At 60.6% G+C, this 57,671-nt stretch carries 50 protein-coding genes and 2 pseudogenes (1 of these 52 running past the window's edge); 32 read left to right on the top strand and 20 right to left on the bottom strand.

Going from position 1 to position 57,671, the window contains the following annotated elements; translation table 11 throughout:
• Positions 1-331: the 3' end of an SDR family NAD(P)-dependent oxidoreductase gene (locus K9857_RS03390; RefSeq protein WP_224533495.1), read on the top strand. Its footprint begins 449 nt before the window's first position; the window shows 331 of its 780 coding nt (coding positions 450-780); its start codon lies off the left edge, out of view; its stop codon occupies positions 329-331.
• A gap of 64 nt (positions 332-395) precedes the next feature.
• On the opposite strand, the gene K9857_RS03385 is transcribed toward K9857_RS03390, so the two are convergent.
• Positions 396-1,292 carry an acetoacetate decarboxylase gene (locus K9857_RS03385; RefSeq protein ID WP_224533494.1) on the bottom strand — a complete coding sequence of 299 codons (897 nt, stop codon included), beginning with the start codon at positions 1,290-1,292 and terminating at the stop codon, positions 396-398.
• Between the two features lie 670 nt (positions 1,293-1,962).
• Between K9857_RS03385 and nirB the strand changes: the two genes are divergently transcribed.
• Positions 1,963-4,521 carry a nitrite reductase large subunit NirB gene (nirB, locus tag K9857_RS03380; RefSeq protein WP_224533493.1) on the top strand — a complete coding sequence of 853 codons (2,559 nt, stop codon included), beginning with the start codon at positions 1,963-1,965 and terminating at the stop codon, positions 4,519-4,521.
• Positions 4,521-4,898 carry a nitrite reductase small subunit NirD gene (nirD, locus tag K9857_RS03375; RefSeq protein ID WP_224533492.1) on the top strand — a complete coding sequence of 126 codons (378 nt, stop codon included), beginning with the start codon at positions 4,521-4,523 and terminating at the stop codon, positions 4,896-4,898. The genes nirB and nirD overlap by 1 nt, the downstream gene beginning before the upstream one ends.
• 138 nt (positions 4,899-5,036) lie before the next feature.
• Here nirD and K9857_RS30350 read toward each other — a convergent pair.
• Positions 5,037-5,156 (bottom strand): annotated as a pseudogene (locus tag K9857_RS30350) (metal ABC transporter ATP-binding protein); the annotation flags it as partial.
• 45 nt (positions 5,157-5,201) lie between these two features.
• Positions 5,202-5,633, bottom strand: coding sequence for a nuclear transport factor 2 family protein (locus tag K9857_RS03370; protein WP_224533491.1), 432 nt, complete (start codon positions 5,631-5,633; stop codon positions 5,202-5,204).
• A gap of 125 nt (positions 5,634-5,758) precedes the next feature.
• On the opposite strand from K9857_RS03370, the pseudogene K9857_RS30475 reads away from it, so the two are divergent.
• Together K9857_RS30475 and K9857_RS30470 are read left to right on the top strand one after the other, a co-directional pair.
• Positions 5,759-6,607: pseudogene (locus K9857_RS30475) on the top strand (MCP four helix bundle domain-containing protein); the annotation flags it as partial.
• Positions 6,602-7,465: a methyl-accepting chemotaxis protein gene (locus tag K9857_RS30470; protein WP_411961537.1), complete on the top strand. Its 864-nt coding sequence runs from the start codon at positions 6,602-6,604 to the stop codon at positions 7,463-7,465. The pseudogene K9857_RS30475 and the gene K9857_RS30470, both read left to right, overlap by 6 nt.
• Before the next feature lie 159 nt (positions 7,466-7,624).
• Here the strand turns inward: K9857_RS30470 and ilvD are convergent, their stop codons facing one another.
• The gene (gene ilvD / locus K9857_RS03360; protein ID WP_224533489.1) at positions 7,625-9,307 is read right to left on the bottom strand and encodes a dihydroxy-acid dehydratase; all 1,683 of its coding nucleotides are present in this window, start codon (positions 9,305-9,307) and stop codon (positions 7,625-7,627) included.
• 392 nt (positions 9,308-9,699) lie between these two features.
• Here ilvD and mqo point away from each other — a divergent pair, with 392 nt between their 5' ends.
• Complete coding sequence (gene mqo, locus K9857_RS03355) at positions 9,700-11,340, top strand: malate dehydrogenase (quinone) (RefSeq protein ID WP_224533488.1); 1,641 nt, start codon at positions 9,700-9,702, stop codon at positions 11,338-11,340.
• 754 nt (positions 11,341-12,094) lie between these two features.
• On the top strand, positions 12,095-12,442 hold the full coding sequence (locus K9857_RS03350; protein WP_224533487.1) for a VOC family protein: 348 nt from the start codon (positions 12,095-12,097) through the stop codon (positions 12,440-12,442).
• A gap of 89 nt (positions 12,443-12,531) precedes the next feature.
• Here the strand turns inward: K9857_RS03350 and K9857_RS03345 are convergent, their stop codons facing one another.
• Positions 12,532-12,918, bottom strand: a complete 387-nt coding sequence (locus K9857_RS03345) for a VOC family protein (protein ID WP_224533486.1) — start codon at positions 12,916-12,918, stop codon at positions 12,532-12,534.
• A gap of 310 nt (positions 12,919-13,228) precedes the next feature.
• On the opposite strand from K9857_RS03345, the gene K9857_RS03340 reads away from it, so the two are divergent.
• On the top strand, positions 13,229-14,437 hold the full coding sequence (locus K9857_RS03340; protein WP_224533485.1) for an alpha/beta hydrolase family protein: 1,209 nt from the start codon (positions 13,229-13,231) through the stop codon (positions 14,435-14,437).
• A gap of 107 nt (positions 14,438-14,544) precedes the next feature.
• On the opposite strand, the gene K9857_RS03335 is transcribed toward K9857_RS03340, so the two are convergent.
• Positions 14,545-15,000 (bottom strand): glycine zipper 2TM domain-containing protein, encoded by a 456-nt coding sequence (locus K9857_RS03335; protein ID WP_224533484.1) that lies wholly within the window; start codon positions 14,998-15,000, stop codon positions 14,545-14,547.
• 121 nt (positions 15,001-15,121) lie between these two features.
• Complete coding sequence (locus K9857_RS03330; protein WP_224533483.1) at positions 15,122-15,577, bottom strand: hypothetical protein; 456 nt, start codon at positions 15,575-15,577, stop codon at positions 15,122-15,124.
• 261 nt (positions 15,578-15,838) lie between these two features.
• On the opposite strand from K9857_RS03330, the gene K9857_RS03325 reads away from it, so the two are divergent.
• Positions 15,839-17,335: a xylulokinase gene (locus K9857_RS03325; protein ID WP_224533482.1), complete on the top strand. Its 1,497-nt coding sequence runs from the start codon at positions 15,839-15,841 to the stop codon at positions 17,333-17,335.
• A gap of 3 nt (positions 17,336-17,338) precedes the next feature.
• Here the strand turns inward: K9857_RS03325 and K9857_RS03320 are convergent, their stop codons facing one another.
• Positions 17,339-18,292 carry a LysR family transcriptional regulator gene (locus tag K9857_RS03320; RefSeq protein ID WP_224533481.1) on the bottom strand — a complete coding sequence of 318 codons (954 nt, stop codon included), beginning with the start codon at positions 18,290-18,292 and terminating at the stop codon, positions 17,339-17,341.
• A gap of 286 nt (positions 18,293-18,578) precedes the next feature.
• Between K9857_RS03320 and K9857_RS03315 the strand changes: the two genes are divergently transcribed.
• From K9857_RS03315 to K9857_RS03285, 7 genes are all read left to right on the top strand, one after another.
• Positions 18,579-19,094: a flavin reductase family protein gene (locus tag K9857_RS03315; protein ID WP_224533480.1), complete on the top strand. Its 516-nt coding sequence runs from the start codon at positions 18,579-18,581 to the stop codon at positions 19,092-19,094.
• A 200-nt stretch (positions 19,095-19,294) separates the two neighbouring features.
• Positions 19,295-20,137, top strand: coding sequence for an ABC transporter permease (locus tag K9857_RS03310; RefSeq protein WP_224533479.1), 843 nt, complete (start codon positions 19,295-19,297; stop codon positions 20,135-20,137).
• Between the two features lie 58 nt (positions 20,138-20,195).
• Positions 20,196-21,146 carry a sugar ABC transporter substrate-binding protein gene (locus K9857_RS03305; protein WP_224533478.1) on the top strand — a complete coding sequence of 317 codons (951 nt, stop codon included), beginning with the start codon at positions 20,196-20,198 and terminating at the stop codon, positions 21,144-21,146.
• A gap of 22 nt (positions 21,147-21,168) precedes the next feature.
• Positions 21,169-22,668 (top strand): sugar ABC transporter ATP-binding protein, encoded by a 1,500-nt coding sequence (locus K9857_RS03300; RefSeq protein WP_224533477.1) that lies wholly within the window; start codon positions 21,169-21,171, stop codon positions 22,666-22,668.
• Positions 22,669-22,833: 165 nt separating this feature from the next.
• A complete protein-coding gene (locus K9857_RS03295; protein WP_224533476.1) occupies positions 22,834-23,937 on the top strand; it encodes an LLM class flavin-dependent oxidoreductase in 1,104 nt (367 codons plus the stop codon).
• Positions 23,938-24,020: 83 nt separating this feature from the next.
• Positions 24,021-24,911: a transketolase gene (locus K9857_RS03290; protein WP_224533475.1), complete on the top strand. Its 891-nt coding sequence runs from the start codon at positions 24,021-24,023 to the stop codon at positions 24,909-24,911.
• A 3-nt stretch (positions 24,912-24,914) separates the two neighbouring features.
• The gene (locus K9857_RS03285) at positions 24,915-25,895 is read left to right on the top strand and encodes a transketolase family protein (RefSeq protein ID WP_224533474.1); all 981 of its coding nucleotides are present in this window, start codon (positions 24,915-24,917) and stop codon (positions 25,893-25,895) included.
• 107 nt (positions 25,896-26,002) lie between these two features.
• Here K9857_RS03285 and K9857_RS03280 read toward each other — a convergent pair whose 3' ends face one another.
• Entirely contained in the window at positions 26,003-26,908 is a 906-nt protein-coding gene (locus K9857_RS03280; protein WP_224533473.1) for an NAD-dependent epimerase/dehydratase family protein, read from the bottom strand.
• Between the two features lie 143 nt (positions 26,909-27,051).
• Here K9857_RS03280 and K9857_RS03275 point away from each other — a divergent pair, with 143 nt between their 5' ends.
• The gene (locus K9857_RS03275) at positions 27,052-27,975 is read left to right on the top strand and encodes a LysR family transcriptional regulator (protein ID WP_318011741.1); all 924 of its coding nucleotides are present in this window, start codon (positions 27,052-27,054) and stop codon (positions 27,973-27,975) included.
• A gap of 109 nt (positions 27,976-28,084) precedes the next feature.
• Complete coding sequence (locus K9857_RS03270; RefSeq protein ID WP_224533472.1) at positions 28,085-28,867, top strand: SDR family NAD(P)-dependent oxidoreductase; 783 nt, start codon at positions 28,085-28,087, stop codon at positions 28,865-28,867.
• Between the two features lie 26 nt (positions 28,868-28,893).
• Here K9857_RS03270 and K9857_RS03265 read toward each other — a convergent pair whose 3' ends face one another.
• On the bottom strand, positions 28,894-29,802 hold the full coding sequence (locus K9857_RS03265; protein WP_224533471.1) for a LysR family transcriptional regulator: 909 nt from the start codon (positions 29,800-29,802) through the stop codon (positions 28,894-28,896).
• Positions 29,803-29,924: 122 nt separating this feature from the next.
• On the opposite strand from K9857_RS03265, the gene K9857_RS03260 reads away from it, so the two are divergent.
• The gene (locus K9857_RS03260; protein ID WP_224533470.1) at positions 29,925-30,668 is read left to right on the top strand and encodes an SDR family oxidoreductase; all 744 of its coding nucleotides are present in this window, start codon (positions 29,925-29,927) and stop codon (positions 30,666-30,668) included.
• Between the two features lie 59 nt (positions 30,669-30,727).
• Here the strand turns inward: K9857_RS03260 and K9857_RS03255 are convergent, their stop codons facing one another.
• The 4 genes from K9857_RS03255 to K9857_RS03240 form a co-directional block, all read right to left on the bottom strand.
• Positions 30,728-31,027 carry a hypothetical protein gene (locus tag K9857_RS03255; protein ID WP_224533469.1) on the bottom strand — a complete coding sequence of 100 codons (300 nt, stop codon included), beginning with the start codon at positions 31,025-31,027 and terminating at the stop codon, positions 30,728-30,730.
• Positions 31,028-31,138: 111 nt separating this feature from the next.
• On the bottom strand, positions 31,139-31,486 hold the full coding sequence (locus K9857_RS03250) for a type 1 fimbrial protein (protein WP_224533468.1): 348 nt from the start codon (positions 31,484-31,486) through the stop codon (positions 31,139-31,141).
• Positions 31,487-31,947: 461 nt separating this feature from the next.
• On the bottom strand, positions 31,948-33,126 hold the full coding sequence (locus tag K9857_RS03245; protein WP_224533467.1) for a GGDEF domain-containing protein: 1,179 nt from the start codon (positions 33,124-33,126) through the stop codon (positions 31,948-31,950).
• 135 nt (positions 33,127-33,261) lie between these two features.
• On the bottom strand, positions 33,262-33,687 hold the full coding sequence (locus K9857_RS03240; RefSeq protein WP_224533466.1) for a hypothetical protein: 426 nt from the start codon (positions 33,685-33,687) through the stop codon (positions 33,262-33,264).
• Between the two features lie 151 nt (positions 33,688-33,838).
• Between K9857_RS03240 and K9857_RS03235 the strand changes: the two genes are divergently transcribed.
• Positions 33,839-34,495 (top strand): TetR/AcrR family transcriptional regulator, encoded by a 657-nt coding sequence (locus tag K9857_RS03235; RefSeq protein WP_224533461.1) that lies wholly within the window; start codon positions 33,839-33,841, stop codon positions 34,493-34,495.
• A 195-nt stretch (positions 34,496-34,690) separates the two neighbouring features.
• Here the strand turns inward: K9857_RS03235 and K9857_RS03230 are convergent, their stop codons facing one another.
• Entirely contained in the window at positions 34,691-36,025 is a 1,335-nt protein-coding gene (locus tag K9857_RS03230; RefSeq protein WP_224533460.1) for an ATP-binding protein, read from the bottom strand.
• Positions 36,022-36,732: a response regulator gene (locus tag K9857_RS03225; RefSeq protein WP_224533459.1), complete on the bottom strand. Its 711-nt coding sequence runs from the start codon at positions 36,730-36,732 to the stop codon at positions 36,022-36,024. The genes K9857_RS03230 and K9857_RS03225 overlap by 4 nt, the downstream gene beginning before the upstream one ends.
• Positions 36,733-36,896: 164 nt before the next feature.
• Between K9857_RS03225 and K9857_RS03220 the strand changes: the two genes are divergently transcribed.
• The 3 genes from K9857_RS03220 (at position 36,897) to K9857_RS03210 (ending at position 40,241) form a co-directional block, all read left to right on the top strand.
• Positions 36,897-37,214: a hypothetical protein gene (locus K9857_RS03220; protein WP_224533458.1), complete on the top strand. Its 318-nt coding sequence runs from the start codon at positions 36,897-36,899 to the stop codon at positions 37,212-37,214.
• 12 nt (positions 37,215-37,226) lie between these two features.
• A complete protein-coding gene (locus K9857_RS03215) occupies positions 37,227-37,898 on the top strand; it encodes a DUF3313 domain-containing protein (protein ID WP_224533457.1) in 672 nt (223 codons plus the stop codon).
• Positions 37,899-38,045: 147 nt separating this feature from the next.
• Positions 38,046-40,241 (top strand): OsmC domain/YcaO domain-containing protein, encoded by a 2,196-nt coding sequence (locus K9857_RS03210; protein ID WP_224533456.1) that lies wholly within the window; start codon positions 38,046-38,048, stop codon positions 40,239-40,241.
• 312 nt (positions 40,242-40,553) lie between these two features.
• Here the strand turns inward: K9857_RS03210 and K9857_RS03205 are convergent, their stop codons facing one another.
• Positions 40,554-40,946: a response regulator transcription factor gene (locus K9857_RS03205; RefSeq protein ID WP_224533455.1), complete on the bottom strand. Its 393-nt coding sequence runs from the start codon at positions 40,944-40,946 to the stop codon at positions 40,554-40,556.
• A gap of 224 nt (positions 40,947-41,170) precedes the next feature.
• Between K9857_RS03205 and K9857_RS03200 the strand changes: the two genes are divergently transcribed.
• The gene (locus tag K9857_RS03200) at positions 41,171-46,639 is read left to right on the top strand and encodes an AAA family ATPase (protein WP_224533453.1); all 5,469 of its coding nucleotides are present in this window, start codon (positions 41,171-41,173) and stop codon (positions 46,637-46,639) included.
• 48 nt (positions 46,640-46,687) lie between these two features.
• Positions 46,688-47,323, top strand: a complete 636-nt coding sequence (locus tag K9857_RS03195) for a response regulator transcription factor (protein WP_224533452.1) — start codon at positions 46,688-46,690, stop codon at positions 47,321-47,323.
• Between the two features lie 288 nt (positions 47,324-47,611).
• On the opposite strand, the gene K9857_RS03190 is transcribed toward K9857_RS03195, so the two are convergent.
• From K9857_RS03190 to K9857_RS03180, 3 genes are all read right to left on the bottom strand, one after another.
• Complete coding sequence (locus K9857_RS03190; RefSeq protein WP_224533451.1) at positions 47,612-48,127, bottom strand: hypothetical protein; 516 nt, start codon at positions 48,125-48,127, stop codon at positions 47,612-47,614.
• A 222-nt stretch (positions 48,128-48,349) separates the two neighbouring features.
• Positions 48,350-49,291 carry an MBL fold metallo-hydrolase gene (locus K9857_RS03185; protein WP_224533450.1) on the bottom strand — a complete coding sequence of 314 codons (942 nt, stop codon included), beginning with the start codon at positions 49,289-49,291 and terminating at the stop codon, positions 48,350-48,352.
• A gap of 242 nt (positions 49,292-49,533) precedes the next feature.
• The gene (locus K9857_RS03180) at positions 49,534-50,418 is read right to left on the bottom strand and encodes a LysR substrate-binding domain-containing protein (RefSeq protein WP_224533449.1); all 885 of its coding nucleotides are present in this window, start codon (positions 50,416-50,418) and stop codon (positions 49,534-49,536) included.
• Positions 50,419-50,545: 127 nt separating this feature from the next.
• Between K9857_RS03180 and K9857_RS03175 the strand changes: the two genes are divergently transcribed.
• From K9857_RS03175 to K9857_RS03140, 7 genes are all read left to right on the top strand, one after another.
• Positions 50,546-51,892, top strand: coding sequence for an NAD(P)/FAD-dependent oxidoreductase (locus tag K9857_RS03175; RefSeq protein WP_224533448.1), 1,347 nt, complete (start codon positions 50,546-50,548; stop codon positions 51,890-51,892).
• Between the two features lie 42 nt (positions 51,893-51,934).
• Positions 51,935-53,593, top strand: a complete 1,659-nt coding sequence (locus K9857_RS03170; RefSeq protein ID WP_224533447.1) for an FAD-dependent oxidoreductase — start codon at positions 51,935-51,937, stop codon at positions 53,591-53,593.
• 4 nt (positions 53,594-53,597) lie between these two features.
• Positions 53,598-54,767 (top strand): NAD(P)/FAD-dependent oxidoreductase, encoded by a 1,170-nt coding sequence (locus K9857_RS03165; protein ID WP_224533446.1) that lies wholly within the window; start codon positions 53,598-53,600, stop codon positions 54,765-54,767.
• A 45-nt stretch (positions 54,768-54,812) separates the two neighbouring features.
• Positions 54,813-55,610, top strand: a complete 798-nt coding sequence (locus tag K9857_RS03160) for a transporter substrate-binding domain-containing protein (protein WP_224533445.1) — start codon at positions 54,813-54,815, stop codon at positions 55,608-55,610.
• A 53-nt stretch (positions 55,611-55,663) separates the two neighbouring features.
• Entirely contained in the window at positions 55,664-56,047 is a 384-nt protein-coding gene (locus K9857_RS03155) for a VOC family protein (protein ID WP_224533444.1), read from the top strand.
• Positions 56,048-56,423: 376 nt separating this feature from the next.
• Positions 56,424-57,134 carry a ferric reductase-like transmembrane domain-containing protein gene (locus K9857_RS03145; RefSeq protein WP_224533443.1) on the top strand — a complete coding sequence of 237 codons (711 nt, stop codon included), beginning with the start codon at positions 56,424-56,426 and terminating at the stop codon, positions 57,132-57,134.
• Between the two features lie 5 nt (positions 57,135-57,139).
• The gene (locus K9857_RS03140) at positions 57,140-57,505 is read left to right on the top strand and encodes a cytochrome c3 family protein (RefSeq protein ID WP_224533442.1); all 366 of its coding nucleotides are present in this window, start codon (positions 57,140-57,142) and stop codon (positions 57,503-57,505) included.
• Positions 57,506-57,671: the final 166 nt, after the last annotated feature.

The following is a 57,671-nucleotide window of genomic DNA, read 5'->3' as shown; positions in this document are numbered from 1 at the left end:
CATCCTCGCCAGCCGGGTCGGCGGCGGGGTCGGCCCCTACTGCGCCGCCAAGGCCGGCTTGAGCCATCTGACCCGCTCCATGGCGCTGGAACTGGCGCGGTACGGCATCCGGGTCAACGCCATTGCCCCCGGCTACGTGATGACGGAAATCAATGAGGCGTTCCTGAGCGGCGAAGCGGGTGAGCGGTTGCGCGCGCGGATTCCTTCGCGGGCTTTCTGCCAGTGCGAGGACCTGGACGGGGCACTGCTGTTGCTGGCATCCCAGGCGGGAAGGGGCATGACCGGAACCGAGATCACGGTCGACGGCGGACACAGCTGTTCGGGTCTGTAACCAGGTACCCGACACAATCCCTGTAGCAGCAGGCTGCGCCAGCTGCTACAGGTTGCGCGGTGGCTTAGCGCTTGAGGTAGTCGTGAACTACCTTGCCCGGTTCCAGCAGATAGTTGCCCAGGGTATGGCGCACGGAAACGATCTCGCGCACCGGCAGCGCTGCGATCGGCACCGCTTCATGATTGAACAGGTCCAGGCTCGCCGCGCCTGTCCAGGCTTCCTTGAGCTCGATGGTCGAGTATTCGAACCTGACCAGTTCGGCAATGCGCGGTGTCTTCCCGTCGACGTCCGGGATGATCTTGAGCACCACGCCGGGCACCTTCATCGCCTTGGTCGCCTCGGCCAGATCCACTTCCTTGAACTTGTAGGCCATGCTCGCCCGGGCGACCAGCGCGCCGTCGTAATCGAGGGTGCCGACATAAGACTCGTTGTTCTGGCCGACCCGAGGATGACCGAACTTTTTCGGCAGCCCCCAGACTTCCCGACCCAGCATGATGGCGGTGACGTTTTCCGCGACCATCAACGGGCGAAAGCTCACCGCTTCGTCACCCAGAAAGCAGGAAATGCTCTGGGCAAACTCGTAGTAGTCGCCGATCCCCGGGGCAACCATGGACAGAAAGGAGAGGCTGACAATCGGGTCCTTGACCACCAGCGGCTCGGGCACCAGCGCTCGGGCCAGCTCCATGTCGGTCCGATAACTGATGGTGAGCGAGGGGCGGTCCAGAAACGCACTGGGGGGTCGGGCATAGGCCGGAGCGTGGAGCGGCATGGCAAAGGCTTTTTCGCGCACACTCTCCGGGGTCAGTGCGTGGCCGGCAATCGAGTCAGGCAGGAACAGGCCGCCGGTGGCGCTCGCCTGTGCGTTCCCCGATTGTGCAAAAAGGGGCGTCGCGGCGGCTGCCAGGCCAACGCCGGCGGTGACCAGCACATCTCTGCGCGACAGGTTGATAGGAAGGTTCATGGTGGGGTCTCCGGGTTGTGGCAGGTCCTGTTGCAGCGGCCATCGGCTGATGAAGGACCGGGAATAACGGAGGGAGCAATGGGTATGCCAGAAGCTCAGGATGCGTTCTTTTAGTAATTAAAATTAATTAAATCAATTAGTTATGTTTTTTCGTTAGATGCTGAACACTGTCGAAGGAAAGCATTTCTTTCAGACTTGAAAGCACGGTTTCAGAGTTGAAGGTCATGGGCAGCAGGCCTTCCATGCACTTTTATAAAGCGCGGGGATGGAAAGGGTGCACCAGTCGGTAGCGGCTCAAGCCATTCTTCGCCGACTTCCATGAGCTGCCTTGTCGGCGCCGGATGTTGCAACGATTCCGGCTGAAACACCTCTGGATCAAGGGTTTCAACGGCAGTCCAGCTTTCAGGCCTGACCTTGTCCTGCACGGATCAACGCATTTCTGCGCGGGCTGGCACAAACCCTGCAACAACCCTCTCAAGCCCCTCGAACAATGTTGGGCAGCCCTCTCGGTCAACGACGATCGATCAACCGCACAGGTCGTGGGCAATATCGGTGGATCAGGCATGGCCGTCTGGTTTCGACACCGCATAAGAACAGGCAAAGACGCCTGGAACCGCAAGGTTTCAGGCGTTTTTTTTTGCTTTTTGAACCGTGATTGGCAGGGTCGTTTATGAATTGCAATGTAGCCACGTTGAACAAGTTGCAAACGCTGGTCGTGATCGGCAATGGCATGGTCGGACATCATTGTGTCGAGCAACTGATCGAGCGCGGAGCGCTGGAGCGCTTCCATCTGCACGTTTTCAGCGAAGAGCCGATGCGTGCCTACGACCGTGTGCACCTGTCGGAATACTTCACCGGCCGCGATGCCGAGTCGTTGGCGCTGAGCGAGGCGTCCCTGTATGAGACGCCGGGCGTCACCCTGCATCTGGGTGTGCCGGTGCTGGAAATCGATCGCGAACAGCGTCAGGTGGTGACTGCCCAAGGTCGCGTGGCTTACGACAAGCTGGTGCTGGCCACCGGTTCCTATCCGTTCGTGCCGCCGATCGAAGGCGCCGAAGGCGAGTCGCGCCTGGTCTATCGCACGCTGGAAGATCTGGATGCCATCCGTGCCGCGGCGGCCAATGCCCGGCGCGGTGTGGTGGTGGGCGGCGGCCTGCTTGGTCTGGAAGCGGCCAACGCGCTGAAGAGTCTTGGCCTGGAAGCCCATGTGGTGGAGTTCGCCCCACGCCTGATGCCAGTGCAACTGGATGACCTCGGTGGCCTGGCGCTCAAGGCGCAGATCGAAAGGCTCGGCGTCGGTGTGCACCTGTCCCGCGCCACGCAATCGATCAGCGCGGGGGAGCAGTATCGCTACCGGATGAATTTCGCCAACGATGAATTCCTCGAAACCGACCTGGTGGTGTTCTCCGCCGGTATCCGCGCCCAGGACGCATTGGCCCGCCAGTGTGCGCTGGAAATTGGCCCGCGCGGCGGGGTGGTGGTCGACGACACTTGCGTGACCGGCGACCCCAACATCTACGCCATCGGCGAGTGCGCATCGTGGAACGGCAGCGTGTTCGGTCTGGTCGCCCCCGGCTACCAGATGGCGCGCAGCGTCGCCGCGCGCCTGTGCGACGACGCCGCCGAACCGTTCCGTGGCGCGGATATGTCGACCAAGCTCAAACTGCTCGGCGTCGACGTCGGTTCCATCGGCGATGCCCACGCCGCGACACCTGGCGCGCGCAGTTTTCAGTTCATCGACGAAACCTCGGCCAGCTACCGCCGCCTGGTGGTGGACGCCAGCGGCAAGCACGTGCTGGGCGCGGTGCTGATCGGCGACAACAGCTACTACGACACGCTGCTGCAATACATGCAGAACGCGATTGCCCTGCCGGCGGAACCGGCGGGCCTGATCCTGCCGTCTTCCGAAGGCGCGCCAACCCTCGGTCCTGGCGCCTTGCCCGAATCGGCCACCGTCTGCTCGTGCCACAACGTGACCAAGGGCGCGATCTGCTCGGCTATCGACGGCGGCTGCAGCGACCTGGGCGAACTCAAATCGCAGACCAAGGCCTGCACCGGTTGCGGTGGTTGTGCCGGGCTGCTCAAGCAAGTCTTCGAGCACGAACTGATTGCCCGAGGCGTCAGCGTCGACAAGAGCCTGTGCGAGCACTTCGCCTACACCCGTCAGGAGCTGTACGCGCTGGTGCGGGTGGAAGGGGTGATCTCCTTCGACGAACTGCTGGCCAAGCACGGTCGTGGCCACACCGGTTGCGACATCTGCAAACCCGCCGTGGGCAACATTCTCGCCTCGTGCTGGAACCAGCCGATCATGGACCCGTCGCTGGTGCCGTTGCAGGACACCAACGACACCTTCATGGCCAACATGCAGAAGAACGGTACTTACTCTGTGGTGCCGCGTATTCCCGGCGGTGAGATCACCGCGGACAAGCTGATCGCCATCGGCGTCGTGGCGAAGAAATACGACCTCTACACCAAGATCACCGGCGGCCAGCGCATCGACCTGTTCGGCGCGCAGTTGCATCAGTTGCCGGACATCTGGGGCGAGTTGATCGATGCCGGTTTCGAGACCGGCCACGCCTACGGCAAGTCGACCCGCACAGTGAAATCCTGCGTCGGCAGCACCTGGTGCCGCTACGGCGTGCAGGACAGCGTGCAGATGGCCCTGACCCTCGAGGATCGCTACAAGGGCCTGCGTTCGCCGCACAAGCTCAAGTTCGCGGTGTCCGGCTGCACCCGTGAATGCGCCGAAGCACAGAGCAAGGACGTGGGGGTGATCGCCACCGAGAAGGGCTGGAACCTGTACATCGCCGGCAACGGCGGCATGCGCCCGCGTCACGCCGAGCTGTTCGCCACCGACCTGGATGATGCGACGCTGATCCGCTACATCGACCGCTTCCTGATGTTCTACATCCGCACCGCCGACAAACTGCAGCGCACCTCGGTATGGCGCGAAAGCCTGGAAGGCGGCCTGGACTTCCTCAAAGACGTGATCATCCACGACAGCCTGGGCCTGGGCGAGGAACTGGAGTCGCAGATGCAGTTGGTGGTCAATCGTTATGAATGCGAGTGGGCCAATGCCCTCAAGGATCCGGAAAAACTCAAGCGCTTCCGCACCTTCGTCAACGACAAACGCCCGGACCCGGACATCCACTTCGTCCAGGAACGCGGCCAGCGGCGTCCGATCATGGCCGCCGAACTCAACCTCATCCCCGTCAAGGAGCGTGTCTGATGAATCAGTCCAATGCCCAACGCGTCACCCGTGCAGAAAATGTCGATGTCTGGGAGTCGGTGTGCAGCCAGCAGGATCTGGTGGACGACTCCGGTGTGGTGGTTTGGCTGGACGGCGCGCAGGTGGCGCTGTTCTACCTGCCGGGCGCGGAGGGCAAGACGCTCTATGCGATCGACAATCATGATCCGCAATCCGGGGCCAATGTAATTGGTCGCGGCCTGGTCGGCAGCATCAAGGGTGATTTGGTGGTGGCCTCGCCGATCTACAAACAGCATTTCCGCCTGGAAGACGGCAGCTGCCTTGAATACCCGGAACAGCGCCTGCGGGTGTGGCCGGCGCGGTTGAATGAGGGCAGGGTGGAAGTGGGGGTGGCCTGATCACTTTTCTTTGCAAAAACACGACCTACTGTGGGAGCGGGCTTGCCCGCGAATGCGGTGTGTCAGTCAAAGAAATGTTGACTGACCTGACGCCTTCGCGGGCAAGCCACGCTCCCACAGGGATTTTGCATCGCCGACAAATTCTGTGATCGACCACGGTACCTGTGGGAGCGGGCTTGCTCGCGAATGCGGTGTGTCAGTCGAAGCAAATGTTGACTGACCCGACGCCTTCGCGAGCAAGCCCGCTCCCACAGGGATTTGTGTCGCTCACAAATTCGGCGGCTGAGCGCAGAAACTATGGGATCAGAATTTGTAGGCCTGTCGTCCTACAAGTAGCCATTTCCCACCCTGTTTCTGCCAGATCTGGAAGTTCTCGATCTCGGTCGGCACCACATCGTTACCCTTGATCGCCTGCGCCGAGAAGTGGTGGCGGACAAGCGCTACGTCACCGGAAACGGTGATGGTCTGGTTCTGCATTTCCAGAGTCTTGAACGCGCTTTTCCCCGTTTCGATATCGTCGATGAACGCCTTCTTGTCCTGAATCTTTCCGCTGGAATGCCCGTACGTCAGGTTGTCGGCGGTCAGCGCCTGTAGCTGCGCGATGTTCTTGTGCAGCATCGCGTCGGTCAGGTGATCGACAGCCTGGGCAACATCCTGGTCACTGGTGGAAGGGGCGGCGGCGACGTAGCCGCTGAACAGGCAGAGAAAACCAACCAGCACTTTGACTCTTTTCATGGGTATTTCCTTGTTGTTGTAAGTCGTCGTACAACCTAGCAGGTTTTCTCTGAAATGGAAGACGGGGCAAGGGGGATCGGTCCGAAACCACGACTACCGCACGTCGTAAAACCCGCTATAACCGGATGCAGGCTTTCAACAACCGCAAATGCTCGCCGATAACCTTTTCAGCAATGGGCTTGCATCATTCGAAAACGTGCGAAAAGAGGAACCACAGAGTGTCCATAAAACTGCGTTTACTGTTGCTGATCGGGACAGGCGTGCTCACCGCGTTGATCATGGGGCTGGTGAGTTACCTGGGGAATGGCCAGATGGCCCGGGCGGTGCAGGACAATGACGTCAGCATGTCCGCGCTGCGCAATCATCTGGAAGCCGACATGATGCACGACGCCCTGCGCGCCGACGTGCTCTCGGCGATGCTGGTGGGATTGGACAAAAGCACCAGCAGCAAGGCCGATGTGCGCAGTTCCCTGGAGGAGCACGCCGCGCATTTCCGGCAGATGCTCGGGGACAACCTGAAGCTGCCGGTCAACGACACTCTCAAGACCGCGCTGAACCAGATCAAACCCAGCCTCGACACCTACATCGGCGCCGCCGAGCGCATTGTCGGGCTGGCGTTGGACAATCCCGACGCCGCACAAAAGGAACTGGGCGCCTTCAACGCCACCTTCAGCCAACTGGAAGACCAGATGGCGGCGCTCAGCGAGCTGATTGAAACCAACACGCAGCACACCAGCCAGGGCACGGCGCAGGCCGTCAGCAATGCCAACCTCACCGTCGGCGCGGTGCTCATTGCCAGCCTGTTGTTGCTGTTGGTGCTCGGTCGCTCGGCCATCGTCAGCATCATGGGGCCGTTGCAGACCGCCAGCCGCATCGCTGACAGCATTGCTCACGGCAACCTCAGCGAACCGATCACCGAGACTCAACGCAACGACGAAGCCGGGCAACTGATCCGCAGCCTGGCCACCATGCAGCGTGACCTGCGCGGCATGATCGAAGTGGTACGCAGCAACGCCCATGGTGTCAGTGGCATGAGCGAATTGCTGAGCAACGGTTGCCACGAAGTCGCCGGCAGCAGCCAGCAACAGAGCGCAGCCGCCAGCACCATGGCCGCGGCCGCCAGCGAAATGACCGCGAGTATCGAAGAGATTACCCGGCACGCCGAGCGCGCTCTGGACATGGCCAATCAGGCCGAAACCCTGGCCAAGGATGGCGGGCGAGTGATCCATCAAGTGGTCAACGACATGGACGGCATCGCCCGTTCCGCGCAACAGTCGGCCCAGGTGATTCGCACTCTGGACAAGGAATCCGAGGGGATTTTCAGCATCATCCAGGTGATCAAGGGCATCGCCGACCAAACCAACCTGCTGGCACTGAACGCCGCCATCGAAGCCGCCCGCGCCGGTGAACAGGGCCGCGGTTTCGCCGTGGTGGCCGACGAAGTGCGCAGCCTTGCCGGGCGCACCAGCGCTTCCACCCAGGAAATCGCCGCCATGGTCTCGCGCATCCAGCAAAACACCCGCGAAGCGGTGACCAGCATGGAGGCGGGGGTAGCCCAGGTCGACAAAGGCATGGCCGTCACCGCCGAAGTCGAACGCGCCATCCGCGAAATCCTCGACGCCACCCTCAACACCACGCAACTGGTCAACGACATCACCCGCACCATCGGCGAACAGAGCCTGGCCAGCAACGAAATAGCCCATCAGGTGGAGATGATTGCCGGGATGTCGGAGGGCAACAGCAAAGTGATCGGGGAGACGGCTTCGACGACGGATGAGTTGTCGAGCCTGGCGGGGAGGTTGTCGCAGTCGGTGGATCGGTTCAGGCTTTGAGATTGATGTGCAGGCGGCAGGATTCTCGTTGAATGGTAAGGCCTCTTCGCGAGCAAGCCCGCTCCCACATTCGATCGTATTCCTCCTGAAAGAACTCGATCAAATGTGGGAGCGGGCTTGCTCGCGAAAGCGGTAGTCCAGTCAATACAAAACTCCCAGTCAGAGGTACTTATCCGTCACCGCCCCCTCCGAAGCACTCGACACCGTCTTCGCATACTTGGCCAGCACCCCGCGCCGATACTTCGACTGCGGCCGCACCCAGCGGGCCTTGCGCTCGGCCAGCACCGCATCGGATACATCCACCGTAATTTCCCGCGTCTCGGCATCGATGGTGATCCTGTCACCATCCTCGACCAGGGCAATCGGCCCGCCCTCAAAGGCTTCCGGCGTGATATGCCCCACCACGAACCCATGGGACCCACCGGAAAAACGCCCGTCGGTAATCAACGCCACATCCTTGCCCAACCCTTTGCCCATCACCGCCGAAGTCGGTGAAAGCATCTCGCGCATGCCCGGCCCGCCCTTGGGGCCTTCGTAGCGGATCACGATCACTTCGCCGGGCTGCACTTCGCCGTTGAGAATGCCGGCCAGCGCGCCTTCCTCGCCGTGATACACCCGCGCCTTGCCTTCGAAGCGCAAGCCTTCCTTGCCGGTGATCTTGGCCACCGCGCCCGTGGGCGATAGGTTGCCGCGCAGCACCACCAGGTGAGAGTCCTTTTTGATCGGCTGGTCGAAGGGCAGGATCACGTCCTGGCCGTCGGTGTAATCGGCGACATCGGCGAGGTTTTCCGCGAGGGTCTTGCCGGTCACGGTCATCACATCGCCGTGGAGCATGCCAGCGGCGAGCATGCGTTTCATCAACGGCTGGATGCCGCCGATGGCCACCAGTTCGCTCATCATGTACTTGCCGCTGGGGCGCAGGTCGGCGACCACCGGGGAGATTTTGCCCAGCTCGACGAAGTCATCCAGGGTCAGTTCGACATCCACCGCATGGGCCATGGCCAGCAGATGCAGCACGGCATTGGTGGAGCCGGCGAGGGCGATCACCACGCGAATGGCGTTTTCGAACGCCTGGCGGGTCATGATGTCCCGGGGCTTGAGGTCGAGCTTGAGCAGTTCCATCACCTGCTGCCCGGCGCGGAAGCTGTCCGAGACCTTGTCGCTGCCCACGGCATCCTGGGAGCTGGAACCGGGCAGGCTCATGCCCATCGCTTCGATGGCCGAGGCCATGGTGTTGGCGGTGTACATGCCGCCGCAGGAACCGGGGCCGGGGATCGCCACTTCCTCGATCTGCTTGACCTGGATTTCGTTGATGTCGCCGCGGGCATGCTGACCCACTGCTTCGAACACGGAAATGATGTCGGTGTGGCCTGCACCCGGGCGGATAGTGCCGCCGTAGACGAAGATCGACGGCCGATTGAGCCGCGCCATGCCGATCAGGCACCCCGGCATGTTCTTGTCGCAGCCACCCACGGTCACCAGGCCGTCGAAACCTTCGCAGCCGACCACCGTTTCGATGGAGTCGGCGATCACCTCGCGCGATACCAGTGAATATTTCATGCCTTCGGTGCCGTTGGCGATGCCGTCGGAAATGGTGATGGTGTTGAACACGACCCCTTTGGCGCCGGCGGCATTCGCGCCTTTTTCGGCTTCCAGGGCCAGCTTGTCGATGTGCATGTTGCACGGGGTGACCATCGCCCAGGTGGAGGCGATGCCGATCTGCGGCTTGGTGAAGTCTTCATCGGTAAAGCCCACGGCCCGCAGCATGGCCCGGGCCGGGGCGGCTTCGACGCCGTCGATGACTTCGGAGGAATATTTGCGCAAATCGTCTTTGTCGCTCATGACTTCACCTCAAACGTTCGTCGAGCCGTTTCGATGTAAAAGTCTGAACAAGTATAGAGCGCCAGGGGCGGCTGCCCGGACTATCCGGTCATCAACAGACGCGCGGGTTTGCCGTGTCGTGATATTCTTCGCAACAACTTGGTTTGACCTATTCAGTTTTCCTGCCTTCGAGGCGGGCAAACGGAATCACTGTCGCTCAAGTAGCTGAAGCCAAAAAAGATAAAAAGTCAGTTCAGAAGGGACAAATAACTGAGGTCGATGCAGTTCGTCGGCCTTGTGTGCCCACCCTGCAAATCCAGTGCGTGTAACCGGACAGTCGGCCTGGCTGTCGTGATCGAGGGACTCGTGGCGGGATCGGCAGGGCGGATGACGTTTTATCAAAGGTGTTACAGATGTTTAAGAAAGTAAACACGGCCCTGGTGGGGCTGGCTTTGTCGTTGGGGATGACGACAGCCCACGCCGCAGATGCCAAGAAAGTCGATGTGTTGCTGGTTGGCGGCGGCATCATGAGCGCAACCCTGGGTGTATGGCTCAACGAGCTGGAGCCCGGCACCTCGATGGAAATGATCGAGCGTCTGGACGGCGTCGCCCTGGAAAGCTCCAACGGCTGGAACAACGCCGGCACCGGTCACTCCGCCCTGGCCGAACTTAACTACACCCCGGAAGACGACAAAGGCAACGTGTCGATTCCCAAAGCCGTCGAAATCAACGAAGCGTTCCAGGTTTCCCGTCAGTTCTGGGCCTGGCAGGTCCAGCAGGGCGTGCTGAAGAACCCGCGCTCGTTCATCAACACCACGCCGCACATGAGTTTCGTGTGGGGCGATGACAACATCAAATTCCTGAAAAAGCGCTACGAAGCCCTGCAGGCCAGCCCGCTGTTCGCCGGCATGCAGTACTCCGAAGACCCGGCTGTGATCAAGAAGTGGGTCCCGCTGATGATGGAAGGGCGTGACCCGAACCAGAAAATCGCGGCCACCTGGAGCCCGCTGGGTACCGACATGAACTTCGGCGAAATCACCCGCCAGTTCGTTGCGCACCTGCAGACCCTGCCGAAATTCGACTTGAAACTGTCCAGCGAAGTGCAGGACATCACCAAGAACGACGACGGCACCTGGCGCGTCACCTACAAAAACCTGAAAGACGGCAGCAAGTTCGAAACCGACGCCAAGTTCGTGTTCATCGGCGCCGGCGGCGGTGCCCTGCACCTGCTGCAGAAGTCGGGCATCCCTGAAGCCCGTGAGTACGGTGGCTTCCCGGTGGGTGGCTCGTTCCTGGTGACCGATAACCCGGCCATCACCGAGCAACACCTGGCCAAGGCCTACGGTAAAGCTTCCGTCGGCGCGCCACCGATGTCGGTTCCACACCTGGACACCCGCGTGCTCGACGGCAAGCGCGTGATCCTGTTTGGCCCGTTCGCGACCTTCAGCACCAAGTTCCTCAAGGAAGGCTCGTACTTTGACCTGCTGACATCGACCACCACGCACAACGTGTGGCCAATGACCAAAGTCGGCATCAAGGAATACCCGCTGGTGGAATACCTGGCCGGCCAGCTGATGCTGTCTGACGAAGACCGCCTCAACGCCCTGAAGGAATACTTCCCGAACGCCAAGGCCGAAGACTGGCGTCTGTGGCAAGCAGGCCAGCGCGTGCAGATCATCAAGCGTGACGAAGCCGCCGGTGGCGTGCTGAAACTCGGTACCGAAATCGTCGCCTCTTCCGACGGCAGCATCGCCGGCCTGCTGGGCGCCTCCCCAGGCGCCTCGACCGCTGCGCCGATCATGCTGTCGGTGATCCAGAAGGTGTTCAAGGACAAGGTCGCGACCCCTGAGTGGCAGGAAAAGCTGCACCAGATCGTCCCGAGCTACGGCACCCAGCTGAACAGCGACCCGGCCAAAGTGGCAGAAGAATGGGCCTACACCGCCAAGGTGCTGGAACTGCCAACCCCACCGGTCATCGGCCAGCCAGCCCCGGCTGTTGAAACCGAACAGGCCGTGCCTGTGAAAGAGAGTGCAGCGAACGACATGGCGCTGTAATTCGCCGTCAAGCTGAACCGCAAAAGGAAAGCCCGCTGAACCGGTGACGGTCAGCGGGCTTTTTATTGCTCGGAATCTGGCCCATCTTTGTAGGAGCGAAGCTTGCTCGCGAAAGCGGTGTGTCATGCAATGAAGAGGTTGAAGCTACCAACCCCATCGCGAGCAGGCTCGCTCCCACAGGTTTTGTGGACCCACGCAAATTTTGCGGCCAACCAAAACCACTGTGTGGGCTTGCTCGCGAAAGCGGCGTGTCAGGCAATGAAGATGTTGGATCTGCCGGCCTCTTCGCGAGCAAGCCCGCTCCCACAGGTTCGGTGGGTGTACGCAAAGTCTGCGGCCAACCAAAACCACTGTGGGAGCGGGCTTGCCCGCGATGGCGGTGTATCAGGCAATGAAGATATTGAAGCTACCAACCCGCGATCTTTTGATCCTGCTTTTAGAAGATCGCAGCCTCGTTGCACTCGACAGCCCCAACGGGAAGTGAGCACCCCGAATCTCATCTGATCCGTATTTTTCATCGCTTTCTGCCTCTGTAATGCACTCAGTTCACCCCGCACAATAGCGGCACGTTCCGCAGTCACACATGCGGTGCACCGCAAAACTCAATGTGCAGGAGGCCTTATGGGCAAGATGGCGATTTTTCTGGGTGGCTTTCTGGTGGTGACCATTCTGATTGGCATGCTGGCGACGATTTCGCCAGTGTGAGCGAAGCTGTCTATGATTGACCGGGATTGATTCATTCCTTGAGGTCAACATGGCTTTGACGCTTCTGCTGCGCTGCAGCGATCTGGACGGCACGCGCCGGTACTACCGCGACACCCTGGGCTTCACCGTGTTCGACTCTGCGGAATCGACCCTCACGGTGGTGCTGGATGATTGTCGGATCACCTTCACGCAGCAGGACCTGTGGGGCACTGCGATGGCGTGCTCCGGCACGATCTACTGCGCGATTTCCGAAGTAGATCGGTACTACGAATCGGTCAAGGACAAGGTCGAGATTGCCTGGCCGTTGCAGGACATGCCGTACGGATCACGGGAGTTCGGCGTGCGCGATTGCAATGGGTATTACCTGGCGTTTGCGCAGCTTTCGGCGGTTGGCTGATCCGGGTTTTGTGGTGTTGTGCAGGGCCTTTCGCGGGCGAGCCTCGCTCCTACAGGTCCAGTGAAGTCCTGTACGCGAAGGCGTCCGACTCAATGCTTCTGCATGATCTGAATCAGATTGCCGCAAGTGTCATCAAACACCGCCGTAGTCACCGGCCCCATGGCCGTCGGCGGCTGGGTGAATCGCACCCCCGCTGCGCAGAGCCGCGCATACTCGGCGTGCACGTCCTCGACACCGAAGGACGTGAAGGGGATGCCATCCTGTTTCACCGCCGCCATGAACGGCTTCGCCGCCGGATGCGCGTCGGGCTCCAGCAGCAATTCCACACCATCGGGATCGCCGGGAGACGTGAGCGTCAGCCAGCGAAACTGCCCCATGGGAATGTCATGCTTGAGCTCGAAACCCAGCACATCCCGATAGAAGGCCAGCGCCTTGGCCTGGTCATCGACCATCACACTGGTTACTACGATTTTCATTCATCTCTCCTCCCTGTTGATCGCCCGATCTGGCTTGGATAACGAGTTGCTATTGTTCGTTAGCGATACGTTACGCGTTTCTGCTGAACATGAAATCTGGAGTGAACATTCTCGCGATGCACGTCCAGACACCGCTGGCATCCAGACAGCCCGCGTCATCGTTGGCGACCATCGCGAGCATGCTCGCTCCTACAGGGGCCGGTTCGTCCGGTAAATGCGATCTGTCAGGGAAATACCGGCTCACGGTGCCTATGCTGACACCGGCCAGTTCCATCGCATGGCAGCCATCACTTACCGGCAAGGTGAACAGATGAACCGCACGCCTAATGATCCTGCAACCGAAACCAACCCGACGCGCCGGCTGGGCAAATCCTATCGCTTCGCCGACGAGCACATGGACCTGTTCTTCATGGCCGCGCTGGGCTGGGGGCCGTCCGGCGGTCTGGATGTCGGGCAGGCGTACTACATCGCCGACCACATCGTCGATGGCGACCCCGATAGCTGGGTGAACGCCTTCTGCGATTACGGTGACTATCTGGAGCGGCAAGCCAGCGAATGGCTGGCCAAAGGCTGGCGGCGTTCGGCGGGAGAGATGCGTTTGAAGGCATTCGCCAGTTACCGCTCGGCCTGGCAGTTTGCCGGTCCCGGCGAGCGCTTCTGCGAGTTGTACGCGCAGCATCAACGCGCTTTCGATCTGGCCATCGCCGAATTGCAACTGGCGGGCACCCGTTTCGAAATCCCTTGGAAGCACAGTTATCTGGCAGGGCATTACTTTGCCAATGCCGATACTCAGGCACCGCTGGTGCTGGTGATCGGCGGATCCGATACCTGTCATGAAGACCTGTTCCTCACCGTGGGGCGAAATCTGCTGGAGCGCGGCTACAGCGTGGCCCTGGCCGACTTGCCGGGACAGGGCGACGCACAGGCCCGCGAGTTGTACTGGGAGGCGCAGGCGGAACAGCCGATCGCCGCCGTGATCGATCATCTGGTCGCGCACTTTGGTGCCCGAGCAGGGCATATCGCCTTGCTCGGTCTGAGCCTGGGCGGTTACTTCGCCTGCCGCGCCGCCGGTTACGAAAGCCGATTGGCCACGGTGATGGCCAGCACGCCGCTGCCCGATGCGGGCGAGATGTTCGCCAGGTCGGTCAAGGCCGTCACCCACGACTACAACGCTGGCCCCATTTCCGCGGCGGGGATGCGCAATCATGAGACGACCTTCTGGAAAGCCGGTGCGACGACGCCCGAGGAACTGGTTCAGCGCACGGACCTGATGCGCGCCGATCCCGAGCGGGTCACGCTGCCGTTCCTGTCGCTGCTCGGCGGTGGCGAGTCGGACCTGTTTACCGGACAGTCGCGGGCCTGGCACTCGACCATCGCCTCAACCCGCAAGTCCCTGGTGGAACTGCCGGCGCAGACCGGTGCCGACGGTCATGTGCAGGTCAACAACCGGTTGCGCCTGGCGCAGGAGTGCTGTGGTTGGCTGGACGATCTGTTCGCCCGAAATACGCCGTCCCTGTAGGAGCGAGCACGCTCGCGATGAACGTCCAGACACCGCGGGCATTCAGACAGCCAGCGTCATCGTTGACGACCATCGCGAGCGTGCTCGCTCCTACAGGGTTCGGGGTCTCAGCTCTGCGGTACTACCCGCGCTTCGCTGCCGGCACCCTCGACATACACCGCCATGCCCTTGGTCAGCGCCGGATTGGTCGGCTGGGTCACCGACACCAGCACGCCGCTCTTGGTGCGCACGATGATCTGCTGGGCGTCCTTGGGCTGGTCATAGGCTTTCTTTTCCGCGTAGTTGCCACCGGCCGCACCGGCCAGGGCGCCGGCGATCATGGCTACGTCGCGACCGGTGCCGCGACCGATCAGGCTGCCCAGGCCGACACCGCCCAGGCCACCGAGGATGGCGCCGACACCGCTGTCGTGGTTGGTCTGCATCTGCGTCTGGGTGATCTGCTCGATTTTCCCCGAGCGAATCTCCATTTCACCGGCGCCGCCGCTTCCGGCATCGACCGCGACACACGCGCACAGCATCAGGAAAGACAAGGATAGGGTCAGCCAGGCAGCGATGGTTTTCATGGTCAAGCTCCTGTTTCGATGACGGCGTAGTAGATGAGATCAAGTTGCAAAGACACCTCTAGACGTTAGTCGAAATTGTCCGTTGTGTAGCTTTGGCACATAACTCCAGCTCATCGCACTGCTATTTCACCGGGGTCGTCTGCTTGATATCCCCGCAAAACAGATCGAGGTTGCCGCTGTCCGCGGTACTGCGCACGACCACCGAGTAATCGCCGGACAGCAGTTCGGACCTGGCGATCGGTGCGATGCGCGAGAACGTCCAGCCTTTGACGGGCTGGCGCTGGGTGTTGACCTGTTCATTCATGGCAAAGGCAACGGCGCCGGGTTGCTGGCAGCTGCCTTTGTAGATGAATGACTGCACCCGCAAGGGCAGGAGCACGCCGTTGGGAACACCGCTAATGAAGAAACTCAGTCCGGTTTTCTGCTCAAGGTCCGTCAGGGTGACATTGCCGATCTGACCGGCGTTATGCCGGGTGGCCGTCAGTGGAACGTTGACGCCGGAGTCTGACGAAGAGCTGGCGCATCCGAGCAGGCTGGTGCTGATGATGAAGGCGGCAAGCGGGGTTGTGAGCTTCATTGCCAAACTCCTGTGTCGAAGAACTGCAATGGGGGGAATCAGCGGTATAGCTCACATTTGGGGTTGGTGCGGGAAACTCGTGGGAAATTGTGCTCATCGGCGCCTATCGTCGAGTTCATAGACGACTCTGCGTAACCATGTTCAGACGCTTCCGATCGGGCTGAAAATCGCTACTGCCCCTGCCGGTTCGATCACAGTATTGTGTATGCAATCCTTATCGTTTTCTTGCGTGAGTGCCAACCCTTGAAGAGCCGAGCATTAATGATTGGGGTGGACATGGGCACCTCCAGTACAAGAGTCGCTGTCATAGACGACCAAGGTGTTCAACTGGCTGCAGCAAGTCGTCCCACACGCTTGTTGAATCCTGCACGACAGGTCTTCGAGCAATGTCCTGACGAGATGTACGCTTCCGTGTTGTTGGCCATCAAGGATGTACTAACCCTTTTCACGATCAATCCGGGTGAAATTGTCGGCATCTCGATCTGCGGGCAAATGGCCGGAATTTCTACAGTCGGCCGCGGCTGGCAGGCGACAACGCCCTACGACTCGTGGCTGGACATGCGTTGTGTTCAACAGGTGCAACGGCTCAAACCTTACGAGCAACAGATCGTTCAACGCTCGGGTGCTCCGGTCAGTGCCAATCACGCCGCCAAGTGGCTGTATTGGCGCGAGGAACAACCCGATACGTACCGCAAGATCAGGAAGATCATCATGCCCGCCGCTTACGTGGCCGGGCGTATGGCGGCTCTGGACAGCGATGCGGCGTTCATGGACGACACCTACCTTGGCTTCAACAGTTTTGCCGACAGCCAGGCCTCAGGATGGAATCATTCGCTGATTGATGAATTTCAACTGGAACATGATCGATTGCCGCAATTGGTCAAACCCTGGGATCGCATCGGCTCGGTCAGCGCCGAAGTGGCTAGTAGCAGCGGGCTGTTGGCGGGCACGCCGATTTTTGCGGGGTGCGCGGACATCGCTGCATCTTTGCTCGGTACCGGGGCATTTCAGGCGGGGCAACTGTTCGACATTGCGGGCACCGGTTCGGTGCTGGCGACTTTGCTGGACCACTACGCGGCAGACACCCGGCACAACACCCTGGCGACGTTCAGGCACTGCATCCCGGAATTGTATTACTCGATGGCCTATGTCGGTGGCGCAGGGCTCACGCTGAAAAAATTCGGCCTCACCGAAAGCGAGTGCGGGCAGTTGGAATTGCAGGGCCGTTCCATGTTGAGCGAGCGCAACAAGCTGCTGTTTCTGCCGCACTTGGGTGGATGTCATGCGCCTTTCGAAGCCGCGTTCTGCGGGGCATTTGTCGGCCTTGACTGGAGTCACGATCGTACCGACCAATACCGGGCAATGTTGGAGTCAATCGCTTACGAGTACGCACGTTTCCTGCAATGCATGAAGGACATGAACATCGATATTCGCGAGGAGGGGATTATCAGTCTGGGTGGGGGAGCCAACAGTCAGCTGTTTCGCCAGATCAAGGCCGATGTCCTGGGCATACCTTGTCGCAAACTGCCCGTTGCCGAGTCCGGTGTCCTGGGCGTCGCCTTGATCGCCGGTCACGGCGCTGGCGTGTTCGCAGATATGAAGCAGACCGCGATCGACTGGCAGAAGCCGGTCGAATGCGTGTCCTTGCCGGACCCGTCCAGGCAGCGGTTTTATGCCGGCATGCGCAAGGCCTACGAGCATATGTTGGCCAACCTGCGACCGGTACTGAGCGATCTGCAATCGGTGTCGCTCGACTGAATGCTATGGCATCGCGCGCTTGAGTTCGCCGGTGGGGGAAGTCAAAAGGTGCCGTGCGGGCATGTCCAGACTCTTGAAATACTGAACGGCAAAATCAACGAACGACTTGACCCGCGGCGGCAGCTTCTTTCCGCCTTCGGTGAGCAGGTGAAAGCCTGCGGTCGGGCATTGATAATCCTCGAGCAACGGCACCAGTCGTTTCGCCTGAATGTCGTCCGCCACTTCCCAGACTGACTTCCAGATAATGCCCAGCCCCTGGACTGCCCACTGTCGCAAGGTGAACCCGTCGTTGGCCAGCCGATTGCCCTTGACCTGAATCGTGGTCGGCACGCCGTTTTCCATGAACTTCCAGCGATCGAGCGCGAAGTCTGCCCGCAACTGCACCAGGCAATTGTGCTGGTGCAGGTCCTGCGGCGTGAGCGGAGCGCCGTAGCGCTGCAGATATTGGGCAGAGCAGCAGACCACTGGCCGGTCTACACCCAGGGAGCGTGCGATCAGTGAGCTATCGGGAAGATCCCCGAAGCGGATTGCGATGTCCGATCCGGATTCCACGAAATCGAGGATCCGGTCAGTGAAGAACAGGCGGATGCTGACGTGGGGATTGTCGCGCAGGAAAGCGTCGACCAACTGGCTCACCCACTGTCGACCCAGATCGGTAGGGCAGGTCAGACCGATTGTGCCGAGCAGTTCGCTGTGACCATTTTTGATGATGCTGTCCAGGGTATCGACTTCTTCGAGAATCCTGAGCGCATTTTCAAACAGCAACTGGCCTTCGGCGGTCGGGCTCAAGCTACGGGTGTTGCGCTTGAGCAGGCGCAACCCATAGAACTCCTCCATGGCCTTGAGGCGCCCGCTCATGGCTGCAGGTGACAAACCCATCTGTCGGCCTGCGGTGGAAAGTGAGCCTGTCTGAACCACCAGACGAAACAAACGCATGTCCTGTAATCGATCGACCATGATGATTTATCTCGCAATCCGGATCTTTTAATTGTTCGGAAAGTATCGGTCGATTGTTCAGTTAATACCATGAATTAATTCTTCGAAGCCCAGCGGCAGAATCTTTAAAGTTGGCTCTGGATAAGGCTTTCAGACGATTTGTGAACCTGATTCAAATGAGTTTGTTGTTGGGTTCACCTTACGGGGAAAGTGAAAAGTCAATTTTTTAAAAGTGAATAGAAAAGTTGGGGGGATTGTTAATAATGAATGCCAGAGTTTGTGAGTCACCCATAAAGAGGGTTTAAACATGCGCGTTCAATATCAAGAGGCCGCCACTTCGATCGACCTGGCCGGCCAATTCAAAATGGCGATGGGGCGTTTTGCCTCTTCCATCACCCTCATCACCACACTTGACGAAAATGGCCAGCCCCACGGTCTGGCCGCCACCGCATTTTCGTCGGTGTCGATGGCCCCAGCATCGGCTCTGATCTGTATCAATCGTACCGCGAGCGCTTCACCGATCATCAAGCGTTCCGGGCTGTTCTGCGTGAATATGCTGCAAAGTCAGCATGAAGATATCTGCAAGATTTTCAGCCAGCCCGACCTGCGCGAAAGACGCTTTGTCGACGGTGACTGGTGCACCGGCATGCATGGAATTCGCTATCTGGCCGATGCACAGGCGGCGATCTTCTGTGAAGTCGTTCAGGAGATTGAACACGGAACACACACCGTGATTATTGGCAATGTCATCGATGTCATCACTCAATCCGTAGAAGAACCATTGTTGTACATGGGAGGGCGTTATCGCGCGTTGAATCATTAATCGGTTAGTCATGCTGGCTCGGTCTTATAACAATTAAATAACAAGTGGATGTGGGTATGAATAATCAGGTGCTGGTCAAGTCAAGCCGGATTGGCTCGATACCGAAGTGGGTTGGACTTGAATCCAATGTCGCAGGACCGACGATCGGACTTTTGTTGTTGTGTGCAGTGTTAAGCGTCTTTACCGATAGTTTCCTGACTTTGAGCAATCTGCTTAATGTGCTCGACCAAGTCACGGTGTTGGGCATCATGGCGCTGGGTATGACCCTGGTCATTCTCATCGGTGGTATCGATCTGTCCGTCGGCGCGGTACTGGCCGTGGCAATCATGGTCATGAGCTGGCTGGAACAGGTGCTCGGATTGCCAATGTGGATGGCGATGCTCGGTGCCATCGCCGTCGGTGCGGCTTGCGGTTCGACCACGGCGTTGCTGGTGGTCAAGGCCGGGTTGCCATCGTTCATTGCGACGCTGGCGATGATGTCGATCGCTCGCGGCCTTGCCTACATGGTCACCGATGGCGCCCAGGTCAGTGGCTTCCCCGAGTGGTTCAGCAACCTCTCGGTCATTCGTTATGGCGGCGTGCTGTCGCTGACGGTGACCTGCTTCGCGGTGCTGGCACTGCTGTTCTGGTTCGTCCTCAAATTCACGGTTTCCGGCCGCAGCCTGTACGCCATCGGCGGCAGCAGCAAGGTAGCCAAACTCGCCGGGATCCGGGTCAAGGTTTATACCAGCGCCGTGTACATCATCTGCGGAATCTGCGCAGCCCTGGGCGGCATCATCATGACGTCGCGCCTGGACACAGCTGGTGCCGGCGCCGGAGTCGGTTATGAGCTGGATGTGATCGCCGCGGTGGTCATCGGCGGCGGCAGCCTCAAGGGCGGGGCGGGCAGTGTGGTCGGCACCATCATCGGTGTGTTGATTATCGGCGTGCTGCGCAATGGCCTGAATCTGGCCGGGATTTCTCCTTTCGTCCAGCAAGTAGTCATCGGCGCCGTCATCGCTTTCGCCGTGATGCTTGACCTGCTCAAACGCAAGACTGACTGAACTCAGGTTGTCGCCCGAACGGTCGTCGTCTACCTGCCAAAATAACAAGGATAAAAACATGAACCTGCCTTCTGTTTCAGCGCGTTTCCTGTGGCTGCCGCTGCTCGGCTGCCTGTTGTCCACCAATGTGTTTGCACAGGTTAAGCCTGCGAATGAGATCACCGTCGGAATGTCCATTCCGAGCCTGCAATGGGTGTTCTACCTGATGGTGCGCGATGGCGTGATGGAGCAGGCCAAGAACCTGGGCATCAAGAATGTGCTGGTTGCCGACGCCCAGGCCGACCCTGCGCGGCAAGTCAGCCAGATTCAGGACATGCTCAGCAAAGGCATCGATGTGCTGCTCTACACCGCCACCGGAAGCGCCGCTTCTGCGGTGCCGGTACGGCTGGCGCGCCAGCAGGGCATACCGGTTATCTGCATCGACAACTTCCCGAAAAACGTCGAGTGCGACGCTTACATCTCCACCGATAACCTGGCTGCGGCCGGTGAGTTGGCGCGGCAAATGATCAAGCTGACGGGTGGTCAGGCCGAGATTGGTTTGCTTCAGGGCACCCTTGGTGACTCGACGGAAGTCACCAGAGCCAAAGGCCTGGATGCCGTTCTGGCCGATGCCCCCGGCATGAAAATCATCGACCGCAAGCCCACCGACTGGCTCCAGGACAATGGCTTCAAAGTGGCGCAGGACATGTTGCAGAAGAACCCGAAAATCAACGTGTTCATCGGCCGTTCCGATGCACCGGCGCTGGGAGCCGCGCAGGCCGTCAAGGTGGCCAATATCGATCACAAGGTCTGGGTTTTTGGCTATGACGGTTTGCCTTCGGCTCTGGAAGCCATTCGCGACGGCAAGATGGACATGACCATCACGCAGCAGGCCGTGGAAATGGGGCGCCTGGCCTTGCGCACGGCTGTCGACCTGCAGCAGGGCAAGACCGTGAACAAGACTCAGCTGTTGCCAGCCTTCGTCACCACGCGTGAAAACGTGGCGACCTTTCTTGAACAGCATCCTTGAGTGCGGTGAAGGAGGTCACGTCATGAATGCGAACAAATCCGCTCAGGCACCGTTGTTCAGGGCCAGCAACATCGGCAAGTCATTCAACTCGGTTCGGGTGCTGGAAGACATCAGTCTCGATATCGGCTACGGAGAAGTGGTGGCATTGCTGGGGGAAAACGGTGCAGGCAAGTCGACCTTTTCCTCAATCGTTGCCGGGGCGCTGGCGCCTTCCAAAGGATCAATGTTTCTGGCCGGCGAGCCCTATGCGCCGAATGGTCCGGGCGCCGCCATGGCCCAGGGCATCAACATGATTCATCAGGAAATTCATTTGCTGCCCGACTTGAGCGTGGCGGAGAACGTTTTTCTCGGTCATCTGCCGATTTCCCGAGGCATGATCGACCGCCAGACAATGCACCGCGAAACCGAGAAACAACTGCGCCGCCTTGGCCTGGACATCTCCCCGCAAACCCCGGTTCGGCAGTTGAAGATCGCTGCCCAGCAACTCGTGGAGATTGCCAGGGCGCTCACACTCAACTCGCGCCTGCTGATCCTTGACGAGCCTACGGCCGCCTTGGGTAAAGACGAAACCGAGTTGCTGTTCAAGCAGATTGAGGAGCTGAAGAAAGAGGGCGTTTCATTCATCTACATCAGTCATCGAATGGACGAGATTGCCCGGATCGCCGACAAGGTTGTGGTCATGCGCGATGGCCACCTTATCGCGCGTCATGACAGTGGTCGTACCGATGTCAGCGTGCTGGTGTCGCAAATGGTCGGTCGACCGATCGAGCGGTTGTTCCCGGAACTGCCCGAGCCCCTTGACGCCACGGTACTGCGTGTTGATCGGCTATCGGACAAGTCCGGTCGCTTCCACGATGTGTCGTTCGCGGTCAGGGCCGGGGAAATTTTTGGTATTGCCGGCATCGTCGGCGCAGGTCGCACCGAGCTGGTTCAGGCGATAGCCGGGTTGAGTGCGGTGAGTCAGGGCGAAGTGCTTCTGGATGATCGTCCGTTGCCGGCCAACAACGTGCAGGCGGCGATCCATGCTGGGGTCGTGTTGATCCCCGAGGACCGTAAGACCGAAGGCGTGATTCTGAATCAGACCATCGCTGAGAACCTAGCTTACTGCAACCTCGATAGCCTCAGTTCGTATGGCGTCGTGGCCCACCAGCGGATGGCAGCGTTCGCCCGAGAGCGAATCGCGATGCTGGGGATCAAGGGCTCGGCAGGGCAGATGCTCGACAAGCTGTCCGGCGGCAACCAGCAGAAAGTGGTCATCGCCAAATGGATCGCCCGTAATCCGAAAGTGATCATTCTGGATGAACCCACCCGCGGCATCGACATGGGCGCACGGGCGGCGATTTATGAGTTGATCATCGATCTTTCCAAAACCGGTGTTTCGGTGATCGTCGTCAGCTCCGATCTGGAAGAAGTCATCGGCCTGTCCCATCGGGTGATGGTCATGGCGCGCGGCTGCTCCCAAGGCATCCTGCATCGGCCGCAGATTGCCCCCGACAGCATCATGACGTTGGCCACCGCTTGATGACGGGCCGCGCAAGCGGCTCTTGAAACTCTACCCATACCTTGCACGTTGCGACTTGCAGCGCCGGCATTGGCACGCCTGCAAAACGAGTACGCGACATGAAAACGGTGTGTTGTGCAGAAAATCTCGCAGCACGCCAGTCACTGAAAACAGCAGGAGAACGACATGAAACTCGCTATGTTCATGCAGCCCCTTCATCACAAGGGCTGGGATTATCACGAGATGTACGATCAGGATATTGCCTGTGCCGTGCATGCCGACAGCGTCGGTTTCGACGAACTCTGGGTCGGCGAACACACCTCGCAGCGCACCGAGCCGATCACCAACGCACTGCAATTTCTGTCCACGCTGATTCCGCTGACCCGACGCATGAAACTGTGCACCGGCGTATTGAATCTCCCGCACCATGTTCCGGCGCGAATCGCCGCCGATGCGGCCATGTTCGACCATATGTCCAAAGGGCGTTTCATCATGGGCATCGGCCCGGGTGGGCTGGCATCCGACTTCGAGGTCTACGGCAGTAACGGCAAGGATCGCGGGCAGATGATGGTCGACTGCTACGAGATGATCCGGGCGATCTGGAATTCGGACGCGCCCTATGATTTCTCGGCAGGGCATTGTCAGGTCAGTCTCAAGGATTCGGTGCACCATGAGCTGGAAATCGGATATATGCCCAAGCCCTTCCAGAAGCCTTTTCCACGGGTAGCGACGACTGCCATGAGTCCGTTTTCCGGAACGGCGAAACTCGCCGGCGCCATGGACTGGGACTTGATGTCTGCCAACTTCAACCCGACGGCGACCGTCGCGTCTCATTGGCAGGCTTACTGCCAGGGTGCCGAGAGTGCCGGGCTCAAGGCTGACGCCAACAACTGGCGCGTGGCTCGTTCGGTATTCGTCGCCGACTCCCAGGCCCAGGCCGAGGATTACCTGGCTCAGCAGAGCTGCACGTTGCGCCGCTATTTCGATTACATGATCGATAACCTGGCCACCAACCATTACACCAAAATCTTCAAGACCCGTCCCGACATGACGGACGAGGAAGTGACGGTGGATCACTGCATCAAGGAAATGGTGATTTACGGCGACGTCAACTCCGTCACCGAACAGCTGGTTGCGTTCAGCGAGCAGACCGGGCCGTTCGGCACCCTGATGACCACTTTCCATGAATGGGATGACCAGGACCTGTGGCGACGCTCGATGGAGCTGACCGCGCAACAGGTGATGCCGCGTCTCAACGATTACATGACCCCTCGATTGAAAGCGCAGTGATCGCCTGATCGCGATTGCGCTGGGCTTTTGCGGCCGCATCCCGGATGTGGCCGAAACTTTGGTAATGCGCCTGGACAGGATATATGAACGATTTGACAAGGCAGGACCTGCGCGAAAGTGTTGAGCACGACTTCGAACTGACCGACCAGGAGCTGGCCCGCTTGCGGGAAAAGGCACAATTCATTCGCCTGGAAACGATCCGGCTGATCGAGATCGCCAAGGTCGGGCACTACACCTCGGTGTTCTCGGCGGCCGAGCTGTTCGCCGCGCTGTATTACGACGTGATGGACCTGCGGTTTGCCGAGCCGAAATGGCCCGACCGCGACCGCTTCATGATGGGCAAGGGACATGCGGCGGTCGGGTTGTTCCCGGTCCTGGTGGAGTGGGGCTTCTTCGAGAAAGAGATTCTCGACAATTACACCCGCCTGGGTAACCCGTTGGGCGACCATCCGGACATGCGCAAAGTCCCAGGCGTGGACTTTTCCTCCGGCTCCATCGGCCACGCATTGTCCGGCGGGTTGGGCATGGCGCTGGCCGGGCGGATGCTCGGCAAGTCGTTCACCACCTACGTCATGCTCGGTGACGGAGAGATGCAGGAAGGTCAGGTCTGGGAGGCAGCGTTATCGGCGGCCCACCATAAAACCCGAAACCTGGTGGCGATCATCGACCGCAATGGCTATCAACTCGACGGCAACGTCGACGATGTCATCGGCGTCGAGCCGTTGGCGGACAAATGGATCGCCTTCGGTTGGGAAACCCATGTCGTCGATGGTCACGACCTGGCGGCCGTCACACGTCTGCTGCGTCGCCTCAAGGCCGACTCCACGCGCACGCAACCGGTGTGCATCATCGCCAATACCGTCAAGGGCAAAGGCGTGTCCTACATGGAAACCGAGCCGGGCTGGCATTTGGGGTATCTCGACCCTGAAGACGCGCAGCGCGCTATCGACGAAATCAAAAGCAAGGTGATCTAAGCCATGAATACCGCACCTCTGTCCAAAAACTCCTGGCAGTACCGGGAACTGAACAGCCAGATTCCCAGCCTGAATGCCTTGTCGGATGCCTTGATCGAGCTGGTCGAGCAGGGCGAGCCCGTGGTGGCCGGCACCGCGGATCTGCAGTACTCCAACGGCCTGTCGAAATTCGCCGGGTTGCATCCTGAGCGTTTTGTGCAATTCGGCATTTCCGAGCAGAACATGGTGTCTGCGGCCGCCGGAATGGCGGCGGTGGGCATGAAGCCTTTCGTGGCGACCTTTGCCTCGTTCCTGCCTTTGCTGTGCTGCGAACAGATTCGCATGGATGTCGCCTATTCGGCGTTGCCGGTGCGGCTGATCGGGCACCACGCCGGTATTTCCCTTGGCTTCTATGGCACGTCCCACCATGCCACCGAGGACTTGGCGATCATGCGTTCGATTGCCGACCTTACGGTAGTGGCTCCGGCCGACGGCAATCAGCTGAAGGCTGCGATTCTCGCTTCGGCGAACTATCCGCAACCGATCTACTTCCGTATCCAGCGCGGCCGCGATCCGGTGGTGTATGAAACCGTTCCTGAGTTCGTTTTCGGTAAAGCCACGGTGCATTCGACCGGGGAGGAACTGACCATCATCGCAACCGGCTCCACGGTGCACCCGGCACTCGAAGCGGCCCGTGCCTTGAATGCCGCCGGACGTTCAGTGGGCGTGATCGACATGACCACCATCAAGCCGCTGGACCGTGAGGCGGTACTGACGGCAGCGCGCAACAGCCGGGCCATCCTTACCGTGGAGGAACACAACATCATCGGCGGACTGGGCGGGGCGGTCTGTGAAGTCATCGCTGAATCGGGTGTTGCTGTCAAAGTGCGGCGTCATGGCATCTATGACGAGTACAGTCTGATCGCACCCCCAACCCACCTCTACAAACACTACCGTCTGGATGCCGCCGGTATCGAAAGCGTGGCGCTGGAAGTGTTGGGTTAAGAGAAGGTTCTTTTCAGGTTACCTGGCCTGGCGTGCGGCGAGGGCGTTCATTGAAGAACGTCCTCGTCGCACGTTTTTTTATGGTCGGTTTTCAGGGGAAGGGAGTGTTACCACTGAACGTCGCTGGTTTCGATCCATTGCAGAATCGATTCGCGCTGAGGTTTCCAGCCCAGCAGAACGCGGGCGTTTACCGCGCGCACGCGACTGTTGGAGCCAATGGCGAATCGGGCCCAATCCCCCAGTTCAGCGATGGCTTCATCCGCTGGCCAGCTTTGAATGTCGCCTTTGAAGCCCAGCGCCTTGCTGATGGACGTAGCGATTTCGAGGAACGATGCTTCGCCGTTCTCGGCGAAAAAAATCGATGCAGACGGGGCTTTCTCGATGGCCAGTCGATAGAGCTCCGCCAGATCCTCGATGTGAACGTTGGACCAGCGATGTACCCCGGCGCCCATATAGGCGCCAGCACCGTATTTGCGAGATTGGGCAAACAGCTTGGGCAGTTGATCGCTTTTCGACGGCAGGCCCAGGGACTCCCCATAAATCATGGTCGGACAGAACACGATACTGCGAATCCCCTGTTCGACCCCGGCGCGCCGAACGATCTGGTTGATCTCGACCCGATCCTTGCGGATGTCCATCGGCGTGAATGGAGTCTCATCGGTGAAGATGTCGGCGCGCTCGTAAGCGCCACGGGCATCGTCACCGACGACGCTTGAACCCGATGTGTGCAACAGCACCTTTCCACTGCCACTCAAGGCCCGGATAAAGGTCTGCACCGAGGCCAGGTGGTCCGAGTTCGCGGCGTTGACCACCACATCGGCCAGACGCGCCTGCTCGCTGAGAATGAACGCATCATCCAGAGTGCCCAGCACAGGCGTGATACCCAGTGCCTGCAACGCGCCGCGCTGTTCCGGGTTACGCACCAGACCGCTGACTTCATGGCCTGCATCGACCAGGTACTTGGCCACGGAGCCGCCGATGTAGCCGGTCACGCCAGTAACGAAAATCTTCAATGTCTTGTCCTCGTATCGTGTGTGATTTCTGTCCTTCCTTTCGGATAAAGACAGATATTCCAGTTTCAGGAACACCTCACCATACGATCGGTACTATTTATGAGCTAGACTGTTTGAAAGACAATCATCTGTGAATTCAGTTCGTGATCAATATCAAAGACATCAATCGATCCGGTGAAATGGAAGTCTTCACCCGGGTCGTCAATGCCGGGACTTTTTCCGAGGCTGCACGGCAACTGGACATGTCGCCATCGGCCGTCAGCAAATTGATCAGTCGCATGGAAGTCCGCCTGGGCGCGCGGCTGCTGCATCGTTCAACACGACGCCTGGAACTGACTGCGGAAGGCGAGCGATTCAACAGCGAATGCCTGCGCATTCTCGAACTGATCGACTCTGCCGAGCGCGACATCGGTAACGTCAGCAAACCCAGCGGACTGATCCAGGTCAACGCCAATCTGCCTTTCGGCCTGCATTGCCTGCTGCCACTGTTGCCGGAGTTTCTCCTGGCCTATCCGGACATCACGCTCAATGTGGAGCTGACCGACACAGTCGTCGATTTGATGGAAAGACGCGCTGACATCGCTATCCGTACCGGTCCGATGAAGGAGTCGAGCCTTGTTCAGCGGCGCCTGGGTGAGAGCCGCATGATCACGGTGGCTTCACCGGCTTATATCGCTCGTTTCGGACGACCGGAAAATCTCGACGAGTTGCAACGGCACAATCGACTGGGCTTCGGTTTTCATCGGCATTCTCAAGCCTGGGTGTTTCGTGGGTTGGATGGCCAGCGCATCGAAATCGAGCCAAAGGGCAATGTGCTTCTGAGCGATGGTGAAAGCATGCGTCGTTCGGCGCTGGCGGGGTTGGGAATAGCCCGGCTGGCGAATTTTCATATCCATGAAGATCTGGAAGCAGGGCGCCTGGTGCCGATTCTGGAGGATTACGATTGCGGTGAAACCGAAGCGATTCATGCCGTTTTCATCGGTCCCGGGCAGCAACTGCCCCAGCGTGTACGCGTATTTATCGACTTCCTGCTGGATAAGCTGGCGCCGCAGTTAGTGGCTGAATAGGCGGGGTGCTTTCAGTCGTTGGTGAAATCAGTTTTCAGCAACCCTTGATAATTCTCGTCCAGGGGCTGGGGCATGATGATGCGCATAACGACAATAGAAGGCAGCTCCCATGGATTACCAACTGGTTGGAAAAACCGCACTGATCACCGGTGGCGCAACGGGTATCGGCAAGGCCATCGCTCAGCGCTTCATCATGGAGGGCGCTCGCGTAGTCATCAGCGGACTTCATGAAAAAGAGGTTGCAGAGGCGCTCGCGGAACTGGGGGATCACGCCCAAGGGATGGTTGCCGACTTGACCGAGGAAGGCGCGGCCGAGCGTCTGGTGGCTCTTGCCATCGAAGCCGGTCCCATCGACTTTCTGATCAACAACGTGGGCATCTTCGAGGTGCGCGACTTTTTTGAAACCGATGATGCTCAGTGGTTTCACTACTTCAACGTCAATGTCATGAGTGGCGTGCGCATGACTCGGCTGGTGATGAAATCGATGCTTGATCGCGGTCAGGGCTCCATCGTGTTCATCAGCAGTGAGTCCGCGGTCAAGCCACAGCCCTGGATGGTTCACTACGGCGCGATGAAAACCTGCCTGCTGGGTGTTTCCAGAGCCTTGGCGGAACTGACCAAAGGCACGGCTGTGAGGGTCAACTCGATACTGCCAGGCCCCACCTCGACCGATGCCGTGAAGCGATATCATCGGGAAATCGCCGAGCAGAAAGGCGTCAGCACCCAGCAAGTGGTTCAGGATTACTTCGACGATACCGAGCCGACATCACTGATCCGTCGCATGATCGAACCCGATGAAGTGGCCAGCAGCGTGCTGCACCTGGCCGCGTCGCCTGCGCTCAATGGCATGGCGATGCGCATGGAAGGCGGGACCATTCGCTCGATAATTTGAGTGATTGTGCAGCGTGCTCACCAACGTCATTGTGGAAAGCGTTCGGGATCTGAAAAACACTTCATCAGATGGTCATACACCAACCGCACCCGCGGTGGCACCGGCCCCGAGTGCGGACGATACATGATCAGTTCGAATGGCCCCGGTGCATCGTCCTGCATGACCTCCACCAATTGCCCGTCGGACAGGTACGGTTCGGCCAGATAGGTCGGCAACTGCCCGAAGGCGAACCCAGCCAGCACGATTTCCCGCTCGGTTTCCGGGTCGTCGCAGGTGAACGCCGGCGACACCGGCAGGAACGTCTGCCCATCGGCCAGCATCCATGGCCACGGGCGGCCGTTGCTGCGATCCATCAGCATCGACAGCGGCAGGCGCTTGAGTTCCTCGACCGTTTCGGGGCGCTGAACCCTGTCGAGCAAGGCGGGCGCCGCGACGATTTTCAGCACCACCCGGGCGACCGTCCTGGCGATGAAGCGCCGATCTCGCACTGCGCCAACGCGAACGCCGATGTCGATCCGGCTGGCCACCGCGTCGGTGATCTGGTCATCCAGGCTCAGATCGATGCTCAGGCCCGGGTTTTCCTCCATCAGCGGCTTGAGAAACTGCGTCAGGTACAGCCTGCCGATGGCGTGCGGCGCGGTGATGCCGACGCGGCCGACGATGCCTTTCTCCTGCTGCTTGCTGTTGACGACGAACAGCTGATCCACCCGATCGAGGGTTTCCCGGGCCTGCAGGGCCAGTTCGGCGCCGAAGGTGGTGACGTGGACCTGGCGGGTGCTGCGATGGAACAGCAGTTCGCCGAAGGTGCGCTCCAGCTCCTTGATCGCTCGTGTGACGGTTTGCGGCGAGGTGCCCAGGCGGGTGGCGGCTTCGCGAAAGTTGCTGGATTCGGCCGCCACCGAAAAGATCCGGATCAGCTCCATGCGGTTGAGCATTGTCGTCTACTCCGTTCCATAAAATGGAATTCTCAAATCCGAACTCTTCCATTTTCTGATGAATAAAACCAGTAGAGACTGAGCCCATCAACCCAAGCAAGCCTCTACAGGAGCACTGAACCATGAGTAACAACATCCAGGGCAAAGTGGTCGTCATCACCGGTGCAAGCAGCGGTCTGGGCGAAGCAACGGCTCGTCATCTGGCGGCGCTCGGTGCCCATGTGGTGCTCGGCGCCCGTCGCCAGGATCGTCTCGACACGATCGTCCGGGAGATCAGCGCTGAAGGCGGCAAGGCGGTCGCGCTGGCGGTCGATGTCACCCGCCGGGAGGACTTGTCCGCACTGGTCGACAAGGCTGTCCAGGCCTTCGGCCGGGTCGATGTGATGATCAACAATGCCGGGCTGATGGCGATCTCGCCGATTAACGAACTGCGCGTCGACGAGTGGGATCGCATGATCGACATCAACGTCAAAGGCGTGTTGTACGGGATTGCCGCCGCCTTGCCAGTGTTCGAAAAACAGCGCAGCGGGCACTTCATCAACATCTCGTCGGTGGCCGGCATCAAAGTGTTCAGCCCGGGCGGTTCGGTCTACAGCGGCACCAAATACGCGGTGCGCGCCATCTCCGACGGCCTGCGTCACGAAGTCGGCGGCGATATCCGCACCACGACCATCGAACCGGGTGCGGTGGAATCCGAGCTGAAATTCGGCAGCGGCCACCAGCCGAGCGCCGAAGTGGTGGGCGAGTTCTACAAGAAGGCCATTCCGGCCGCGTCGGTAGCACGGGCCATCGCTTTCGCGATCGAGCAACCGGCGGATGTGGACATCAACGAGATCGTCCTGCGCCCGACTGCGCAAGACTTCTGATTGATTACTTGATTGAAAGCGCCCTGGCCGAAAGGTCAGGGCGCTTTTTTATGGGCGAGTCATTTTCTGCATTGGGCCAACACCACCTGGCAGGTGTCGGGCGTGCCACCGGAGCGGCCGGCATAACGCATGCAGTTATCCATGGATTTCTTGCGCGCCATGCTCAGGGTAGAGCCCCAGGCCAGGCCGCCTTCTCCCACCGTTGGGAGCGCCTTGGCATAGCAGGGATCGCCCAGGGTCGCGACCGTTTGGCGAGCCGTGGAGGGTTTGCCCGCGCATCCTGCTGTCAGCAGCAGATCGATGGCGAGCAGCGAGAGTAGGGCCCATGACGAGCAGGGGCGCACAGAAAGTCCGGGCATCCTGTTTCCCCTTAGGCCAGAGGCCCGCCGCGTGATGGGGCGGGCTGTCTGATTAGCTTAGACGCTGCAATGCCGACGCCTTCGACCGTTCAGCGGAGCTGGCGGGCGAGTTCAGGGCAGGGTCATGGTAACCAGGTAATTGCCGGCGCGGATCGGTTTGCCCTTGGCATCCACCAGGGCGTATCGCTGGTCGTAATAGCGGTCCGGGCCACTGTCGGCGAGCAGTTTGACGCTGGTCATCGAGGACGCCTGATCGATGTTGATCGCATCGAAGGCAGTGGCCCGGGCGAGGGCAGGGCAGGTGTTGAGTTCCAGTGTTCCCGCCGTGGTGAGCGAGGAATGGCAGGGGCGTTCGACGATACTGCCTTCGAAGCGGATGCTGTTCTGGGCGACGGCGGTGGTTGCCAGGGGCAATATTGCGAGCAGGCTGAGGACGACAGGCAGAGAGTTGATCTTCATTGCGCACACTCCTTTGCGTTGTAAGGAATACGTCGTTGGAGGTGAGCGTACTGATGTTTTTTCCAGATCGCGAGGGGGATGTGCCGCCTTTGTAGGAGCGAGGCTTGCCCGCGAATAGGCCAGGTCAGTCAACACACTCGTTGAATGACCCACCGCCTTCGCGAGCAAGCCCGCTCCCACAGGGATTTGTGGTTGGACACTGCATTGGCGACAGCTGAAATCCCTGTGGGAGCGAGCCTGCTCGCGATGGCGGTGGAACTGAGCACATGGATATTGAATGTGCCGGCCTCTTCGCGGGCAAGCCTCGCTCCTACAGGTTTTGGCATTGTTGCCAAATGCTGCGACCGACACAAATCCCTGTGGGAGCGGGCTTGCTCGCGAAGGCGGTGGGTCAGTCGACATCACCTTGTCTGAAACACCGCCTTCTCGAGCAAACCCACTCCCACAAACTGCGCATTTCCTCAGTCCGTACGCAGTGGCTCGGTGCGGGTCTGGGTGCTGTCCACCAGGCGCAGCGTGTCGCGTCCGGCGCGTTTGGATTGGTACAGCGCCACATCGCCTTGTTCGATGATCGCGGTCAAACTGGCCGGCGGATGGTCGAACAGGTGGGCGCCGATGCTCAGGGTGACCGCTTCCGGGGTGTCGAAGGCCCTGGAGGCCGCGTCGTAGAAACGGTCGCGCAGGGTGTTGCCCAGCTCGACGATCCGCTTGTCCGACGCATCCGTGAACACAATCACGAACTCGTCACCGCCCAGCCTTGCCGCCAGCGCACCTTCAGGCAACTGCGAAACGATCATCTCGCTCAGCGTGACCAGCAAACGGTCGCCCGCGCTGTGGCCATACAGGTCGTTGACCAGTTTGAAATTATCGATATCGATCAGCAGCAGGGCGCCCGGGCGTTCGGCTGAAACATCACTCAACAGGCGCAGGGCCCGCACTTCAAGGGCACGGCGGTTGTACATGGCCGTCAGCGGGTCACGTTCGGCCAGGCGGGCGATCTTCTTCTCGCGCCGATAACGCTCGGTGCCGGTCATCGACAGCGCGATCAGCATGATCGCCATTACCCCTTCGACCAGCGAAATCTGAATGATCTCACCGCGCAGCGACGCCAGATCGATCAATGTGCCCGGGACCACCGCCGTCAGTGCCTTGGCGATGTAGAAAACACCATGCCCCATCAGCACATAACGCAACTGCACCGCCCCCACGCTCAACGATTTGCCGTGGGGCCGCAAAAGGTAACTGGCCCTGATCGACAACAGCGCCACCAGCAGCGAATTGGCCACCAGCATGATCTTCGACCAGGACGGATCCTCGGGCAGAAGCAACAAAGCCAGCCAGGCCACGAAAATCAGATACCAGGCCCGGCTCAGACGTGCATTGGTGAAACGCGCCACGCCCAGCAGGAAAAACCAGTGCGCCAGCACCAGCAGACCGTTGGCGAACCAGATACCGATCAACAGCAGGCCGCTCATGCGCAGCAGGGCAAGGGTGGAACCTACGGTGATCGTGGCAAAACCCGCACTGAAACACAGCAAAGACGTTTCCCGAACGCTACGCCACTCCACCGCCAGATACAGCGCGGCAGCCGCTGCGAGAGCGACTGAAATTGTCAACATTGTTGGAGGGTCGAGCGCCATAGCCTTGTTGCCTGTCTGATTTTGCAATGAATGGGCGCGATTGTAAGGCTTGGGCCGATTTTTCGCAGGTACCGCCGTTCCAGTTGAGTGGATGCGGTAGCTGCCCGGGGGGAGGGCAGCTAGCGGTTGTTCTCCTTATGAGATCCGCGATTCGCCCGCTGCGCCCATCAAACGCTCAACGGTAGCTCCACCGCGTGAAAAAACCAGCCAGACAAACAACAACACACTAATCCCAATCAGAACCGACGAAACCGCAATCACCGGCTCGACGGACGCAAACCCCTTCATGCGCAAGGTCAGGGCCCCCAGCATCACCGGCACGCCGATGTTCCAGCTCCAGAACTGGGCGGTGGCGATGCGTCCCTCGGTGGTTGCGGGGCAAACGGTGCCGATGAGGCCGAAGAGTGCCATCGACACCCAGCCCAGCAGATTGATATGGGCGTGGACCGCGAAGAGTGAGTGGTCGCCGGAGGCGCCCATTGTCACGCCCAGGCCGACGCCGATGGCGAAGTAGACGACGGCGAGCCGAAACCAGGTGTTTGAACGGGGGTTGTGATGCATGGCTTTCACCTCATGCGCCCTGAGGCGCGCTCAGTTGCTTGGCGATCTTTGGCGCGTGGGTGGGCTCATGGGGGCGTCCACTTGTTGGCGCCTTGGGTTGTGCCTATTATGAGACACGAGTCTCACGATAAGACGGAGTATCATTTATTCCATGGCCAATACGAAGTCAAGCACGTCGATCCCGAACGGTCATCAGGGTCGTACAAACCAGCGCAGCCGTACTCGCCAGGCGCTGATCGAGGCAGCTGTTGCGCTGCGTGAAGAGGGGTTGAATCCGACGATTGCCGAGGTGGCGGAGCGGGCGATGGTGTCTCGGGCCACGGCCTACCGCTACTTTCCTTCGCCGGAAGCGCTGATCAGCGAGACGGCGACCGACCGGGACATGCAGCCGCTGGAGCATTTCTGGAAGCCGGGCGAGGACCCGGTCAAGGGCGTGGGTCTGGCGGCGAATGCGCTGAACAAGCTGTTGATCGGGGACGAGGTCGGTTTGCGCATGATGGAGCGGTCGTTTATGACTGTGTGGTTGGAAAACGAGTCCGGTGAAGCACCCCTGCGGCCGGGACGGCGCATGAGCTACATCGAGCCGATTGTCGATTCGCTCAAGGACCGGCTCTCAGCCCGGGCGCGCAAGCGGCTGAAGCAGGCGCTGTCGATTGTGATGGGAACTGAGGCGTTGATTGCCGCGCGGGATGTGGGGGGCGCCAGTGTCGAGGAGTCGCTGGGTGCCGCGGCCTGGGCGGCGAGGGCGTTGGTTCGTCAGGCTTTGGAGGAAGAGCAGGTGCGGAGAAAGCCTGCGCGCTCGGATTAATGCCAGTCAACCAGGCCACCGCGATCCATGTAGCAGCTGGCGAAGCCTGCGTCCGGCTGCGCAGCAGTCGTGAAATCAGGCAGTGCGGTGTTTCAGGTAGACCTCGCATTCAGGTTTTGCGACTGCTGCGCAGCCGGACGCAGGCTTCGCCAGCTGCTACAGGGGGCGCGTCGCCCTGAAAAGTCGAAATCACGCTTATCTGTTACGCGGCAACTCCACCCGCGCCAGCAAACCCCCACCACTGCGATTACTCAAACTCAACTCCCCACCCTGTTCGCGCACAATCGCCCTGGCAGCCGAAAGCCCCAACCCAACTCCACCGGTATCCCGATTACGTGAGCTTTCCAGGCGGAAGAACGGATCGAACACCCGCTGCAGCGCCTCCTCGGGAATCCCCGGACCCTCGTCGCTGACCTCAATGCACACCCAATCATCATCGAATTTCAACGCAGCGCCCGGGTGCAGTCCGTACTTCACCGCATTCTCCAGCAGATTGACCACCACACGCTTGATCCCCAGCGGCCGGCCGTCGTACACCCAATGCGCGGGGCCGGTGAAGTCGATGTTGATGCCCTGATCGCGGAAGTCATCAATGATGGTCTGCAGCAACTCCGAGAGGTCGAACGCCGTGGATTGCTCCAGGTGCGTGTCTTCGCGGAAGAACGCCAGGGCCGCGTTGATCATCGACTGCATCTCTTCGATGTCGCGAATCATTTTGCGCTGATGGTCCAGGTCTTCCATGAACTCGCTGCGCAGACGCATGCGCGTCAACGGCGCGCGCAGGTCATGGGAGATGGAGGCGAGCATGTGCGTGCGTTCGCCGATGAAGTGCTGGATCTGCGCCTGCATGGTGTTGAAGGCGATGATCACCTGGCGTATTTCGTGGGGACCTTCGATGGCGATGGGCGGCGCGCTCAGGTCGCCGCCGAAGCGCCGCGCGGCGCCGGCGAAGCGTTGCAGGGGACTCGCCAGCTGACGCGTGGCGATCCAGGCCACCAGCAGCGTAGCGATCAGCCCCAGGGCGATGATCACCGCGATTCGCGTGCCGGTGTCCAGACCCCAGCTTCGTTCGGGCGGGGTGAAGGTCAACCAGCTGCCATCGACCAGCCGCACCAGCGCGACGTAATGCGCCTGGGCACTGTTTTCCGGCCAATCTGCGGGATTGAACACCTCCATGTCCCGATCATCTCCCAGCAACTCGTGCAGCACCGGCACCTTGCGGGGTTCGACCAGTGCCCCGCCCGTGGGCAGGCCGAACGCGTCGCGATCAGTACCCCAGGCCACCTCGAGCATGGGATTGCTCGCCGCGCTCGCCAATTGCGCACGCAACGCCGTTGGCGCCCCCTCGATCAGCCGGGTGGTCACGGCAATCTGTTCCAGCAGGCCGGTGCGCTCGATGGGTGGCCGGGCCCAGGTGCCGGCGACCTGCACGAACAGGGCGTTGAGGGTCAAGGACGCGGCCATCGCGGCGACAATGGTCAGGGCAATCCGGCGCCTCAGGGTGTCGCGGCGAAACATCCGGCCGATCACGAGCGAGTGACCTTGGCGGTGAACATATAACCTCCGTTGCGCACGGTACGGATCAGGTCCGGGCGCTTGCTGTCCGGTTCGATTTTGCGTCGCAGTCGGCTGACCTGCACATCGATGCTGCGATCGAAGGCGTCGTGGCCCTGGCCGTGGGTCAGGTCGATCAGTTGCTCGCGGGTGAGGATGCGTTGGGGATTTTCGAGGAACACCACCAGCAGGTCGAATTCGCCACCGGACAGCGGAATCATCACGTTGTCGGGGGAGCGCAACTCGCGGCAGGTGATATCCAGGTGCCAGCCGGCAAAGCTGCTGACCGGCCGCGATGGCTCGCCGACCGGGCTTTTCTGTTCACCGGCGCGACGTTGCAGGGCGCGGACCCGGGCCAGCAGTTCCTGGGGCGCGAAGGGTTTGGTCAGGTAGTCGTCGGCCCCCAGTTCCAGGCCGACGATGCGATCGCTCAGCTCGGCCATGGCGGTCAGCATGATGATCGGGATCCCGGTCTGCGCCCGCACTTTCTGGCACAGGCTCAGGCCGCTTTCGCCGGGCAGCATCACGTCGAGGATGATGGTGTCCGGCCGGTTCTGCGCGATCGCCGCCCACATGGCCTCGCCGTGAGGCGCCACCTCCACCTCATAGGCGTGCTGAACGAAGAACTTCTTCAGCAGGGACAGAATTTCCATATCGTCGTCGACGATCAGCAGTCTGCTCACGGTTACCGGGTCCAGGGCTCAAAAAAGGAGGGCATCTAAAACCATTTCGATGCCCGGGTCATATATTTCAATCGAGCAACATTCCTGCAACACAGACATCAAGCGGACATCCTCAGGCAAAAACCTTCCTTCACCCTGCCGGCATTCCATTGACGGAGGTATTCATGAAGGTTTTAAACGGCATTCCGACCGCTGCGGGGCGCAACACCGAGCGTCCCCTGATCCTCACTCAACGTACCGCATTGCCCGGGGGCGACAAGTCGATCCTGTTCCAGGAGACGTGCCTGGGGCTGGCCAGCGATCAGAGCCAGATCGTCATGCGCCGTTACTTCGAGCGCTACAGCCCGGAAGGCTCCCACTGGGTGGAATACATCCACTCCATCCCGACCACCGAGTTCATCCACTGGATCATGACCCATGGCCAGTTGCGCATCGAGTGTTCGGAAGACGCCCCTCACGCCCAATTTCACGTCCACGCCTGATAAGGAATCACCATGATCAGAACCCTTCGCTCGCTGTCGCTGTTGTTCGCGGCCACCCTGACCCTGTCGGCCTGCAGCAGCAAAAAAGTCACCCCTGAAATGTATACCGGCTTTCTGTATGACTACAGCCTGTTGTCGGAGCACAAGGCGCCGTCCGGCCAGACCGTGTTGAGCTGGGTCAGCCCCGCAGTGAAGCGCGGCCGCTACACCACGGTCTATCTGGCGCCGAGCCAGTTCTACCCGGGCCCTGAGCCGACCGAGCGGATTCCCCTGAGCACGCTGTCCGGGGTGACCGACTACTACGATGCGGCCTTGCGATCCGAGCTGAGCAAGATGCTGCCTCTGGTCACCAAACCGGATTCCGACACCCTGATCGTCAGGCCCGCGATTACCCGGGTGGCAGCCAGTCCCCAGGGTCTGAAGTTCTATGAATGGCTGCCGGTGACGCTGGTCGCGGCGGGGGTGAGCACGGCCACCGGTATCCGCGACCAGGACAGCGAAATCGCCACCGAAGTGTCTTTCGAAGACGGTGCGACGGGGGAAGTGGTGGCCGAGGTTGTGCGTATGGGCACAGGCCTGGCGCTGGACGATGACAAGCAGGTCCTGACCCCGGATGACGTCAAGGTGGTGCTCGACGGTTGGGCCAGTGACTTGCGCGAGTCCTATACCGCGATTCGCAAATAGGCAGCTTCAACCCTGCGCGGGCAGCCCCGCGCAGGGCAAGTCCCGTGGAACCGGTCAGCGGCCGCCGAGGAAAAGCACGAGACTTGCCGCTGAAAAACCGGATAATGGCGGCCAATTTCGCTTAGCTCGCTATTCTGGTGTTCCCCCATGGAAATCAAGGTCAACTTTCTCGACAACCTTCGACTTGAAGCCAAGTTCGACGACTTCACGGTGATCGCCGATCAGCCCATCCGCTACAAGGGCGATGGCTCGGCGCCGGGGCCGTTCGATTACTTCCTGGCTTCCTCGGCGTTGTGTGCCGCCTATTTCGTGAAGTTGTACTGCGAGACCCGCAACATCCCAACCGACAATATTCGCCTGTCGCAGAACAACATCGTCGACCCGGAAAACCGCTACAACCAGATCTTCAAGATCCAGGTCGAGCTGCCGGCCGATATCTCCGACAAGGACCGTCAGGGCATCCTGCGTTCCATCGACCGCTGCACCGTGAAGAAGGTGGTGCAGGCCGGTCCGGAGTTCGTGATCGAAGAGGTGGAAAACCTCGACGCCGACGCCCAGGCGTTGCTGATGCCGAACTCGACGTCCGAAGGTGGCACCTACATCGTCGGCAAGGACCTGCCGCTGGAGCAGACCATCGCCAACATGTCGGGTATCCTCGCCGACCTTGGCATGAAGATCGAAATCGCTTCCTGGCGCAATATCGTGCCCAACGTCTGGTCGCTGCATATCCGCGATGCCCATTCGCCGATGTGCTTCACCAACGGCAAGGGCTCGACCAAGGAAAGCGCGCTGGCTTCGGCGCTGGGCGAGTTCATCGAGCGTCTGAACTGCAACTTCTTCTACAACGACCAGTTCTGGGGCGAAGACATCGCCAACGCGCCGTTCGTGCATTACCCGGACGAGCGCTGGTTCCAGCCTGGGCGCAAGGACGAGCTGCCCAAGGAAATCCTCGACGCGTACTGCCTGAAGATCTACAACCGCGATGGCGAGCTGCGCGGTTCTCACCTGTTCGACACCAACTCCGGCAATGAATCCCGCGGCATCGTTTCGCTGCCGTTCGTGCGCCAGTCCGACGGCGAGGTGGTGTACTTCCCGTCCAACCTGATCGAAAACCTCTACCTGAGCAACGGCATGAGTGCCGGCAACACCCTGGCCGAAGCCCAGGTGCAGTGCCTGTCGGAGATCTTCGAGCGGGCGGTGAAGCGCGAAATCATCGAAGGTGAATTCGCACTCCCGGACGTGCCGGCCGAAGTGCTGGCGAAGTACCCGAGTATTGTCGCTGGTATCGAGGGCCTTGAAGCCCAGGGCTTCCCGGTGCTGGTCAAGGATGCGTCGCTGGGCGGCGAGTTCCCGGTGATGTGCGTGACCTTGATGAACCCGCGCACCGGCGGCGTATTCGCCTCGTTCGGCGCACACCCGAGTCTGGAAGTGGCGCTGGAGCGCAGCCTGACCGAACTGCTGCAGGGCCGCAGTTTCGAAGGCTTGAACGACCTGCCGCAGCCGACTTTCGAAGGCCACGCGGTGACCGAGCCGAACAACTTCGTCGAGCACTTCATCGATTCCAGCGGTGTGGTGTCGTGGCGCTTCTTCAGTGCCAAGCCTGAATACGAGTTCGTCGAGTGGGACTTCTCGGGCCAGGGCGAAGACTCCAACGCCCAGGAAGCCGCCACCTTATTCGGCATTCTGGAAAACATGGGCAAGGAATCGTACATGGCGGTCTACGAGCACATCGGTGCCACGGCCTGCCGCATCCTGGTGCCGGATTATTCGGAGATCTATCCGGTCGACGACCTGATCTGGGACAACACCAACAAGGCGCTGTTCTTCCGCGAAGACATCCTCAACCTGCATCGCCTGGACGAAGCCGGGTTGAAGGATCTGGTGGAGCGTCTGGTGGAGAGCGAGCTGGACGACTACACCGACATCACCACGCTGATCGGCATCGAGTTCGACGACAACACGGCCTGGGGGCAGCTGACGATTCTTGAGTTGAAGGCGCTGATTTACCTGGCGTTGCAGCAGTTTGAAGAGGCAAAAGAGGCGGTCGAGACCTTCCTGCAGTACAACGACAACACGGTCGAGCGTGGGTTGTTCTACCAGGCGGTGAATGCGGTGCTGGAGATGGAACTGGACGAGGATCTGGAACTGGAGGATTACGAAGCCAACTTCCGCCGGATGTTCGGCAACGAGCGCATGGACGCCGCCATCGGCTCGGTCAACAGCAGCGTCCGCTTCTACGGCCTGACTCCGACCAGCATGAAACTCGAAGGCCTGGACCGCCATTTGCGCCTGATCGACAGCTACAAAAAGCTGCACAGCGCCCGGGCCAATCTGACCCGCTGACCAAACCTCCAAACCTGTGGGAGCGGGCTTGCCCGCGAAGAGGCCGGCACATCCAATATCTGTGGTGGCCGGCCTGACGCCTTCGCGGGCAAGCCCGCTCCCACAGGGGTTTGCGTCGTTCACAATTTTGGCGGTGAACCGCGGAACTTGTGGGAGCGGGCTTGCTCGCGAAGAGGCCGGCACATTCAACATCTGTGGTGGCTGGTCTGACGCCTTCGCGGGCAAGCCACGCTCCCACAGGGGTTTGTGTCGTTCACAATTTTGGCGTTGAACCGCGGAACCTGTGGGCAGGGATAAGCTCAGTCCCGGCGATCAATGACGCCGGGAAAGCGCAGCCTCAATGCAATTCAACAGCTTGTCGGCGTCGCAGGGTTTGGGCAGGCAGGCGATCAGTTCCGGTGAGTGAGCGCTCGGGGGCGGGGCGGCGGCGGGGTAGGCGGTGATCAATATCGTGGGGATGTGAATGCCTGTCGCAATCAGTTGCTCGAACATCTCCACACCACTCATGCCCGGCATCTGGATATCGGACACCAGGCAATCGGTTTCAGCCAAGGCGTTGGCGCCGAGAAACTCCAGCGCGCTGCAATAGGTCCGGGTCTTGTAGCCGCTGGAGCGCAACAGGCTTTCCAGGGCTCCGCGAACCGAATCGTCATCATCCACAACTGCAATGTTCGCTGCAGTGCGTGTTTGAGTGTCTTGCGTCATTGAATTTGCTCGTTACTGCGCCCGGTGTCCCTACACCATACGCGGTCTTTGTCGAGGAAAAATCATATCTAGGTATAGGTCGCTAAGATCTATGTGTTGATGTAGCAGACCTCATTCAATGCCATCTTTGGTGATTGATCAGACGGCAGGGGGCGCTGTTCCCCGGCCTGCTACAGTGTTGTGGCGCAACTGACTGGTTTTTTCCAATTCAGATGGATATCAGCATGCAAATACTATGGGACGACGGTGAGCGTATCTTCTGTCGCGAAGTTCGCTCGGGTGCCGCTGGCGAAAGCACGGTGCTGGTCACGCGACCCGCCGCCGAGCAACCGCTCCCGGCCTGCCTTGGCCGTCTCTCCCACGAATTTGCCCTCAAGGACGAACTCGACGGCAGTTGGGCGGTTCGACCGCTGGAGATCGTGCGCGAAAGCGGCCAGGTCCAGCTGGTGCTGGAAGATCCGGGTGGCGAGCCCCTGGTGCAGTTGCTGACGACGCCCATGCCGACCTCTATTTTCCTGCATCACGCCATCAGCATCGCCGTCGCGATCGGCAAACTTCACCAGCGCGGCCTCGTCCACAAAGACATCAAGCCCAGCCACATCCTGGTCAACTGCTCCGACGGCCAGGCGAGGCTCACCGGCTTCGGCCTGGCTTCGCAACTGCCGCGCGAGCGCCAGGCACCCGAGACCATCGCCGGCACCCTGGCCTACATGGCACCCGAGCAGACCGGGCGGATGAATCGCTCGATCGATTCGCGCAGCGACCTGTATTCCTTCGGCGTGACCCTCTACCACATGCTCACCGCCACGCTGCCGTTCACCGCCGTCGATCCGATCGAATGGGTGCATTGCCATATCGCGAAAAAACCGGTGCCGGCCCGTTCCAGGGTCGAGAGCATTCCCCATGTACTCTGCGACATCGTCAGGAAATTGCTCGCCAAGACTGCCGAAGAGCGCTATCAGACCGCCGCCGGGCTAGAGCATGATCTGCGCCGCTGCCTGACCGAATGGCAACAGACCGGCCAGATCAAGCCCTTCACCCTCAGCGAACACGGCGCTTCCGACCGACTGCTGATTCCCGAAAAGCTCTACGGACGCGAGCGTGAAGTCGACACCCTGGTGAGCGCGTTCAACCGGATCATCACCAGCAGCACACCGGAGCTGGTGCTGGTCACCGGCTATTCCGGCATCGGCAAGTCCTCGGTGGTCAACGAGCTGCACAAGGTGCTGGTTCCGCCGCGCGGGCTCTTCGCTTCCGGCAAGTTCGATCAATACAGCCGCGACATACCCTATTCGACCCTGGTGCAGGCGTTCCAGAGCCTGGTCCGCACCTTGCTGGGCAAGAGCGACACGGAACTGGCCGAATGGCGAGACGCCTTGCAGCAAGCGCTGGAGCCCAACGCGCGCCTGATCACCGACCTGATTCCCGAGCTCAAGCTGATCATCGGCGAGCCGCCACCTGTTCCGGCGCTGGACCCGCAGCAGGCGCAACGCCGCTTCCTGCTGGTGCTGCGGCACTTCATCGGGGTGTTCGCCCAGGCCGATCATCCGCTGGCCCTGTTTCTCGACGACCTGCAATGGCTCGACGCGGCAACCCTCGACCTGCTCGAGGATCTGTTGATCAGCTCGGACACCCGCCACCTGATGCTCGTCGGCGCCTACCGCAGCAACGAGGTGGACGCCGGGCATCCGCTGTCGCTGAAGATCGAGGCCATCCGCAAGGCCGGCGGCAGGATCGATGAAATCACTCTGGCGCCGCTGGCCAAGAACCACATCGAACAATTGATCGCCGAAGCGCTCGATGACCAGATTCCGCGGGTCGAGCCATTGGCGCAGCTGGTGCTGGACAAGACCGCCGGCAATCCATTCTTCGTCATCCAGTTCCTGCAAACCCTGGCCGATGAACAGCTGCTGACGTTCGATCACCACTTGAGTCGCTGGTTCTGGGACCCGGATCGCATCCACGCCAAGGGCTACACCGACAACATCGTCGACCTGATGGTCGACAAGCTGACCCGCCTGCCAGCCGATACCCAGCACGCGTTGCAGCAGCTCGCCTGTCTGGGCAACGTGGCCGGAATCAACGCCCTGGCCACCGCCATGGAAGTACCCAAGACACAGCTGCGCACGGTGTTGTGGGAGGCGATTCGCCAGGAACTGGTCGAACGCCTGGACGGTGCCTATGCCTTCGTTCACGACCGTATTCATGAAGCCGCCTATTCGCTGATCCCGAGGGAATCGCGGGCCCAGGCGCATCTGCGGATCGGCCGGCTACTGGCGGCGCAGACACCGGCCCAGGGCGTGGAAGAGGCGATTTTCGAAATCGTCGGCCAGCTCAATCGCGGTGCGACCTTGCTCACCGATTTGCGCGAGCGCGAGCAACTGGCCGAATTCAACCTGATCGCCGGCCAGCGCGCCAAGGCGTCGTCGGCCTACGCTTCGGCACTCAACTACCTCACCACCGGTGCCCAGCTGTTGGGCGAGGATTGCTGGACGCGGCGCAACGGGCTGAGCTTCGCCCTGGAATTGAACCGCGCCGAATGCGAGTTCCTCACCGGCCAGCTCGCCATCGCCGACGAGCGCCTGACCGCGCTGGCCGGGCGCGCCACGACCGTGATCGAGCGCGCCAATGTCGCCTGTCTGCACATGGACGTTTACTTGCTGCTCGATCGCAGCGATGCCTCGGTCGCGGTCTGTCTGGACTACCTGCGGCATGTGGGAATCGAATGGTCGGCGCATCCGAGCGACGATGATGTGCGTCGCGAGTACGACCGCATCGGCGAAATGCTGGGTGACCGGGTCATCGAAGACCTTATTGACCTGCCGTTGATGGAGGACGCCACGTCCCTGGTGACCGTCAGCGCCCTGGGCAAACTCTTCGCCCCGGCATTGCAGACCGATACCAACCTGTCGTGCCTGTCGATCTGCAAGGCGGTCAGCATGAGCCTTGAATGGGGTAACTGCGACGCCTCCTGCGTGCTCTATGCCAATGTCTTTCGGGTGGCCGGTCCGCGCTTCGGCGACCATGAGGTGGGGTTCCGCTTCGGACAGCTGGGTTGTGATCTGGTCGAGCAACGCGGGCTGACTCGGTTCGAAGCCAGCACCTATCTGTGTTTCTCCTGTTTTGCCGTGCGCTGGATGCGCCCCGTGGCGCAGTGCCGGGACCTGTTACGTCGCTCGTTCGTGGCGGCCAACCGGATCGGCGATCTGCCCTACGGGGCCTATGCCGGCAACAACCTCACCGCCGATCTGCTGTTCGCCGGCGAGCCGTTGCCCGAGGTACAGGGCGAGGCCGAACAGGGCCTGGCCTACGCGCGCAAAGTGCGCTTCGGCCTGGTGACCGATTTCATCTCCACGCAACTGGTGCAGATCCGCATGCTGCGCGGCCTGACCCCGACTTTCGGGCGTCTGGAAGAGGGCGAATTCAACGAAGCCGACACCGAAGCGCATCTGTCCAGCACCCCGGATCTGGTGCTGGCCGAGTGTCTGTACTGGGTGCGTAAACTCCAGGCCCGTTACATGGCCGGCGAACCTGAAGCCGCCATGCAGGCCGCCGACAAGGCGCGGCAGTTGCTCTGGGTATGCCAGGGGTTCTTCGAGGAGGCCGAGTACTACTTCTACGACGCGCTGGCCCGGGCGGCCTGTTGTGACGGCATCGAACCGAGCGAGCAAGCGCCGCATCTGGCCGCCATGGGTGTCGATTACCAGCAGTTGCATGGCTGGGCGCAACAGTGTCCAGAGAATTTCGCCAGCCGGGCGGCGTTGATCGCGGCCGAGATCGCCCGTGTCGAAGGGCGCGTGGTGGATGCCGAGAAGCTATACGAGCAAGCCATCAACCTGGCGCAGAACAGCGGTTTCATCCATGTCGAGGCGCTGGGCAACGAGCTGGCGTCGCGCTTCTATGCAGCGCGGGGACTGGGCAAGATCGCCCGGGTCTATCTGCAGGATGCCCGCTACGGCTATCTGCGCTGGGGTGCCGATGGCAAGGTGCGCCAGCTGGACGCGAAGTATCCGTCGCTGCGCACCGAGGAACACACCCTCGGCCCGACCACCACCATGGCCACGGCGGTCGAGCACCTGGATCTGGCGACCGTGCTCAAGGTCTCCCAGGCGGTGTCGGGCGAAATCGTTCTGGAAAAGCTGATCGACATGGTCATGTTCACCGCTATCGAACAGGCCGGTGCCGAACGTGGCCTGTTGATTCTGTCGGATGCCGGCGAGCACCGGATCGCCGCCCAGGTGACCACCGGCGATGACACCACGCAACTGCGCGATGCGCCGATCAGTGCGCAGCTGCTGCCGCAGTCCGTGCTTTTCCAGGTCCTGCGCACCCGCGAGAGCATCGTTCTGGACGACGCCATCATCGAATCGTCGTTCGCCGCTGATCCTTACGTACGCGAGCAGCGCGCCCGCTCGATCCTTTGCCTGCCGTTGATGAACCAGGCCAAGCTGGTCGGCGCGCTGTATCTGGAGAACAACCTGACCGCCCGGGTGTTCAGCCCCAACCGGATCGCCGTGCTGAAACTGGTGGCGTCACAGGCGGCCATCTCGTTGGAGAACGCCCGGTTGTACCGTGAGGTTGCCGAGCGCGAATCGAAGATCCGCCGTCTGGTGGACGCCAATATCATCGGCATTGTGGTCTGGAATGCCGATGGCGACATTGTCGAGGCAAACGATGCTTTCCTGCGCATGCTCGGCTTCAGTCGCGAGGACCTGGTTTCGGGTCGGCTACGCTGGCGCGATCTGACAGTGCCCCAGTATCGGGAAGTCAGCGAGCGATCCATGCTGCAAGCGGTACGCACCGGTCATGCACAACCTTTCGAGAAGGAGTACTTCAAGAAAGACGGCAGCACGCTGCCGGTGATCGTCGGCCTGGCCATGTTCGAAGCCGACAGCAAGGAAGGGGTCGCCTTCGTATTGGACCTGACCGAGCGCAAGCAGGCGGAAGAGCAAATCCGTGAGAGCGAGCGGCGTTATCGCGAGGTGCAGACCGAACTGGCCCACGCCAACCGCGTCGCCACCATGGGGCAGCTGGTGGCGTCGATCGCACACGAGGTCAACCAGCCGATTGCCGCGGCGATCCTCAACGCCAATGCCGCACAGCGCTGGCTGAACATCCAGCCGCCGGAGCTCGACGAGGTCCGTCAAGTGCTCGCCCGGTTGATCCAGGATGCCAACCGCGCCGCCGATGTGCTGGGGCGTATTCGCGGGCATATCCGCAAGGCGCCGCCGCAGAAAGGCCCGCTGGACATCAATGTGGCCATTGGCGAGATGATCGAGTTCACCCGTGGCCAGATCATGAAAAACGGCGTGACATTGCAGACCCAACTCAGCGACGGCTTGCAACTGATCGTCGGTGATCGTGTGGAGCTGCAACAGGTGCTGCTCAACCTGATCATGAATGCGCTGGAGGCGATGGGCGCGACCCCGCAAGGCGAGCGTCAACTGCAGATCAGCGCGGTGCCGGGGGAGGAGGGGTACCTGCTGGTGAGCGTCAGCGATTCGGGGCCGGGTTTTGCCACGGAGAACCCTGATCAGGTGTTCATCTCGTTCTACACCACCAAGGCCACTGGGCTGGGCATGGGCTTGTCGATCTGCCGTTCGATCATCGAGGCCCACGGCGGGCGGCTATGGGCAAGCGCCAATCAGCCGCGCGGTGCGACTGTTCAGTTCACGCTGCCGGTCGTGCAGTAAAGGCACTGTGCTACACTTTTTTCCACCCTTTGTTGAAGAGTGTCGTGCATGAATGCTCCGTTCAATGAGTCGCAAAACAATGCTTCCATTGTTTACGTGGTGGACGATGATGCCTCCATTCGCGATGCGCTCAGCAACCTGTTGCGCTCGGCCGGTATGCGGGTCGAAACCTTTGCCTCGACGGCGGAATTTCTTCAGCGTTCCAAAACCGACGGTGCCAGCTGTCTGGTGCTGGATGTGCGCCTGCAGGGCAGCAGTGGCCTGGACTTTCAGCGTCAGCTGGTCGATTCGCATTCCAGCATTCCCGTCATTTTCATCACCGGCCATGGCGACATCGAGATGTCGGTCAAGGCGATGAAAGCCGGTGCCGTGGATTTCCTGGCCAAGCCCTTTCGTGAACAGGATCTGCTGGATGCGGTATCTGCCGCGCTGCAGAGCGATATCAAACGTCGCGAGGTGGAGCAGCAGACTTCCAATCTGCATGCCGACTACCAGTCCCTGACTCCCCGTGAAAAGGAGGTCATGGCGCTGGCGGTCAAGGGGCTGATGAACAAGCAGATCGCGGGGCAGATGAATCTGAGTGAAATTACGATCAAGATTCATCGTTCTCATGCCATGAAGAAGATGCATGCCAAATCCTTCGCGGATTTGGTGCGGATGGCTGAGGCCTTGGAAAGGGCATAGCCAACATTCCTCTGTAGGAGCAAGGCTTGCCCGCGAAGGCGGCCTTGAAGCCGACCCGATTTCACGGATGAACACCTGACCACTGTGGGAGCGGGCTTGCTCGCGAAGGCGGCCTGGTAGCCGACCCGAATTCGCGAATGTACCCAAACCCATTGTGGGAGCGAGCCTGCTCGCGATGAACTTCCGGATAACGCAGGTATTCTGATGCCCCGCGTTATCGTTAACCACCATCGCGAGCAAGCTCGTTCCTACAGAGGGGAGGGGTGTCGATTAATATAGGTGGGAAGTTCAGCTGTTAGTTGGCGGCGCTGTTTCTTCATGGCGAACGAAAGGCATTGGCTGTATCGCATCGCCACCTTTCATTTCCGGTGTTCCTTTAAGTGCCAACATCAACTGTGCGGTTGCACTTGCCAGCGAACTGTTGAGGCCGGCCAATACCTGGTTGATTGCACTGACGCGCTGCGCCTTTTCTTCGGGGGACAGGTTTCGGTTGGCTTCCACCGCTTGCAACTGCGCCTGCTGTTCCTGGATCTTTTCCTGGAGTTCCTGCATCTGCTTGCGGATTTTTTCCACCATTTTGGCGTCGTCCTTTGCCGGCGAAGCCTTGGTGTCCGAGGATGAAGCAGAGGCCTTCAGGCCTTCCAGCGATAGGTTGACCTTGACCGATTCCCGGGGCGGCATGGACGTTGGTGCGGTGGCTGGCTCGGTGGCCGCTTTCACCGGTTGTGCTGTCGGTATGTTCAACTGCAACTCTCTTGTATGAGTTGCATTGTGGTTAAAGGAAGTCCCTGTAATCGAATTCATGTCGTACAGTCCTGTGCGGCAAAGTTTGGGGGAAGTTCGAGGATTGTTTTTTAAAACGTGTAGCCAGTCAAACGCGGAAACAGGGTTTGGCGGGAATTCAGGGTTATTTGTCTGAGTTACTAAACTGAACTAAATGTAGTACTTGAAAGTTGTGCCTTGCACCTATCAGTGCTGAGGGGATAACCCCCTCAGCACATCGCCTGTTAAATCATCAGCTAACGATTAGAAATCCCAGAACGCCGCGACCCAACGAAACGCATCACCATCCAGCGCCACCCGGCCAACGGACGGGAAGGGCAGGTGCGTTGCAACAAACAATTCACCGCTCGCCGCCGCTTCTTGCATCAGACGGACCCGTACGCGTACCGATTCTTCAGGGTCATGTTCGAAGCCGTTGTGCCAGTCCGGGTGTTCGAAGGCGACCGGGAACAGGGCGTCGCCGGCGAAGGTCAGCTTTTCGCCGCCCGATTGCACGTAGACCACGCAGTGCCCCGGGGTGTGGCCGCCGGTCATCTTGGCGACCACGCCTGGCGCCACTTCGTGTTGGTCTTCGAAGGTGCGCACCTTGCTGGAAAACTCTTTGATGAAGGCATTGGCGGTTGCCCGCAGCACATCAGGTACCGGTGCCGGCATGTCGGTGTGGGTGAAGTCGGGTTCGGACCAGAAGTCGACCTCGGTTTGCGCCACGTGGATGCGCACGTCCGGGCTCAGTTTATTTTTCACGTCGTCCACCAGCAGCCCGCCGATGTGGTCCATGTGCATGTGGGTGATCACGATGTCAGTGACGGACGCCAGATCGATACCGGCCGCCGCCAGGCGTTTCGGGAACTGCCCGGCGCGCGGGAAGCCGGGGAACTGACCGCCCAGACCCGCGTCGACCAGGATGATCTGCTCGCCGCTGCGCACCACCAGCACATTCAGCGCCCAGTCGAAGGCGTCGGGGCCGAGGAACATCTGCTTGAACCACGCCTTGCGCGCTTCCGGGTCGGCGTTGGTGGACATGGTTTCGGTCGGCAGCGGCAGGACGCCGTCGCTGATCACCATAACGTCGATATCGCCAACCCGCACGGCGTAGCGCGAAGGGATCTGATACTCGGCCGACTGGGCTTGCGAGACAGGCTGGGCATCAGTCTTCTGGGCGAAATGGTTCAGGTACGTAGTCATGGTCACTCTCCTGGTGAGGGGCGATTTGCCCATGGGGAGAGTGTGAGGGGACGGGATCGCCATCGATATCATCCCCGGGTATAGCGGGGATGCACCTTAGCGTGATGGCACTAAGCACTTCGGTTGGGAATTTTCGGTGTCTACCCCTGTAGGAGCGAGCATGCTCGCGATGGTCGTTAACGATGACGCTGGCTGCCTGATACCCCGCGGTGCCTGCGCCTCCATCGCGAGCATGCTCGCTCCTACAGAGTCCGGTTTTCGACAGCTTGTTCCAGCCAACCCAGAAATTCGGAAAAGCCGCTGGAGTGTTTCACCCGCCGGGGATAAACCAGGGTATAGCGCCCGCCGGTGACGATGCGCCCATCATGCACCCGAACCAGTTGCCCATTGAGCAACTCATCCTGGGTCAGCACCGCGTCGACAAGGGCAATCCCCTGACCACACTTCACCGCGACAATGGCCGACTCCAGCGTATCAAAGGTCAAATGCGAATTATCCGGCCCGGTTGAGCCGGGGTAATACTCCTCCCACCGCCGCCAATCCAGCCGATCCATGCTCGAATCCACCAGTCGCGCGCTCTTGAGCAATTCCTTCGCTGTCGTGCCCTCCAGAAGCTGCGGCGAGCACACCGGAATCAATTCTTCCTCCCACAACTCCAGCGCCTCGAAGTCGGGCCAGGTGGCGGTGCCGTAGGCGATCATCGCGTCGACCGATTCGAAAGCGAAATCCGGGAAGCGGTGATACACGGTGTCGACGCTGACGGTCACCTGCGGGTGTTCGCGATAGAACGCCGTCAACCTGGGAATCAACCAGCGCGCGGCCATGGTCGGATGCGCCCGCAGGCTGACGCTGCGGCCCACGGTGGACAGCATGTGCGAGGCATCCGACAGCAGACCGATGACCTGTTCGGCCACCGGCACCAGCGAGCGGCCTTCGGCGGTCAGCACGATCCGGCGGGTGTGCCGTTCGAACAGGCGGGTGTCCAGGCGCGCCTCCAGCTGCGCGACCTGGCGGCTCACCGCGCTCTGGCTGAGGTTGAGCTGCTCGCCCGCCTTGCCGAAGTTGCCGGTCTTGGCAACCGTCAGGAATGCCTGCAAAAGCTCGATCGAGGGCAGTTGGCGGCTCATGTTTCTATGCGTTCCTCACATGGAATTAATGCGCAGACATCACTGTAATTTCAGTGTGCCGGGGCACATTCTTAGCTCAAACCTCGACGCTGCGCTACGCGTCATTCTCAACTCGGCGAATTCCCTCATGAACACTCCAGTTGCAGCTTTGGCCGGTGTATCGGCGCTTCAGGACCATCCACTGCCCCATGAAGTCGATGTGGTGATCATCGGCGGCGGCCTGATGGGCTGTGCCAGCGCGTACTACTTGAGCAAGGCGGGCAGCAAGGTGCTGCTGCTGGAAAAAAGCCTGCTGGCAGGTCAGCAATCGTCCCGGGCCTGGGGTTTCGTGCGCCAGCAATCGCGGGACGAGGCCGAAGTGCCGCTGATGCAGGCCAGCATCGGCCTCTGGCGTTCGCTGGAGCGTGAGCTGCAAACCGACCTGGGCTGGCGCAACGACGGTTGCCTGTTCGTCGCCGGCAACGAAGAAGAACGTGAGGGCTATGCTTCCTGGCTGAGCGTCGCGCGCAGCTTTTCGATGGATACCGTGATGCTGTCGCCCCGGCAAGTGCTCGACAAGCTGCCGGGTTACGCCGTGCAGCAACTGGGAGGGATTTTCACCGCCAGCGACGGTCAGGCCGAACCGACGCTGGTGGCGCGGGCCTTCGCCATGCGCGCCCGCGAACTGGGTGCGCAACTGGTGGAACACTGTGGCGCCAGGGGCATCGATGTCGCCGCCGGCCAGGTGGTCGGAGTGGAAACCGAGCGCGGTTATGTGAAGGCGAAAACCGTGATCTGCGCCGCCGGCGTCTCCACCTTTCGCCTGTTGCGAATGCTCGGCATCGAACTACCGCAGCAACTGGTGCGCGGCACGGTGGCGCGGACCACCGCCGGGCCGACCCTGAGCGGTATCTCCACCATCGCCAATGGTGTGGGTTTTCGCCAGCGCCTGGACGGCAGTTTCAACATCGCCGACGACGCCCATGTCGATGTCGACATGACCCTCGGCCACCTGCGTGCCCTGCACTGGTACGCGCCGTCGCTGTGGGCGCACCGCAAGTCGTTTCGATTCAACCTCAACGGCGCCTGCCTGACCGACCTGCACCAGCGCATGCCTTGGTCGCAAGCCTCGCGTCTGGGCGAGGGCATTCACGAGCGCGATCCGCTAATCAAGCCCAACGAGAAGGGTCTGGGCACCGCCATGCGCTCGCTCAAGGCGGCGTTCCCGGGGCAGATCAATACGCAGATCGCCGACCGCTGGGCGGGGGCTATCGACGTGTTGCCCGACGGCATCCCGGTGATTGACGCGCAGACCTCACCCCGGGGCCTGGCGATCGCCACCGGGTTCTGCGGACACGGTTTCGCCATGGGGCCGATCGTGGGCAAGACCCTGGCGGACTGGATCGACAAGGGCGATCCGGGCCTGGACATGCGCCAGCTGCGTCTGTCGCGTTTCGCCGAAGGCGACGTCAAGCCGCCTTCTTCGTTGTTCTAGTCGTTTGCTCATGTCCAGGTGCTGACCTGAAGGGGAAATTCGGTGGCTACCAACAAAAACTACAATAACAACTACTACGACCCGGCCTCGTTGGCGGGCAAGGCACCGCCGATCAACGACGAGACCGACATCCTGATCGTCGGCGCGGGGCCTGCGGGACTGGAGGCGGCGTTGACCGCCATTGGCCATGGTCTGCGCGTCACGCTGGTGGATGAAAACCCGGTGCCTTTGGAGACCATGGGCGAGGAAGTGCCGCTGCATTTCGGCGGACGCATGGGCGCGGCGGTGTCCAACCGCAATAGCGTGCTGCAGACCTTGCTCGATGCACGCCCGGAGATTTCAGAAGCGCTTGAAGCCGGCGTCGATGTGCGGCTTGGCACGGCGGTCTGGGGGCTGTTTCCCCAGCAGCCGACCGCCGCATGGATCGAAGGCGCAGTAGCAGGCTTGGCCGATGAAGACAACGCCTGGCTGCTGCGCTTCAAACAGGTGATCGTCGCCGCGGGCCGGCGTGACATGGGCCTGGCGTTCGACGGCTGGGATCGACCCGGTGTGATGGGCGTCAGTGCGGCGCATCGCTTGGCGACGGTTTATCAGGCGCTGGACTCCAAGCGCGCGGTGCTGGTCGGTAGCGATACCCAGGCGCTGGTTACGGCTCAGGCTCTGGTCGCCAGTGGTGTGCAGATTGCGGCGATCATCGAGCAGGCTGCGCAGGTCAGTGGCGATCAAACGCTGCTTAATCAATTGGTGGAGCAGGGCGCTCGACTGCTGACCGGGCATGTGGTGCGCGAGGCGCTTGGCGATGGATTCGGGGTCAAGGGCATAAAAGCGGTGGGGGTCGACACCGACGGCCACCCGCTTGAAGGCACCCTGATCGAGATCGAATGCGACACGGTGCTGCTCGGTGTGGCAGCCATCCCAGCAATCGAACTGGTGGAAGCCACGGGTTGCCGCATGTCCTTCCAGGCCAGCCGTGGCGGCCACGTGCCGGACACGGATCCTGCGCAACGCACTTCGTTGCCCTTCGTGCTGGTGGCTGGCGATTGCGCTGGTGTCTGGCCGTCGAAAAGCCTCGACGAGGACATTGCCCGACGCGAAGGCCGGATCGCCGCGCACACCGCGTTGCTCGCGCTCGGTGCGGTCATTGCGCCGGATGAGCAACCATCGATTCCCGACCAACCGGTCTGCGACATTGCCGCCAACCGCACGGCCTGGGTGAGGGCGACCACGCTGCACGCGCAGAACCAGCCCTTCGTCTGCCAGTGTGAAGAGGTGACCGCCCACGAGATTCTCGGACAGCAACCCCCGCGATACCTGCAATGGACACCCGCCGCGGCGTCGCTGGAAATCACCATGCAGAACGACACGCCCAATCCGGACGTGACCAAGCGCCTGACTCGCGCCTGCATGGGCCCGTGCCAGGGCCGCCGTTGCCGCGAACAGGTGGCGGCATTGCTCAGCATTGGTGCCGGTGTGGGTGTCGAGGCCATCGCGCTGGCCTCGTTTCGTCCGCCGGTGCGCCCGCTGTCGATGCGTCAGGCCGGGCAAGTCGAGGAAACACCGCAGATGCACAGCCGCTGGGATGCCTGGTTCGACATGCCATCGCAGTGGACGCCGTTCTGGCTGTGCAACGGCGAGCAGACCGTCGCCAGCCGTCGAGGTGAAACCGAGCCTCAATCCACCGCGCTGAACCACGAGGGCTGACACCATGCAGACAGTTAAAAAATCCGCCGCCAGCGCATCCGTGGTCATCGTCGGTGGCGGCGTGACCGGCCTGAGCGCTGCCTGGTGGCTGGCCCGGGATGGTGTCGACGTGCTGGTGCTCGAGGCCGGCCTGATCGGCTGGGGCGCTTCGGGGCGTAACGGCGGTGGCTGCTCCCATCACCACAGCCCGCTGTTTGTCGAAGAGCAAAGGCTGTGGCCGATGATGGACGAGCTGCTCGGTTATCCCACCGAGTATCGTCCGGACCGCATCAGCATCGATCTCACCGAGCACCAGGTTTCCCTCGATCAGAAGGTGGTGAACGAAGCGGCCTGGTATGGCTTGCAGGTCGACTTGCTGGACCCGCAGCAGGTGCGCGAACTGGTGCCCTTTGCCGGCGACAACGTGCTGGCCGGTTTCTACTACCACTTCGGCGGTCACGCCAATCCGCATCGCACCTTGCAGGCTTACGCCTGGGCGCTGCAGAACCTGGGCGGGCGCGTGCTTGAACATACTCCGGTAGTTGAGGTGGTGCGCGATGGTAACCGGGTGACCGGCGTGCGCACTGCTCAAGGCCTCATTTCCTGTGATCATCTGGTGATCGCTGCAGGGCCGCATACGGGCGTGCTGGCGGCGCAACTGGGCGTGGAGATTCCGCTAGTCACGGCGCGGGCGGAAATGATCGTCACCGAGCCGCTGCCTTTGCTCGACGTCGGTGGTGTCGATGGCAATGGCCTGTACGGCCGGCAGACCCTGCGCGGCAACCTGGCTTACGGTGGCGGGCCCCATGAGTGGGTCGATCTGGCGGACCTGCACGGTGCCCGGCCGCAATCGACGCCGCTGCAATGCAACATCGCCAAACGCCTGGCCGAGCTGTTCCCCAAGGTCGCTCACAAACGGGTGATCCGCAGCTGGGCAGGATTCATTGAAAACACCCCGGACGGGCGTCCGGTCATCGATCGGCCGGCTACGTTGGACAACCTCACCGTCGCCACCATGTCCGGTGTCGGCTTCGGGCTTTCTCCGGCGAGCGGTCATGCCATTCGCGACCTGGTCGTGGACGGTGCGTGCAGTTTCGCCGATCTTTCCACCTTCTCACTCTCGCGTTTCAGCGCCCTCGAATCCGACTGGCAGACCATTCAGGGCTGGTTGCCGCTGCCGATGCCGGCGGCATAGAAAGACGTTCTTCGAATCCATCCTCCAATAAAAAAAGGATCGACCATGAAACGAATACTGCGCAACCTGACCCTGGCGGCCTCCCTCGGCCTGACTTTGTGTGCCTTCACCGCGCCCGCCAGCGCGGCCCAGGAAAAACTGCGATTTGGCGTGGCCGCCGAGCCGTACCCGCCGTTTCTGGTGAAGACGCCTACCGGGCAGTTCACCGGCTTTGAACCGGACCTGATCCGTGCGCTGTGCGAGCAGATGAAGGCCGAGTGCGAGATCAAGGAAGTGGCGTGGGACGGCATCATTCCGGCGTTGATCGCCAACAAGTTCGACGTGCTGTTCAACTCCATGGGCATCAGCCCAGAGCGGCAGAAGGTGATCGCGTTTTCCCGTCCTTACTATGAAACCACCGGCATTTTCGTCGCGGCCAAGGACATCGATGTAACGCTGACGCCCGAAGGCCTCGCCGGAAAGGCCATCGGCGTGCAGGGTTCGACCACCAACGCCGAATTCATCCGCACCGCCTATGGCAAGACCTCCGACATCCGCATCTACAACACTCAGGACGACTGCAACGCTGACCTGATTGCCGGGCGCATCGATGTGATGTTCCTCGACAAGCTCGGCGACATCGACTTTCTCAAGTCCAAGGACGGTTTGGCTTTCGAAGAGAAGGGGACCGGCAGCGTCAAGATGGACCCTTTGAAATACGGACTGGGCGTCGGCGCGGGCATGCGCAAAAGCGACGTAGAACTCAAGACCCAGATCGATCAGGCGCTCACCCAGTTGTATGACTCGGGCAAGTACACGCAGATATCACAGAAGTATTTCCCGATCGATCTGTGGCCGCACTGAAAGCTGAAGCAACCCCATTCAACCACCCTGGATCTACCCACGAGAGCATAAAAATGAGCGTTTTCACTCACGTCACTGTCGGTACCAACGATCTGCAAAAAGCCCGTACCTTTTACGACAAGGTGCTCGGCGCCCTTGGCCAGAAACGCATCGCTGACCTGGAAGACAACGGCTCGATATGGGGTGAAAGTGCGCCATCGTTCTTCGTACTCAAGCCTGCCAATGGTGCGCCGGCGACTGTGGGCAATGGTGTGACTGTGAGCTTCGAGGCGTCGGATCGCGCGGCGATTGATGCGTTTCATGCGGCGGCGTTGGCCGGTGGCGGCACCTGCGAAGGCCAGCCTGGCCCACGGGGTTGGGCGCCGAATGCCTATGCTGCCTATGCCCGGGATCTGGATGGCAACAAACTCGCGGCCTACTGCTTCAAGCCGGCATAACTCGATCCAATGTGGGAGCGGGCTTGCTCGCGAAAGCGGACTTCCAGTCAACATCTTCGTTGCCTGACACGCCGCCTTCGCGGGCAAGCCGGCTCCCACAGAGACTGTGAGCTTACACAAACACCCAGGCTGACAGAGAAACCTGTGGGAGCGAGCCCGCTCGCGATGGTCGCCAACGATAACGCGCAAAACCAGCACCCCGCGGCGTCCAACGCTTTATCGCGAGCAGGCTCGCTCCCACAGTTTTTTTGCCTTGCGCAAATTGTCACGCTCAACAACACGCCTGGCAGCCAGACTCAAAGGTTCCGCAAGTATCCTGGCGATAATCCGAAGCTGAAGTAAATGTCCCAAGGCACTACCCGGCAGGAGGCTGAGCGTGGTTGCATTGCTGCTTCGTCTGACCCTGCTGGTCACATTGCCATTCGTGCTGCTGTTGTTCATGACCCCGATGCCGGGCATCGATCCCGTCTGGGATTTCGCCAATGGGGCAGGGTTCCTGGCCGGCATTCTGTTGGCTTCGTTGTTCATCTACAGCGGCCGCCCACTCTCCGAGCCTTACTACGACGGCAAGTTCTTCATGAACCTGCACCGCGACCTCGGCTACGCCGCCACGCTGTTGCTGGCGTTGCATGTGGGCGTGCTACTGGTCAGCGAGCCGCAGGTGGTCGACTACCTCAAGCCATCAGCCACCTGGCCCATGCTGAGCGGCACCCTGGCGACCCTGTTGTTGCTGGTGCTCGTGCCGACCAGTCTCTCGGCTGTTCGCAAGAAGCTGTGGCGCAACCATCGGCATTTCAAACTCTGGCACTACGGGCTGGGGGCGCTGATGCTGGTATTGATGAGCGTGCATATGCTCAGTGCCGGTTTCTACACCGCAGCGACGTGGAAGTGGTTCTTTTGGGTGGGATTGATCGGCGCGGCGATCTTCAGGCCGCTGTTGCCGCGGGCTGCATTGGTGCGCGGTGGCGGATCGAGGCGGCGTCATACCGCCAGTTATGCCAGCTGGTTGAGTGTCGGGATGGTGGTGTTCGCCATGGCCTTGGCGGTGTGCTATTCACTGCTGGCCAACAGTGATTTGCCGTTATGAAGCGCATGCATCTTTTTTGGGTGTTGATTGCGACGGCAGGGCTGGGCTATTTGCTGAGCGCCGGTCACGCGAAATTGCTTCAGGAGCGTCCGTTGCTGCCGCTCAATTTCAATCATCAACTGCACGGCACGGTGAACTGCCTGACCTGCCACCACGACTACGCCGACCACGCCCCATCGCCGCCCACCGGGGAGCGCAGCTGCGTGTTGTGCCACAAGAAAACACCTGAGTTGGCGCAGCGCATCGAACAGGATTTCCATGGTTTGTGCCGCGATTGTCACCTCAAGCAGGTACAGGTGTTTCATGCGGCGGGCCCGATTCGAGAGTGTCAGCGCTGTCACGCCCAGCCCGTGTCAGGTGTGCCCGAGTAATCGAGGGATTTGTGCCTTACACAAACCATGCATCCAACACAAAAACCTGTGGGAGCGGGCTTGCTCGCGAATGCGGTGTGTCAGGCGACATTTTCATCAACTGACTGTCCGTCCCACTTTCAACCAAAGTAACTCAGCGTCCAGAGTTAGGCGCCGGAGCCTCGCA

It is taken from the genome of Pseudomonas sp. REP124, from assembly GCF_020164475.1.
Classification (GTDB): Bacteria; Pseudomonadota; Gammaproteobacteria; order Pseudomonadales; family Pseudomonadaceae; genus Aquipseudomonas.
Note: the sequence above shows the minus strand (reverse complement) of the source record. Positions and strands in the feature narration are given on the sequence as shown.

Excerpts from the sequence above, each read along its gene's own strand:
- K9857_RS03385 (WP_224533494.1), bottom strand. The coding sequence starts at position 1,292 with ATGAACCTTCCTATCAACCTGTCGCGCAGAGATGTGCTGGTCACCGCC.
- nirB (WP_224533493.1), top strand. The coding sequence starts at position 1,963 with ATGAATTGCAATGTAGCCACGTTGAACAAGTTGCAAACGCTGGTCGTG.
- nirD (WP_224533492.1), top strand. The coding sequence starts at position 4,521 with ATGAATCAGTCCAATGCCCAACGCGTCACCCGTGCAGAAAATGTCGAT.
- K9857_RS03370 (WP_224533491.1), bottom strand. The coding sequence starts at position 5,633 with ATGAAAAGAGTCAAAGTGCTGGTTGGTTTTCTCTGCCTGTTCAGCGGC.
- K9857_RS30470 (WP_411961537.1), top strand. The coding sequence starts at position 6,602 with ATGCAGCGTGACCTGCGCGGCATGATCGAAGTGGTACGCAGCAACGCC.
- ilvD (WP_224533489.1), bottom strand. The coding sequence starts at position 9,307 with ATGAGCGACAAAGACGATTTGCGCAAATATTCCTCCGAAGTCATCGAC.
- mqo (WP_224533488.1), top strand. The coding sequence starts at position 9,700 with ATGTTTAAGAAAGTAAACACGGCCCTGGTGGGGCTGGCTTTGTCGTTG.
- K9857_RS03350 (WP_224533487.1), top strand. The coding sequence starts at position 12,095 with ATGGCTTTGACGCTTCTGCTGCGCTGCAGCGATCTGGACGGCACGCGC.
- K9857_RS03345 (WP_224533486.1), bottom strand. The coding sequence starts at position 12,918 with ATGAAAATCGTAGTAACCAGTGTGATGGTCGATGACCAGGCCAAGGCG.
- K9857_RS03340 (WP_224533485.1), top strand. The coding sequence starts at position 13,229 with ATGAACCGCACGCCTAATGATCCTGCAACCGAAACCAACCCGACGCGC.
- K9857_RS03335 (WP_224533484.1), bottom strand. The coding sequence starts at position 15,000 with ATGAAAACCATCGCTGCCTGGCTGACCCTATCCTTGTCTTTCCTGATG.
- K9857_RS03330 (WP_224533483.1), bottom strand. The coding sequence starts at position 15,577 with ATGAAGCTCACAACCCCGCTTGCCGCCTTCATCATCAGCACCAGCCTG.
- K9857_RS03325 (WP_224533482.1), top strand. The coding sequence starts at position 15,839 with ATGATTGGGGTGGACATGGGCACCTCCAGTACAAGAGTCGCTGTCATA.
- K9857_RS03320 (WP_224533481.1), bottom strand. The coding sequence starts at position 18,292 with ATGGTCGATCGATTACAGGACATGCGTTTGTTTCGTCTGGTGGTTCAG.
- K9857_RS03315 (WP_224533480.1), top strand. The coding sequence starts at position 18,579 with ATGCGCGTTCAATATCAAGAGGCCGCCACTTCGATCGACCTGGCCGGC.
- K9857_RS03305 (WP_224533478.1), top strand. The coding sequence starts at position 20,196 with ATGAACCTGCCTTCTGTTTCAGCGCGTTTCCTGTGGCTGCCGCTGCTC.
- K9857_RS03300 (WP_224533477.1), top strand. The coding sequence starts at position 21,169 with ATGAATGCGAACAAATCCGCTCAGGCACCGTTGTTCAGGGCCAGCAAC.
- K9857_RS03295 (WP_224533476.1), top strand. The coding sequence starts at position 22,834 with ATGAAACTCGCTATGTTCATGCAGCCCCTTCATCACAAGGGCTGGGAT.
- K9857_RS03290 (WP_224533475.1), top strand. The coding sequence starts at position 24,021 with ATGAACGATTTGACAAGGCAGGACCTGCGCGAAAGTGTTGAGCACGAC.
- K9857_RS03285 (WP_224533474.1), top strand. The coding sequence starts at position 24,915 with ATGAATACCGCACCTCTGTCCAAAAACTCCTGGCAGTACCGGGAACTG.
- K9857_RS03270 (WP_224533472.1), top strand. The coding sequence starts at position 28,085 with ATGGATTACCAACTGGTTGGAAAAACCGCACTGATCACCGGTGGCGCA.
- K9857_RS03265 (WP_224533471.1), bottom strand. The coding sequence starts at position 29,802 with ATGCTCAACCGCATGGAGCTGATCCGGATCTTTTCGGTGGCGGCCGAA.
- K9857_RS03260 (WP_224533470.1), top strand. The coding sequence starts at position 29,925 with ATGAGTAACAACATCCAGGGCAAAGTGGTCGTCATCACCGGTGCAAGC.
- K9857_RS03255 (WP_224533469.1), bottom strand. The coding sequence starts at position 31,027 with ATGCCCGGACTTTCTGTGCGCCCCTGCTCGTCATGGGCCCTACTCTCG.
- K9857_RS03250 (WP_224533468.1), bottom strand. The coding sequence starts at position 31,486 with ATGAAGATCAACTCTCTGCCTGTCGTCCTCAGCCTGCTCGCAATATTG.
- K9857_RS03245 (WP_224533467.1), bottom strand. The coding sequence starts at position 33,126 with ATGGCGCTCGACCCTCCAACAATGTTGACAATTTCAGTCGCTCTCGCA.
- K9857_RS03240 (WP_224533466.1), bottom strand. The coding sequence starts at position 33,687 with ATGCATCACAACCCCCGTTCAAACACCTGGTTTCGGCTCGCCGTCGTC.
- K9857_RS03235 (WP_224533461.1), top strand. The coding sequence starts at position 33,839 with ATGGCCAATACGAAGTCAAGCACGTCGATCCCGAACGGTCATCAGGGT.
- K9857_RS03220 (WP_224533458.1), top strand. The coding sequence starts at position 36,897 with ATGAAGGTTTTAAACGGCATTCCGACCGCTGCGGGGCGCAACACCGAG.
- K9857_RS03215 (WP_224533457.1), top strand. The coding sequence starts at position 37,227 with ATGATCAGAACCCTTCGCTCGCTGTCGCTGTTGTTCGCGGCCACCCTG.
- K9857_RS03210 (WP_224533456.1), top strand. The coding sequence starts at position 38,046 with ATGGAAATCAAGGTCAACTTTCTCGACAACCTTCGACTTGAAGCCAAG.
- K9857_RS03205 (WP_224533455.1), bottom strand. The coding sequence starts at position 40,946 with ATGACGCAAGACACTCAAACACGCACTGCAGCGAACATTGCAGTTGTG.
- K9857_RS03200 (WP_224533453.1), top strand. The coding sequence starts at position 41,171 with ATGCAAATACTATGGGACGACGGTGAGCGTATCTTCTGTCGCGAAGTT.
- K9857_RS03195 (WP_224533452.1), top strand. The coding sequence starts at position 46,688 with ATGAATGCTCCGTTCAATGAGTCGCAAAACAATGCTTCCATTGTTTAC.
- K9857_RS03190 (WP_224533451.1), bottom strand. The coding sequence starts at position 48,127 with ATGAATTCGATTACAGGGACTTCCTTTAACCACAATGCAACTCATACA.
- K9857_RS03185 (WP_224533450.1), bottom strand. The coding sequence starts at position 49,291 with ATGACTACGTACCTGAACCATTTCGCCCAGAAGACTGATGCCCAGCCT.
- K9857_RS03180 (WP_224533449.1), bottom strand. The coding sequence starts at position 50,418 with ATGAGCCGCCAACTGCCCTCGATCGAGCTTTTGCAGGCATTCCTGACG.
- K9857_RS03175 (WP_224533448.1), top strand. The coding sequence starts at position 50,546 with ATGAACACTCCAGTTGCAGCTTTGGCCGGTGTATCGGCGCTTCAGGAC.
- K9857_RS03165 (WP_224533446.1), top strand. The coding sequence starts at position 53,598 with ATGCAGACAGTTAAAAAATCCGCCGCCAGCGCATCCGTGGTCATCGTC.
- K9857_RS03160 (WP_224533445.1), top strand. The coding sequence starts at position 54,813 with ATGAAACGAATACTGCGCAACCTGACCCTGGCGGCCTCCCTCGGCCTG.
- K9857_RS03155 (WP_224533444.1), top strand. The coding sequence starts at position 55,664 with ATGAGCGTTTTCACTCACGTCACTGTCGGTACCAACGATCTGCAAAAA.
- K9857_RS03140 (WP_224533442.1), top strand. The coding sequence starts at position 57,140 with ATGCATCTTTTTTGGGTGTTGATTGCGACGGCAGGGCTGGGCTATTTG.